The following is a 57,671-nucleotide window of genomic DNA, read 5'->3' as shown; positions in this document are numbered from 1 at the left end:
TCGTCGTCCCATGGCTTCGGCTTCTGCGACGACTTCCTTGGCCGCAGCTTCATCGCGACGGAAGTTGATCGCCACATCGGCTCCGTCTTCTGCCAATCCCAACGAGATCGCGCGGCCGATTCCACGACTGCCGCCGGTTACGAGTGCAACACGTCCTGCGAGCGACATCCATCTACCTCCTTGAGGGTGTGCGCGCGGCACACCGAATTGAACCAGCGAATTCTCTGCCGGGTGAGAGCTCTTTCTAGAACCCGTACTGCTTGCGGTATTCCTCGTCGCGCTCAGAGATCAGCTTCGCCAGATTCACCATGACCTGGCACTGCTTGAACGTCGCGTCGTCCTGCATCTTGCCTTCGAGCATGACGGTGCCGCTGCCGTCGGGCATGGCTTCGATCACCCTCTTGGCCCAATCGACTTCGTCGGCGGGTGGGCTGAACACGCGCTTGGCGATCTCGATCTGGCTCGGGTGGAGCGACCAGGTTCCCACGCAGCCCATCAGGAACGCGTTGCGGAACTGGTCTTCGCAGGCCAGCGGATCGTCGATCGCCCCAAAGGGTCCGTAGAAAGGCAGGGCGCCGGTCGCGGCGCACGCGTCGACCATGCGCCCCATCGTGTAGTGCCAGAGGTCCTGTTGCGCAGTCGTTCGCGGTGCGTCCGGGTTTTTTTCGTCCGGGTCCACTCGCACCAGGTAGCCTGGGTGACCGCCGCCAACTCGTGTCGTCTTCATGCGACGCGATGCGGCCAGGTCGGCCGGCCCCAGGCTCAGGCCCTGCATGCGCGGGCTGGCGGCCAGGATCTCTTCGACATTCGCCACGCCCAGAGCGGTTTCCAGGATCGCGTGGACCAGGAGTGGTTTCTGCAGGCCGGCCTTCGCTTCGAGTTGTGCCAGGAACTGGTCGACGAAATGTATGTCCCAGGCGCCTTCGACCTTGGGAACCATGATCACGTCGAGACGATCGCCGATCTCGCTGACCAGACGCGTGAGATCGTCGAAGAACCAGGGGCTGTCCAGGCTGTTGACGCGCGTCCAGAGCTGGGTCGATCCGAAGTCCGTGTCCTTGGCGATCTTGATCAGGCCTTCGCGCGCATCGACCTTGCGTTCGGTCGGAATCGCGTCCTCGAGGTTGCCCAGGAGGATATCCACCTTCTTGGCGATATCCGGCACCTTGGCGGCCATCCGCGGGTTGCTGGGATCGAAGAAGTGGATCATGCGCGAGGGGCGCAGAGGAACCTCGTGCAGCGGCTGAGGGGCGCCGATTGCCTTGGGCTTGAAGAAATCTCGCGGGCTTTTCATAGGAGCCTCCTTTGGGAACGGCCACGTGAGGGGCCTGACCGGGTGGACCGCCGGGATCGCCGCGAGGCTCTTCCGGAGGACTCGGGCGGCACCATAACACTGTCCCGCGAACGCTTCTAATCCGCCGGTCCCGACCCGCCATCCGCCCGGCAACGCTTTTCTGCCTGACGTATGATCCGGAAAAGAAGAAGAGCATGGGTCCGAACCCGCATGGACTCGAACCTGGCATGGACTCGAACCTGGATTGGAAGGCAGATATGCCACGACTGCGCCGAGCCGCCCATTTCGTCCCCGGGGCAAGCGAGAAGATGCTGCTCAAATCGCTGGCTCTTCCCGCGGATGCGCTGGTGCTCGATCTCGAAGATGCGGTGACTCCCGATCAAAAGGACGATGCTCGCGAAGAGATCGCCGGCTGGTTGCGAGACGTGGACTTCGGCCGCCAGGAGCGCATCGTGCGCTGCAACCCGCTCGACACGCCCTGGGGGGCGCGCGACTACGAAGCGACCATGCGCACACCGCCCGACGCATACCTGGTGCCGAAGACCCGCGGTGCGGCGGACTTGGAGCAGATCGATGCGATGCTCACGAAACTCGAGTGCGAGCACGGTCATCCGCAGGGTGCGGTTCGCGTGCTCGTGATCGCCACTGAGACACCGCAGGGATTGATGAACATCTCGGAACTCGCTTCCGCTCCGCGCGTCGATGGGCTGACCTGGGGCGCCGAGGACCTGTCTGCGGCGCTCGGTGCCACGCGCAATCGCGGCGATGACGGGCAGTACCTGGAGATCTTCCGCTACGCCCGCCACATGGCTCTGCTTGCGGCCTGCGCGGCGGGCGTGCAGCCACTCGACGGTGTATGGGTCGACGTGCACGATCTCGACGGCCTGCGCGCCGAAGCACGGGAAGCGGCGCAAATCGGTTTTACCGGCAAGCTGACGATCCACCCGAACCAGGTCGAGATCGTCAATCAAGTTCTCACACCGTCTGCGGACGACATCCAAGAGAGCCGCGAACTCGTTGCAGAGTTCGAACGGCACGAGAAGGAAGGTCGGATGGCCTTCCAGTTCCGCGGCCAGATGGTCGATGCGCCGCATCTGGCGCGGGCCAGGAACACGCTTGAACGCGCGCGCCTCGCGGGTGTCGACTGAGCCGCGTTCACAGAAGGAGAGTTTCATGTCTCGGCTTCCGTACAAGAACATAAGCGACTTGCATTCGAGCGTGCGCGAGGTCTACGACGCATTGCCGTTAAAACTGGGGATTTTTCGCATGTTCGCGCATGCCGAGCGCAACTTCAGCTCACTGGTGCGTCTGGGAGGAACGATCCTGGGCCGACAGATGCTCGACGACAAGCTGCGTGAGCTGGCAATCCTGCAGGTGGCGCGGGTATCGAAGGCCGAGTACGAGTGGGTCCAGCACGTTCCGATCGCCGAACGGGCCGGTGCCACGAAAGCGCAGATCGCGGCCCTCGAAAAGGGCGAGATCCAGGCGTCCTGTTTCGACGAACTGGAGCGCGATGTCCTGGGCTTCACCAGCGAATTGATCGATCACGCGCGTCCCTCCGACGCCGTACTCGAGCCTCTCAAGCAGAAGCTCTCCGCGCAGGAGATCGTGGAACTGGTGGTGGCGATCGGTTTCTACATGCTGGTTGCACGCATCATGGAGACGACGGGACTCGACTTGGAACCCGCGGGCGGCGTTCAGGTGGTCGAGGCGATCGACGACGTTCTAGACGAGTGAGTCCACCGCCCGATCTTGCGTGGTGTCGGGGGTCACGTCCCGACGCTTGATCATCTCGAGCAAGGTCGTTCGGTTGAGTCCGAGCAGGACGGCCGCACGACTCTTGTTCCAACCGGTCTGGTCGAGCGCTCGCTTCAGCAGGTCGCGCTCATAGCGAGCCACGAGTTCGGAAAACGCCAGGCCCGATCCGGGGAGTTGCGTCCCGTTTTCGCTCTCCTGCGGGCGCGAATCGCCAATGGGCGGCGGCAGGTCTTCGGCTCGAATGCAATCTCCACTGGACAGCAAGACAACGCGTTCGAGCACGTTCTCGAGTTCACGCACATTCCCCGGCCAGTCGTAGCGTTGCAGAAGTTCCAGCGCCGAAGCCGAAACGTGCCGTTGCACGCCACGCCGCTCGAGGATGCGCTTCATGAAGTGCTCCACGAGCGTCGGAACGTCTTCGCGCCGCTCGCGCAGTGGCGGTAGCTCGATTGGAACTACATTGAGTCGATAGAACAGGTCGCGCCTGAATTGACCGACCTGCATGGCGGCTTCGAGCTTCTGATTGGTGGCGGCGATCACGCGCACGTCGACTCGCTGAGTGCGCGACGCGCCGACGGGTTCAAAGCAGCCGTCTTCCAGAACGCGCAGGAGCTTGACCTGCAGAGACGGGCTCATATCACCAATTTCATCCAGGAAAATCGTTCCGCCGTCTGCCAGCGTGAAGCGTCCCTGGCGATCCTCGACGGCGTGCGTGAACGCGCCGCGAACATGTCCGAACAGTTCCGACTCCAGTAAGTCCTCGGGAATCGCACCGCAGTTCACCGGAATGAAGGCACGGTCCGCGCGGCGGCTGTGATCGTGGATCGCCCGCGCAAACAGTTCCTTGCCGGTACCGCTTTCTCCCGTGACGAGCACGGTCGCGGCGCTCGACGCGACCTTGTGCGCGATCGAGAGCACGCTTTGCAGGGCCGCGCTCTCGCCGATGATCGTGCGGGAGCCCGCGCGCTTCACCTGAGCGCTGCCATCGCCCGGTGCACACGATGCGAGAGCCCGCTGGACCACGTCGCGCACGGCCGCAAAACCGTGTTCGAAGGGCCGGGGCAGGACCCAGAAGGCACCCGCTTCCAGGGCGTCGCGAGAGGCCTCGGGCGTATCGAGATCTGCCAGCAGGATGCAGGTGATCTGTGGGTACAACTCCCGTGCTCGGCGAATCAATTCGAGGCCATCGCGGCCTCCGGTCTTCTGCCGGATCAGCAGTCCTTCGAAATCCTCGCGCTCGAGCGCCGCGGAAGCCTCGTCTGCATCGGCCAGAGCGGTGATCTCGATTTTCAACGAGGCCAGGGTGCGGGCGAGGGCGCGTCTCGAGAGCACCTCATCGTCAACCAGCAGCAATCGAACGGTGGTGGGAACGGGCATCGGAAATCGAGTCTAGGTGGCCCGCCGGGCTTCTCAACTCAAACTGCAAACATGTGGCGAGACTGGTATTCTGAGAACCGAAGAGGGTAGATCTGTCGCAAGCGGAGTGCGCTGCATCCGGTGGTCTCCCGCGGGGAGTTGGCGACAGCGCGGATTTTCTCGCGGGTGCTAGACTCGCCGCCGGTAACCCTCCCCAGCTTTCTCCCGCGGCCTAGGTTTCGGCCTATTGGCCCGTTTTCCCAGGAGTTCGGCTAACGGTGTCGTCGCCTGAAAATCGCAGTTTCGTTCACCGGCTGCGGGAACTCCAGAGTCGCTGGATCATCTACGGGATCGCGGTCGGTCTCGCTTCGGGGCTCGCCGCCGTCATTTTCTTCCTGGCGTTGGAAGCGGCCAGCCACCTCAGTTTCAATTTGCTCGCGCACATGCCGCAACCGGCTCCTCCGGGCGATCAGATCTTTCACAGTGAAGTCTCCCCGGGTGAACCTCGGCGCTGGTTGTTCTTCATTCTGCCCGCGATCGGCGGCCTGCTTTCGGGCTTGATCGTCTACCGCTTTGCGCCCGAGGCGGCCGGACCCGGTACCGACGAGATGATCAACTCGTTTCACCGCGGGCGCGGCATGGTCCCCGGACGGGTTCCCTTCATCAAGGGCCTGGCGACCCTACTCACACTGGGAACGGGCGGAAGTGCGGGCAAAGAGGGACCGATCGCTCAGATCGGCGCGGGAATCGGTTCGTTCCTGGCGGTTCGATTCGGCTTGAGCGCGCGCGATCGCCGCATCCTCTTGCTGGCCGGAACCGCAGGCGGTCTGGGTGCCATCTTTCGAGCGCCGCTGGGCAGTGCGATCACCGCGATCGAGGTGCTCTACAAAGAGGATTTTGAATCCGATGCACTGATTCCGAGCGTCATCTCCTCGGTCACGGCGTACATCCTGTTCATGCTTTTGCTCGGAGGCGAGCGCATCTTCGCGATTCCAAGCCTTGCACTGGTCACTCCGATCGAGATTCCCGGTTATCTGGTCCTGGCATTGGTCACCGTACCCGTGGGTCGCGGCTATATCTGGCTGTACTACTGGCTCAGCGACCGGGTCTTTCCGCGGATTCCCGGGCCGCGAGCGATTCGGCCCATGATCGGCGGGTTGTGCGTGGGTTTCATCGGTCTGTGGTACCCGGAAGCCTACGGCGCGGGCTGGGGATACATCCAGAAAGCCCTCGACGGTGAGATGGTGTTGACGGCGATGGCTTGGATCGTCGCGGCCAAGATCCTTTCCACCTGTCTCACGATCGGATCCGGTGGAAGTGGCGGTGTCTTCGGCCCCACGCTCTTCATTGGCGGAATGCTCGGTGCCACGATCGGCTACGGAGGCGAACTCCTGTCGCCGGAGCTGTTTCCGAATCCGGCGGCTTTCGTGCTTGTCGGCATGGCGAGCTTCTTTGCGGGTGTGGCCAGTGCGCCAATCGGTGCCATGCTCATGGTTACCGAGATGACGGGCGGCTACGCGCTGCTCCCGCCGCTGATGCTCGTATCGGTCATCTCGATGATCCTGACTCGGGGAACCTCGATCTACAAGAGCCAGGTCAAGGACCGCTTTCATTCACCGGCGCATGTATCGGATCTGACGATCAACGTGCTTGAGGAGATGCTCGTCGCAGACGTGTTCCGTGCCTCGGAGGACGTGCCGACGGTCTCGCCCGGCGCGCGTTTCGAAGCCCTGCGCGGCATCGTACTGGGCGGACGGGATGCGACGGTGCCCGTCGTCAATCCCACGGGCAAACTCGTGGGACTGCTCACCGCCGAGCAGATCCGGCCGGTCATGGACGATCACCACCTCGATCGCTTCGTCGTCGCCGGAGACATCGCGGCTCCGCCGGTCTCTGTCCTGCCGGACGACGATCTGTACCGCGCTCACGAACTGTTTCGCGTTTCGGGTTGTCCACAGATCCCCGTACTCGAACCCCCGATCGAAGGATCCGAGACGAGCGCAATCATCGGCATGCTCGACTATCGCGACATGATGAACGCCTACGGGCGTGAACTCGCCAAACGACGCGAGACCTGAGGGCGCGAGAACGGGCTACGGTTCCGGCGCGAGAACCAGCCGGATCGAGTCGGGTTCAAGGTCGATGGCCGCGCCCGAGGCCCAGTCGATGAGAACTCCCGGAATGGTGATGAGCAGCAAATTGCCGCACGCCCACGCATTCGGTCTTGCACGGATGTACACGCGCTCCGAGGCGTAGCCTTCGCGATGGATCTCCAGGCTGTAGGGCGCAGCGCGGCGTTTGAGGTCCAGGGTCGCGGGCGTCACGGTTCGGATTTCTCCTGGACGAATCAACACGCTCGCACCTGCAGGCTCCGTCTCTATGTGAATCGACTCGCGGGTGCCGCTGACCAGAGTCGCGCAACCCGTCGATGTGAGCAGCAGAGCGAGGAGGGGAACCGCAAAAGGCGCTCGCCTTGATCGCACTTCAGTCAAAATACGGCAGAGCCTCCGGGTCTCGGTGCACCCGGTAGGCTTCGCGAATGTGCAGGGGCAGCGTGCGTCCCCGCGAAAGTCTGGGAAGGTCGTCGAGTGAGAAGAATCCGACGTCGATCGCTTCACTCCCGGCGCGGGGCTCGGCGTTCGCATCGAGCGCCTCACCGGTGAACAGGTACTTGTGGATGTGGAAGATCTGCGGCGGACAGTCGGGCTGCAGGCGCAGATCGAAGACGCCCGCCAGCCGCCGGGCCCGGGTTTCCAGGCCCGCTTCTTCCGCCGTTTCGCGCACTGCAGCCTCGGAGGGGCTGTCACCCACATCGATGTAGCCTCCGGGAAGTGCCCAGCAGCGGTCGACGCCTTCTTTGATCAGAAGAACCCGGTCGGCGCGGAAGATCGCCATGCGCGCGTCGAGTTTTGGAGTCACGTATCCGTGGTCTGCACTGCGGTACAGGGCTTCAATCGCCTCTGCATCGAGCCGATCGTCGTCGAGCGCGGTGAGTGTGGTGAGTTCGGCGGCCAGTCGGAGCAGTCTTTCGTAACGCTCGCGGTCGTACTCGATATCGTTGAAGTGCAGTCCGGTACTCGCGATGGCTCGAACCTGGTCTGCGATGGCGACGATCTTGCTGCGCATCAGAAATCCAGGATCTCCGTGGCGAGTTCGATCAGGTCGATCACGCCGACCGCGTTACTGCCTTCGATGAGCCCCGCACTCTCGCCGGGGTTGAAGATCAGGCCGTCGCCAGCGCGCTCGATGCGGCGTCGGTGATGATGACCATGGAGGAGTAGCGGGCCCAGTTCGTGATCGCGATGGGCGTAGGGATCGTGGACCACGGTCAGTTCGCGTCCGGCCCATTGCAGGCGAAGCGGCGGTTCGACCAGGCTGAATCCAAGGTTTTCTGCGGTGCTCTCGAGGGCATCGCGGTCGGCATCGTTATTTCCAAAAACCCCGTGAAGTGGCGCTTCGAGTCGCGCGAATACCTCGAGGGTGTTCGGATGCGTGATGTCTCCCGTGTGGATCACACGCTCGACCCTCGCCGCGTTGAAGAGTTCGACGATTCTCGCGACGTTGCGCAGGTTGTCGTGCGTGTCGCTGACCACACCGATCCGCATTGCGTTCCCATCCAGTGTTTCCGTATCGAGCGCGTGTTCTCAGGTGCCCATTCGCTTCGTGACCTGGGATAGCGCGTAGCCCCAGATTCCGCACGCGGCCACCACGACCAGAGGTGCGGCGGCACCGAGGTCGATGGCCAGTATCCCGTAACCCGCATGGGGCAGGAAGTAGAACAGGTTGGTCAGGCAGGGGAGAATCGCCAGGATCACTCCCGAGCGACGCGGACCCAGCCCGCGGCTGCGCAAGAAGGGATATCCCAGCCCGAAGAAGCTTCCGCCTAGCAGGTAGGGTGCGATCCACTCCCATGAAAGCGGGGGTGTGTACATTACCCCTATGGCCTTCATCAGTTCCGCCCGCCCCGAAATCCACAGCACGGCGACTACGATCAGTGCTCCCACCGCACCGCCGAAATAGGCGGCAGCCAATCGCTGCAACATGCCGGACACCTCCCCAAAGATCCGGACCCTGGCCAGGCCTCGCTCAGGCCCGGCCCTGGAGCGGCCTGCGGCCAGCCTGGTCGCCCCCTCACCAGACAGAAGGTAACCTGTGTCTCCGATGAAGCCCGCCCCTGCCAAAGCACTGGTCTATTTTCGCACCTTGGGTTGCCCCAAGAACCAGGTCGATACCGAGGTGATGCTCGGCTCGACGGCCCTGGGGGATTACGCGATTGCCGAGCGCCTCGAAGACGCCGACGTCGCCGTGGTCAATACCTGCTCGTTCATCCAGAGTGCGCGAGAGGAGTCGATCGAAGCGATTCTGGATCTCGCAGACTTGCGAGAAGAGGGTCAGCTTCGCGGCCTGATCGTGACAGGCTGTCTGCCTCAGCGTTACGGACAGGAACTGGCGCGCGAACTTCCCGAGGTCGATTCCTTCGTAGGGACCGGCCAGTTCCAGGGAATCGTGCAGATACTCGACGAAGTGCTCGAAGGCCGCTCGCGCGGAGTCTACGTGGATGCGGGCCAGACATATCTGTATGACGAAGACAGCCCGCGCCTGATCATCGGTGGTCAGCACAGCGCGTATGTGAAGGTCGCAGAAGGATGCGATCGTGCCTGTGCTTTCTGCGCGATTCCGGAAATTCGCGGACCTTTCCAGAGTCGCACGTTGGAGTCCGTGATCGCCGAGGCGCGAACCCTGGGTCGCGAGGGTGCGGGCGAGATCAATGTGATTTCTCAGGACACGTGTTCCTGGGGCAAGGACCTCTACGGCCGACCGCGTCTGCACGAATTGATTCGCGCCCTCGATGCAGTGGAGGAACTCGACTGGGTTCGTCTGCTCTATCTGTATCCGACGGCGGTGAGTGACGAAGTGATCGAAGCGATTGCCGGGGCCAGTCGCGTTCTGCCGTATATCGACATGCCCCTACAGCACGCCAGCGACAATCTGCTCAAGGCGATGAAGCGCGGTGTGACCGCGGATCGCCAACGCGCGCTGATTCACAAGTTGCGCGAGCGTATCCCCAACGCGCTGCTGCGTTCGACCTTCATCGTGGGTTTTCCCGGCGAAACCGATGCGGACTTCGACGCTCTGTGCGATCTCCTGCGCGAAGCGCGTTTTGAACGCGTCGGTGCGTTCCGTTATTCCGATGAAGAAGGCACGCCCGCTGCCGATTTTGCCGAGAAGGTGCCGCGCGAAGTCGCGATCGAGCGGCATCGCCACCTCATGGCCCTGCAACAGGACATCATGCGTGAGAGCCTGAAGAAACAGGTGGGCAGCAACGAGCGAGTGCTGATCGACAGCAGTTCTACGGGTACTTCGATCGGCCGCATCTGGTCGCAAGCACCCGAAGTCGACGGTGTGGTGTTCCTGAAATCCGCCGCCCCGCGCGGCGAGTTCGTGGATGCTCGCATAACGGGTGTGCGCGACCTCGACCTCGAGGCGGAGTTGCTCTAGCCCGAATGCAGGCGGTGTTTTGAGCGGACCGCTAGGCGAGTAGCCTGCGGGTCAGATCGGGTACGTTCAGGACCTTGGGGCAGTCGAGTTCGCCCCAGTCTTCGTAGGGGTCGAGCAGGACGGGGTGCACGCCTGCAGCCCGCGCCCCGACGACGTCTGCAGCGTAGATATCACCGGCGTGCAGCGTCCGGGTCGGGGAGACCTGCACGGCCTCGAGTGCGTGCAAGAAGATGCCCGGATCGGGTTTCTCCGATCCGACCACGTGCGAATCCACCACAGCATCGAAGAACTCCCGGAGTCCACTGTTCTGGATGTTCCGCTCGATGGTGCCGTCCGCGTTGCTCACGACCACGAGCTTCAACCCGGACGCCCGCAACTGCTCCAGGCTCTCTGGTATTCCCGGTAACACGGCCGACCAGAGGCGCTCGCTCGTGCCTTCGGGCTTCAGTCGTGGGGCGAGTACATCGATGACTTCGCGCGCCTGTTCTCCGGTCACCGCGATCAGGGGTTCGAGGATCAGCGTCAGATACTGGTGGAAGAAGTCGCGGCTCTCGGTGGAGGTATCTTCCAGGAGTTGCTTCGAAATACTCGGCCGGATGCGTGCTTCGTTGCGCGCGATGCGCTCGCCGGGTACCGGATGGCCGAGTTTCGCCAGTTCGCCGGAAATCCACGAGAAGTCCATCGACATGAGTGTATTGCCCGCGTCGAGGAAGAGCGCGTCGAGATCTCCACGCCTCGGGAGTTCCGTCGTGATCTTCGACATTCTGGAGGTCGGGCTCATCCCGGTCGACCCGAGGCCGCCGAGCCTCGAACGCCTAGCAGGCTCACCAGGATCAAGCCGAATGCGAAACCTCCCGTGTGTGCCCACCATGCGACGCCGCCGTCGTCGGGTGCGCCCGAGCTGGCCGATCCCTTCAGGATCTGCATGAGGAACCACAGACCCAGGTACACGACGGCGGGAACGGAGATCGTGCGGATGTAGAAGAAGATGATGACCAGCGAAACGATGCGCGCGCGCGGATAGAGCACTACGTAAGCGCCCATGACCGCGGCGATCGCACCGCTGGCGCCGATTGTGGGAACCACGGAAGCCGGGCTCGAGATCACGTGGGCGAGTCCGGCGAAGCCGCCGCCGAGCAGATAAAAGGCCAGATAGCCCAGGTGCCCCATATGGTCCTCGACGTTGTCGCCGAAGATCCAGAGGAAGAGCATGTTTCCCGCAAAGTGCAGGAAGCCCGCGTGTAGAAACATCGAGCTGAAAAACGGAGCGAAAACGCTGAAGTGCCAGTAGCCGATTCGTTCGCCCAGACTCACGAAACGCGCCGGGATCAGCGCGTGCTCGTGCAGAAGTTCGTCGAGACCGGCTCCGGCGGAGAACTCCATGTAGAACGCCAGTGTGCACAGGCCGATCATCGCGTAGTTGACGATCGGAAAGCGCCGCGAGGTGATGCTGTCCTTGAGCGGGATCACCGGACCGTCAATCTGTTTCGGGCTCGTGAAATCTCTTCTACTCCCGATCCCGAGCAACCGGAACGTCGTCTCGGTTTCCCCACTCCGCCCACGAGCCATCGTAGACCGAGACGTCCCGGTGCCCCAGAAGCGTCAGCACGAAGGCGTTGAGAGAGGCCGTCACGCCGGAACCGCAGGTCGTGACAATTGGACGATCGAAGCGAACACCGGCGCGCTCGTAGGTCTGGCGCAGAGATTCCGGGTCTTTGAACCTCGGCGGATCTGCTTGCAGATTGGCGTTGTAGGGCACGTTGAGCGAACCGGGAATATGTCCCCGGTGCCGGGCGGGTTCGGGGCCTTCGCCGCGGAAACGCGCCGCCGAACGCGCATCGACGATCTGCAGGCTGCGATCGGGCAGGGATTCCAACACCTGCGATAGATCGCTCAATAGCTGCGGCTGCGGGTCGACTTCGAATTTTCCGGGCGCGTGCTCCGCTGCGCGATCGCTCAGCGGCTGTTCATCGAGAGTCCACGCCTGCAATCCGCCGTCGAGCAGTGAGGTGCGTCGGTGACCCGCGCAGCGCAGGCTCCACCAGACTCTACCCGCGGAGAATCCGCCCAGTCGGTCGTAGACGACCACATGGTGCTCGGTGCCGATTCCGGCCCGCGCAAAGCGCGCTCCCAGCGCCTCCGGGCTGGCCAGGGTATTGCGGACCGGTGCATCGGGATCGGCCAGGTCGCTCGAGAGGTCCAGATGGACGGCTCCCGGGATATGTCCGGCGGCGAATTCCGCTTGCGGGTCGCGCTCTGCGGCGGGCAGATACCAGCTCGCATCTACGATGCGCAGATCGGGTTCGCCGAGGTGTTGCGCCAGCCACACGGATGAGACGAGGAGCGGGACGGGGATTTCGGGCGGACTGTCGGGCTGCGACATGCTCCGATTGTCGACCAGGAGTCGCTTGACCGAAAGGGGTTTCTGTCTGGCCGGGCGCGCGCCCACGCCGATTTTCCGCTCGCGATTGCCCATCCATCACCTTGGCGCACTCGCACAAGTCCCTGTTCTCGCTAAGATCCACGCCCATGGCGTACGAGCCGCGCAAGATCGAACTCAAATGGCAGAGCTACTGGCTCGAGCACAAGACCTTCAAGACGGAGATCGATCCGTCCAGGCCCAAGTTCTACGTGCTCGACATGTTCCCGTATCCCTCGGGCGATGGATTGCACGTCGGCCATCCGAAGGGGTACGTCGCGACCGACGTATACGCGCGCTACAAGCGCATGCGCGGTTTCAATGTCTTGCATCCAATGGGATGGGACGCGTTTGGTCTGCCGGCCGAGCAGCACGCCGTGCGTACGGGCCAACATCCCCGGATCACCACCGGGCAGAACGTCTCGCGCTTCAAAGAGCAGCTGATGGCGCTCGGGCTGAGCTACGACTGGGATCGCGAGATCGACACGACCGATCCCACCTACGTGCGCTGGACGCAGTGGATCTTCCAGCAGCTCTTCGAGCGCGGTCTGGCGTATGAGGCCGAGATCCCGGTCAACTGGTGTCAGGGACTGGGCACGGTGCTGGCCAACGAAGAGGTGCGTGACGGTCGCAGCGAAATCGGCGGCTATCCGGTCACGCGCGTTCCGCTCAAGCAGTGGATGCTCAAGATCACCGCCTATGCGCAACGTCTGATCGACGATCTGGAAGAAGTCGATTGGCCCGATCACATCAAGAAGATGCAGCGCGATTGGATCGGTCGTTCCGAAGGCGCGCGGGTCTTCTTCCCGCTGCCAGATCACCCGGATGAGTCGATCGAAGTGTTCACGACCCGACCCGATACGCTGTTCGGCGCCACGTATATGGTCCTGGCTCCCGAGCATCCATTGGTCGGTCGCGTAACGACGGACGAACAACGCGCGGCAGTCGAAGCGTACGTGGAGTCGACGGCGCGCAAGAGCGAGCGGTCGCGCATCGCCGATCTCAAGCAGAAGACGGGCGTGTTCACCGGCGCCTATGCGACCAATCCCGTCAACGACGAAAAGATTCCCGTCTGGATCGCGGATTACGTGCTGATCTCCTACGGAACGGGCGCCATCATGGCCGTACCCGGACAGGACGGGCGCGACTGGGATTTCGCCGAAGCCTTCGATCTTCCGATCATTCGCACCGTCGAGCCGAGCGAGGGTTTTGACGGCAAGGCTTTCCTGGGCGATGGACCGGCGATCAACTCGGGCTTCCTCAACGGGCTGAAGGTCGTCGAGGCCAAGAAGAAGACGATCGAGTGGCTCGAAGAGCGAGGTTGCGGCGAGGGGACGGTCACCTACAAGCTGCGCGATTGGCTCTTCAGTCGGCAGCGCTACTGGGGCGAACCATTCCCCGTCCTCCACCTGGAAGACGGCAGCCTGAAGCTGGTTCCCGACGATCAATTGCCGGTGCAGCTTCCCGAGCTCGACGACTTCAAGCCCAGTGGCGATTTTCAGCCGCCGCTGGCGCGAGTGAGCGACTGGGTCAACACGACCGACCCCGACACCGGCCAGCCCGCCCGACGCGATGCCAACACCATGCCGCAATGGGCGGGAAGCTGTTGGTACTTCCTGCGCTTCTGCGATCCCGACAATGTGGGATCGGCGATTTCCAAAGAAGCCGAGAAGTACTGGATGCCCGTCGATCTGTACGTGGGCGGTGCCGAGCACGCGGTATTGCATCTTCTGTATTCGCGCTTCTGGCACAAGGTGCTCTACGACCTGGGTGTGGTCTCCACGAAAGAACCGTTCCAGAAGCTTCTGAACCCCGGGATGATTCAGGGCAAGAGCTACCGCTACTACAGCGATCCCGAAAGCGACACACCGAAGTACTACACGGCGGCGGACGTGCGCTTCGAAGGCGAAACACCCCTGCACATCGGCTCGGGACAGCAGTTGCAGGAAGAGTGGGTCGAGCCGGATTCCGTGCGTTGGGTGGCGGGCCGGCCGGTGGCTCCGACGATCGACATCGATCTCGAAGAGGTCGTGGAGAAGATGTCCAAGAGTCGTGGCAACGTCGTCAATCCCGATGACGTGATCGCCGAGTACGGCACCGACGCCATGCGCCTGTACGAAATGTTCATCGGCCCGCTGGCGAAAGCCGCACCCTGGTCGACCGAGGGCATGCCCGGCGTGTTTCGTTTCCTGCAGCGGGTGCACCGCCTGATCTGTGACGAGCGCAACGAAGACGTCGTGCGCGAACTGCCGGACGGTGAAGGCACCGAGGCCCAGCGACGCCTGCTGGCGGAGACGATCGAGCGCGTGACGAAAGACTGCGAAGAACTGAGTTTCAACACGGCGCTCTCCGCCTTGATGGTATTTGTGCGCGACATCGAGAAGGAGGCTGTGATCCCCCGCTCGACAGCCGAGGCCCTGTTGCTCCTTCTGGCGCCACTGGCACCGCATCTGAGCGAAGAACTCTGGAGTCGCCTCGGTCACTCGGAGACTCTCACCTACGAAGCCTGGCCTCAGGCCGATGCCGACGCATTGGCCCGGGATGAAGTCGAGATCAGCGTGCAGGTCAAGGGGAAGATGCGGGGGCGCATCGTGGTACCGGCAGACGCGGACGAAGACACCGTTCGCGAGATCGCGCTGGCCGTCGAGAACGTGTCCAAATTCGTGGGCGACGGACCGCTGCGACGCGTGATCTATGTTCCCGGACGCCTGATCAATCTCGTACCTTGATACCGTCGTGACTCTGGCCGTCGCGTGAAGTCCAAACTCCTCTTCGTAATTCCGACGCTCGAACTCGGCGGCGCCGAGCGCGTCATTGCGCTTTTGCTCAAACACCTGCCGCGAGAGCGCTTCGACTTGCACCTGGCTCTGGTCGAACGCAAGGGCGCGTTCCTGGCCGATCTGCCCGATCACATCGAACTACACGACCTACAGGCCCGGCGCGTGCGTTACGCGCTTATTCCGTTGCTCAGGCTGGTTCGCAGTCTGAAGCCCGACGTCGTGTTGCCCAACCTCGGCTATCTGAACCTGGCTCTGCTCATTCTCAAACCCCTGCTTCCGCGCGACACGCGCGTCGTGCTTCAGGAGCACACCACTGTTTCAGCCGAGGTCGCAGAGCGCTCCAACAAGCCGATCTGGCGCACGGCTTATCGTTTGCTCTACCCCCGCGCCGACGAGATCATCAGCTGTTCGAATGCGATCAGCGACGATCTGGTGTCCCACTTCGGTGTCCGGCGTGAGAAGCTGCGCTTGATCCGCAACCCGATCGATACAGATCGAATCGAAGCTGCGCTGTCCAATGAAACCTCGCCCTACACGGGTCCGGGGCCGCATATCCTGGGGGCGGGGCGGCTCGGATACGAGAAGGGCTACGACCGCCTCGTCGATGCGTTCGCGATCGTGGCGCGCAATCTGCCGACTGCGCAGTTGTGGATCGTCGGTGAGGGTGCGGAACGAGCGGCGCTCGAGGTGCAGATCGAAGGTCTCGGACTGAGCGAGCGGGTTCACCTGCCCGGTTACACCGCTGATCCTTTCGCCTGGATGCGGCACGCCGATGTTTTTGCCCAGAGTTCGCGGCGCGAAGGCCTGCCGGTGGCGGTGCTCGAAGCCGTGGCCTGCGGGGCCCGGGTGGTGGCTTTCGATTCGGCCGGCGGTACCGGCGAGATCGTCGGCCCGCTGGAGGGTTGCATCCTCGTACCCGATGGTGACCTGCAGGGCTTCGCAAACGCCATCGAAAGCCTCGCAGTTCCCGAAAAGAGCACCCGACCGGAACTGCCCGAGGAGTTCCGACTGGAAACCGTCGTGCGCGATTTCACCCGTGTTCTGGAGTGACCCGCCCGTTTTGGCGCAGGGCGCTGCAGTGAGCCGCCCGCTCGGGTAGATTCCAGGTCAAGGAGGTCTGCGTGGAACCAGGCTGGGAAGCAGTGATCGGTCTCGAGGTGCACGCGCAGCTCAAGACGAGCGCCAAGTTGTTCAGTTCAGCGCCGCACGCGTTTGGCGCCGAGCCCAATACCCAGACGACCGAGGTCGACCTGGGCATGCCGGGCGTCCTGCCCGTGCTCAACGAGAAGGCGGTCGAACTCGCGGTGCGCGCCGCGCTCGGCCTGGGCTGTGAGATTCAGCCGTTCTCGGTATTCGCTCGCAAACACTACTTCTATCCCGATCTCCCGAAGGGCTACCAGATTTCGCAGTACGAACAGCCGTACTCTCTGGGTGGCGCGGTGCCCATAGAACTCGACGGGGAAGCGGGCAGTATCGCGCTCACGCGTATTCACATGGAGGAAGATGCGGCCAAGAGCATCCACGACGACGCGATCACCGGCGGCGGGGTGACCCACGTCAATCTCAATCGCGCCGGTACGCCTCTGATCGAGATCGTGTCGGAGCCGGATATTCGCACTTCGAAGGAAGCCGGGGCGTATCTGCGCAGTTTGCGCTCGATTCTCCGCTATCTGGATGTGAGTTTCGCTGACATGGAGAAGGGGCAGTTTCGCTGCGACGCCAATGTCTCGGTGCGACGCAAGGGCGAAACGAGGCTCGGTACCAAGGTCGAGTTGAAGAACATCAACTCGTTCAAGTTCGTCGAGAAGGCCATCGACTACGAGATCGAACGGCAGATCGAAGTGATCGAAGACGGCGGAGAGATCGTTCAGGAGACGCGCAACTGGGACGATCGTGCGGGCGAGAGTCGGCCGCAACGCAGCAAGGAGAACGCCGACGACTATCGCTATTTCCCGGATCCCGACCTGCCACCGCTAAAGATCGATCCGGAATTCCTCGCCGAGCAGAAGCTCCTCTTGCCCGAACTGCCGCACGTGAAGCGCGCGCGATACGCTTCGGAGTTCGGACTCTCGGCGCAAGACGCCGCACTGCTCACCGAGGATCGCGAGGTGGCCGAGTTCTTCGAGCAGACGGCCGCGCTGCACAGTGATGCGAAGTCGCTCGCGAACTGGCTCATCCGCAGTCTTCTGAGCCTGCTCTCCGAAAAGGGCGGGGAACTCAACGAGCTCGCGCTCACGCCGAGGCATATGGCCGATCTCTTGAAATTGATCGACGAGGGCAAACTCACCGCTGCGAGCGCGCGCGAAGTATTCGCGGAAACTGCACAGACCGGCGCTGCGCCGGAGGCGGTCATGGAGGCGCGCGGCCTTGAAGCCGTCTCGGACTCCGGAGAACTCGAGGCGCTCGCGCGCGGCGTGATCGAGGCGAATCCGAAGCAGGCAGAGCAGTTCCGCGCCGGTGAAGCCAAGCTGCTGAACTTCTTCCTGGGCAAGATCATGAAGGAGTCGCAGGGCAAGGCCGATCCCGCTGCGGTGCGCGAGATTCTCTCGCGCCTGCTCGCTGATTGAGGCGCCGGATTATTGCCGCCAGGGGAGGGACGAGATGTTCGAAGGCTGCGGGACTGGAGTTCGAGGGCGGCGAATCGCGAGCCTGTTCGTCGTTCTGGCAATCGCTTGTGGAGGAGACGAAGAGCTCCAGGCGCCAGAGCCACCCTCTTCAGCGAGCGCAGAGCAGCAGCAACAGGAGGTCGTGCTCGGCGGCCCGGAGAGCGTCAATGACGCGCGCCTGCGTGCCGCCGACGCAGAACCTGGCAACTGGCTGACGCACGGGCGCACCTATTCCGAACAGCGCTTCAGTCCGCTCGACGAGGTCGACGCCGACAACGTTCATCAGCTTCAGGCCACCTGGAAGTTCGAGACTGGCTTGAAGCGTGGGCACGAAGCGACGCCGATCGTGCTCGATGGGATCATGTATTTCACCGGTTCCTGGAGCGTCGTCTTTGCACTCGACGCGCGCACGGGCGAGCAGGTCTGGAAGTGGGACCCCTTTGTTCCCCGTGACTACGCGCAAAAAGCCTGTTGCGATGTCGTGAACCGCGGGGTCGCGCTCTACCGGGGGCGCGTCTACGCAGGTGTGCTCGACGGGCGACTGGCTGCGCTCGACGCGAGAACTGGCGAACTCGTCTGGGAGAAACTGACGGTCGATCGCTCGCGCCCCTACACGATCACCGGTGCGCCTCGCATTGTCGACGGCAAGGTGATCATCGGCAACGGTGGTGCAGAACTGGGAGTGCGCGGTTATGTGTCGGCCTACGACACTCAGAACGGTGATTTGATCTGGCGCACCTATACGGTGCCCGGCGACCCGGCGAAGCCGTTTGAGTCCCCGGCTCTCGAAGCTGCGGCCGAAACCTGGAAGGGCGGTGAGTGGTGGAAGATCGGCGGCGGCGGAACCGTCTGGGATTCGATGGCTTTCGATCCGGAGTTGAAGCTGCTCTACATCGGTACCGGTAATGGCTCACCCTGGACGCGTCACATCCGAAGCCCAGGGGGTGGGGACAATCTCTTCCTGAGTTCGATCCTCGCGCTCAATCCCGATAACGGGGAACTGATCTGGCACTACCAGACCACGCCGGGCGACAACTGGGACTACACTGCGACGCAGCACATGATCCTGGCCGACCTCGAGATCGACGGGGATACGCGCAAGGTGTTGATGCAGGCCCCCAAGAACGGCTTCTTCTACGTGCTGGATCGAAAAACCGGTGAACTGATCTCCGCCGAGAAATACGTCGAAGTCACCTGGGCGTCGAACATCGATCCGAAGACTGGGCGCCCGGTCGAGGTTCCGGGCCAGGACTACAAGGACGCACTCGCGTTGGTCAAGCCCACCCCGTTCGGCGGACACAACTGGCACCCGATGTCATACAGCCCGAAGACCGGACTCGTGTACATACCGGCCCAGGACATGCTCGGGGCCTATCGAGTCGATCCGCACTTCACGTACAAGCCCGGTCTGTTCAACACGGGCACCGACTTCAATACTTTCGCCTTGGCCAAACGCGACGGTTTTTACGGGCACCTACTGGCCTGGGATCCGGTCGCGCAAAAGGAAGTCTGGCGGCATCCACACGCGTTGCCGTGGAACGGCGGGACGCTCGCGACGGCGGGCGACCTGGTGTTCCAGGGCACGGCCGACGGACGCTTCGTGGCGTACCGGGCTTCCGACGGTAAAAAGCTCTGGGAGGAACCCGCGGGCACCGGTGTGATTGCCGCACCCATTACCTATCAAGTCGACGGACGCCAATACGTGACGATCGTCGCCGGGTGGGGTGGAGCGTTTGCGCTCGCCGGCGGCGAGGGTGCGAGTGCGGCCGGTGTCGAGTCACGCGGCCGGGTTCTGACATTCGCGCTCGCCGGACCTCCTCCCACCGCAGCACAAGCGCTGGAGCGAATCACCATGGAGGATTCCGTCCACCGTGGCGAGCGGATCTATCACGTCTACTGCGCCGGTTGCCACGGCGCTCAAGCGTTCGGTGGCGGTGTGCTACCGGATCTGCGCAAGTCGAAGCCGGAGATCCGTAGCGCGTTCAACGAGATCGTCTTGCGCGGAATCTTTTCCGGAAAGGGCATGCCCTCGTTCGCGCCCTGGCTCACCGAGAAGGACACCGCGCTCCTGATCGAGTACATCGATCAGCGCATCGCCGACACGGCGAACTGAAGCGAGACTTCAGGCCGGGTCCTTGAACGAAGGTGCGCGTTTTTCCATGTTCGCGCGAACGGCTTCGACCTGGTTCGGGGATCCGATCAGCTTGCTCTGCAGGTCCCACTCCAGTGCGAGCCCTTCCTGTTCGCTGCCGATACCCGACGCATTCATCAGCTGCTTCATCGAGCGAATCGCGTGCGGATTCTTACCGGCGATCTCACGGGCCAGCGCGGACGCGTCTTCGAGTGGATTGTTGCTGAGGTGTGTGGCGAGCCCCAACTCGACGGCCTGTTCGCCGCTGATCTGGCGTCCAGTGAAGGCGAGTTCCTTGATCACGTCGAGCCGTGCCAATCGGCGCAACGTCTGCGTCCCTGCCATGTCGGGGACCAGCCCCCACTTGATTTCCATGATCGACATCCTGGCATCCGGTGCGATGAAGCGGATGTCGGCACCGAGCGCGATCTGACAGCCGCCGCCGAATGCGACCCCGTGAACCGCGGCGATCACCGGTACAGGGCACTGCTGCCACACCCAGGCTGCTTCCTGACCCCGGGTCGGAATTCGCGAAGCGCCCGCTTCATCTCTGGATCCGGGCTTCGACTCTCCGGAGTCGGCTCCCTTGTCCATGGCGCTGAAGCTACTGAAGTCCAGACCGGCGCAGAACGCGCGGCCCTCTCCGGAGAGCACGATCGCACGCAGGGAGCTGTCTTCCGCCAGCGAGCGTCCGGCCGCGATCAACTCCGAAAACATGGCGGCATCGATGGCGTTCATCTTCTCGGGTCGGTTGAGACGGACGTCGGCAACGCCATCGCTGATCTGGATGCTCACTCGGTCTGACACGATCGTTTCCTTTTTCAAAGAGGACTCCGGAGCATCCTATCCGGTTTCCAAATCGGGCGCTGAAAGAGCAATGGGCCGAAAACCCGGATTCACAGCGATAATATGCGAATCTCCATGCTTCCGAGTCGTCGTTCCTCCTGAAGACGGGGCCTTTCCTGGATGCCTGTTTCCGGCCAACCAATTGCTTGGTAGGCTCATCCCGGAGTCGGCCAACGGCCCGATCGGGTCCGGGGGCCTGAGCGGCCATCGGTCTTTGGTACTTTCGCTACGTTTCGCGCCGAGAGATTCTTAGAGGTCTGAGTGACGGGAAGGTCTGTGAAGCTAGGGCGTGTGCTGATCGCCTGGATGTTGGTGCTCGGGTTTTTCTCGGGCGCAACGCCACAAGTACGCGCGGCCTCCGAACCGGTTGAGCCCACTTCGGATCTCTCGCCCACGCCCCCGGAGCAGGAAAAGGCGGCGGAGGCTCCCGACGCTGAAGGTGAGTCCTCAGGCCGCCGCGAGCCGACTGAAAAGGAAGCTGAACTCATCAATATGGTTCGGCTCGGAGAGATTCACGAGGTCGAACGCCTGCTCGGGGAGGGCATCTCGCCCGATGCTGCGAATCTCGATGGCTGGACGAGCCTGATGTTCGCTTCGCAGAACGAGAACTTCGAAGCGGTCGAGATACTAATCGCCGCCGGTGCCAACCCGAATCTCACCACCGTGCTGGGTACGGCCGCATTGCGGTTGGCCGCCAACCAGTCAGATGCGCGGATCCTCGAAGCGTTGCTGGCGGCAGGAGCCGATCCGAATGCGCGCAACCGCTCTCAGCAGACACCGCTCATGGCGGCGGCGGCGCGCGGGAGACTGCGCATGATCTCCAAATTGATCGCCGCGGGTGCCGAGCTTTCGGCCAGGGATCGCAGCGGACAGACTGCGCTCTTGTACGCGGCAAATGAACAGAAGACCGCTGCAGTCATACGTCTGCTCGAAGCCGGAGCCGAGCCCGACACGCGGCGACGAGATGGCGCGACTCCCTTGATCGCTGCCGTCAAAAAGGGGCACGAGGGTGTTGTCGACGCGATGATCGACGCAGGCGCGGATATCAACGCAACGATGGGGGACGGCGCCACGGCCTTGATTCATGCAGCCCGTCGCGGGAATGACAAGATCCTGGGGCGCCTGATCGACGCTGGTGCGGATCTGAACAGACAGACGACAACCGGTGAGACGGCCGCGCATTTCGCCGCGACGCGGGGTTTCGAGAGCATTATCCGACAACTCATGGATGCGAGGGCCGATCTCGAACTGTACAACTCGCGCGAGATGACTCCACTCATCCTCGCGTTGGAGGAACGACAGTTCAGTGTTGTTCGAGAGATCCATGGTGGTGTCGAGGGGGCGGTCTTCGATTCCGACTACGTCGCGCGTCGCAATTCCGATGGGCAGACGCCTCTGATTCGCGCGGCAATTCTCGGCTATGAGCGCTACGCCGCCAGCCTTGTCTATGGCGGTGCCGACGTCAACGCCAAAGACAAGTTGGGCATGACACCGTTGGCCTACTCTGCTGCTTACGCTCGGGCCGACCTGGCGAATGAGCTGCTCGACAAGAACGCACACGTAGATTTCCCGGACGGCAATGGCGCAACGCCGCTTCTGCACGCCGCCTACTCGGGTCAGTTGACGATCGCCCAGAAGCTGATTGCAAAGGGGGCGAATGTCGACGCGGTCAACAAGAACGGTGTTTCTGCGATGATCGTGGCGGCTCGCCGCGGCCACTTCGAGATGTGCCGCGAGCTTCTGTTGGCCGGTGCAGACGTGGAGCACAAGACGCGGGAGGGCGAGACCGCTGCAGATGCTGCTCGAGAGGCCGGTTTCAGACAGCTCGCCGCAGCCCTGACAAAGGCCGTCGAAGATCCCGAGATCTTTGGTGCGCGCGCCACACGTCTCGGGAAATCACCCCTGCTTACGGCCGCAAAGGGCGGGCACAAAGATACGGCGCAGAACCTTTTGAAGGCGGGAACGGATCCCGACCAGATCGACACGGACGGCCGCAGCCCGCTGCTGCTCGCCTCTAGTGGGGGCCATATCGAGATCGTCAGGGCGCTGATCGATGTGGGTGCGAATCTGGAACTGCGCGACGATGGGGGTGCGACCGCTCTTCGTGCAGCGGTCGCGAAGAATCACAGGGAGATCGTGGAACTCCTCGCCGAGTCTGGCGCCAATGTGAACGCCGCGACGAGGAACGGTCAGACGCCTCTCATGTTCGCTGCTTCCAATGATGACGCAGAACTCGTTGAGATCCTCCTGCGATACGAACCGGATCTGGATCTGGCTGACCCACTCGGGCGTACCGCGCTCATCCACGCCGCGACCCTCGATCGACCGGATATGGTTGCGCGCCTGCTCGAAGCTGGCGCTGATATCGCGTTGAAAACCAGCGCAGGTGACTTCGCGATCCACATGGCTGCACGTCGTGGCAGTGAACGGATCGTGGGTCTCCTGCTCGAAGCCGGAGAGGATCACAACCGTCGTGGGCGCGGCGGCTGGACACCTCTGATGCATGCCTGTTCCGGTGGTCACACCGATGCTGCCCGCCGCCTCCTGCGCGGTTGGGACAAGCCTTCCGACGAAGTGAACGACGCAGGCCAGACGGCCATGTATCTCGCCGGTCGCCGGGGACATACTGATTGTATTCGCCTTCTCCTGAGTCGTCAGGCAGACCCGATGATTCGCGATGCGGAAGGGCGAAATGCTTTTCTCATCGCGCACCAGCGGCGCCAGCGCCACGCTGCGGCCCTGCTCGAGAAAGCGTCTTCGATCCGCTACAAGGCGGTTGCCAGCGGCCGAATTCCCAAGGACGACGCGCCGGAAGACGTGAAAAAGGCAGCGGCCAAGATGCGCAAGGAGGCAGAGTTGACCCATGCCGCGCGGGAGGGTGAAGTCGCAACTGTCCGCAAGTTCATTCGCGAAGGGGTCGACATCAACGCTCGAGACTTCAAGGGATGGACGCCCTTGCTCTGGGCGTCCATGCGCGATCAGCTCGACGTCGTGACGTTTCTGCTCGACAACGGAGCCGATCCGGAAACGCGCAACGACCTGGGTGCAACCCCGTTGATGGCGGCGAGTTCAGCGGGCAACCACGAGATCGTGCTCAAACTGCTCCCGTTGATCGAAGACGTGAACCAGCAGGACCACGAGGGATTTTCAGCGTTGATCTTTGCCGCGCCTGCAGGTCACAAGGACGTGCTCACGCTGCTCCTGCGCCGCAAGGCCAATCCGAACATTCGCAGTGCCGAGGGATGGACTGCGCTGATGCAGGCCGCTCAGACAGGAAAGGCCGAAGCCGTCCTCTTGCTCCTGAATTTCGGCGCCGATCCAAAGGTCCGCGGACGTCGCGGAGTGACTGCAATGAGTCTGGCCGAGGACAGGGATCACATCGACGTCACGCGCCTGCTACGAGTTGCGCTGGACGAAATCGAACAGAAGGAAGCGGAAGAGGAGGCCGGAACGAAAAATGAGAAACCCGCGTCGCCGTCGAGCGAACGCAGGGAGTCGCGCAGTCCGCGCTGACCCGTTTCAGTCCAGGCCTATGGCCTTTGCGTCGCGGTCGCTCAGCAGACCGCCATCGCTGCGTTCGCGCACGCTCGCGTCGCGCTTCCATGAACGATCGCAGCGCAGTTCCTCACCCAGGTGCACGACCTCGATGCCTTCCGAGGTGTCACTTTCGAAAGCGAACCTGCTCACACCGCAAAGGTCGGCGAATTCCGGCTCAAAAGGCTCGAGCACTGCACGCTGGTCTTCGGGCAGTCGCAGCACTACGCCGGCGTCGAGTGGATTGTCGAGCGATCCCGCCGCTCGTTCTTCTTCGAGCGCCTTGAGTACCTGATCGCGTCGCGTCATGACTTCGTCCCATTCCGGTGCGACGGGATGCGAGTGCAGTTGTGCGAAATGCTGGTCGTGGATGCAGAGTTCGTCAGCCATGGTCGCGCCGTGCAGCGCCAGCCAGGCTTCGTCTGCCGTGTGAACCAGGATTGGACCCAGAAGCCGGGTCAAACCGTCTGCCAGGTCGAAGAGCACGGTCTGGCTGCGGCGTCGGCGATCCGCATTGGTTGCGTCGCAGTACAGGCGATCCTTGACGGCAACCAGATACACGGCACTCAGCGTGTCGTTGCAGAAGTTGAACAGTGCCTGGTGTGCGGTGCGGTATTGATAGGCTTCGTAGGCCTTGTGCACGGTATCACTCAGTTCGTCCAGCTTCGACATGGCCCATGCGTCGACGCTGTAGGCGTCATCGGGGCCGAGTTCGCGGCGATTGCTCACAGGGTCGAAGTCGTTCAGGTTGCTCAACAGGAAGCGGATCGTGTTGCGCACCTTGCGGTATTCCTCGCCCGCCAGGCGGAAGAACTCGGTATCGGCCTTGATGTCGTTCCCGAAGTTCAACGAGCTGACCCACCAACGACACACGTCTGCGCCGTGGCCTCGCAAGAGTTCCTCGACCGAGAGCGCATTTCCACCCGACTTGCTCATCTTCATGCCCTGCGCGTCCACGATGAAGCCGTGGGTGACCAGGCCGCGGTAGGGTGCCTCTCCGCTTGCTCCCAGGGCGACGAGCAATGAACTCTGGAACCAGCCGCGATGCTGGTCCGAACCTTCCAGGTAGAGATCAGTAGGGTAGGGCAGACCGCGACGACGCATGACCGCGTTCCAGGACGCACCGCTTTCGAACCACACGTCAAAGATATCACTGCTCGGGCGCAGCCCTTCCAGCGAGCCGCGTTTCACGAGCCACTCGGGGGCTTCCGCGTCCAGTGATAGATCGTATTCGGAAAGGAGTTCTGCGGCGCTCGCCTTGAACCAGGAGTCTGAGCCTTCCTGTCGCACCCGCTCGGCGACCGCGCTCACCGAAGCGGCCGTGAGCAATACCTCTCCCTGTGTTTCGCCGAAGAACGCCGGGATCGGCAATCCCCAGGAGCGCTGACGGCTCAGGCACCAGTCCGGTCGTGTCTCGAGCATGCCCCTGAGGCGATTGCGACCCCACTCGGGCGTGAAGCTGATGTCCGCCTCCGTCACTTCGAGGGCGAGTTCGCGCAGCGAGGGTCCATCGGGGTTTTGCAGCGGCTTGTCGACCGCAGCGAACCACTGCTCGGTGGCCCGGAAGATCGTGGGCGTCTTTCCGCGCCAGTCGTGCGGATAAGAGTGCGTGAAAACCTGAGAGTGCAATAGCGAACCATCTTCGCGCAGGCGCTCGCCGATCTTCGCATTGCCGTCCCAGACGCTTACGCCGCGCAGCCACTCGGGTGCGCTGGCATCGAAGCAGCCGTCGGCCTGCACCGGGCACAGAATCTCCAGCCCGTGTTTGAGTCCCGTAAGATAGTCATCCACGCCGTGACCCGGGGCCGTGTGGACCAGACCCGTGCCGTCTTCGAGCGTCACGTAGTCGGCGAGGACGACGGGACGAACATGGCCGTCGTCCTGGAACGGGTGTTCATAGGTCAGTCCGGCCTCGGCGAGTTCGCGACCGCTGCAGTGACCGAGTTGAGTGACGGCGGTCGCGTTGGCGAGAGCCAGAACCTTTTCGGCCAGGGACTCCGCCAGGATTGCGTGCAGCGTTTGTCCGTTGTGCGCGAAACGGTACAAGCCGTACTCGATCGCGGGACCGACGGAAACGGCCAGGTTCGCGGGCAGAGTCCAGGGAGTCGTCGTCCAGATCACCAGCGATACGCTTTCTTTCTCCGGAGCGCCTAGCGATGCGGGTAGCGAAGTCGCCGGGTCCAACGCGAAGAGAACGAAGACGCTGGTGTCTTCGCGGTCGTAGTATTCCAGTTCGGCTTCGGCGAGCGCGGTCTGGTTTTCGATCGACCAGTGCACGGGCTTGAGCGCGCGGAAGATCAGACCGCGCTTTACCATGCTCGCGAACGCTTCCAGGACCTCGGCCTCGTAGCGTGGTTTCAGCGTGAGATACGGATCCTGATAGTTGCCGATCGTGCCGAGTCGCTGCATCTGTTTCGACTGACGCTTGACGAACTTCTCCGCGTAGGACTTGCAGCGGCCGCGAATCTGCAGCGGCACCATGTCCTTGGCTTTGTCGCCGAGTTCCTGCATGACCATGTGCTCGATCGGCAGGCCGTGGCAGTCCCAGCCCGGAACGAACTCCACGTCGTAGCCCATCATCGAATGCGTGCGCACGACGAGGTCCTTCAGGATTTTGTTGAGAAGGTGGCCCAGGTGGATATCGCCGTTCGCGTAGGGCGGGCCATCGTGGAAGGAGAAGACGCCCCTGGGATGGTCGGCGCCGTGCATGCGCGCGCACACGTCGAGCTTGTTCCAGCGCTTCTGGAACTCGGGCTCCCGCTGCACCAGATTGGCCTTCATGGCGAACCCGGTCCGGGGCAGGTTCAGGGTCGATTTATAGGAGCGCTTGGCTGGATCGCTCCCGCTGTCCTTGGGCTTGCTCATCGGCCGCAGAAACTATCGACCCGGGCCGTGCCAGACAAACACAAACGTCCCATCTTGCCGTGAGCTCGTCGATTTCGTACCATACCGACTGGTCAGTCAGTAATTCCAATCCTTCGAATGAGCGATCTTCATGCTCCGCCGCAACACCCGTAGAAGCCCAGAAGCCAGCAGGGACGAGATTCTCGCCGCCGCGCGGGAGTGCTTCATCGCGGCCGGTTACCACAAGACCAAGGTCGACGATATCGCCGAGCGTGCGGGTCTGTCCAAGGGAGCCATCTACTGGCATTTCGACGGCAAGCACGAACTCTTCATGGCTTTGCTCGACTGGGAGATCGATCGGATGATGCCGGCTCTGGGATTCGGGGAAGAGGCGCCCGATGCACAGGCCGCCATCCACGAGGTGTCCGAGGCGTTTCTGCGCGAGATGCCCACCACGATGCCGGTCATCGAGTTGACCCTGGAATACCTGGCGCAGGCGAGCCGCGACGAGAAACTGCGCGAGCGCCTCGCGAATATGTATCAAAAATTCTGCGACGGGATGTCCGAATACCTCACGCGGGGTGTGACCGAGGGGATCTTCCGTCCCGTCGACCCCGAAGACGTCGCTTGTGTGGTCGTGGCGGCGCTCGATGGACTGCTCTTGCAGAAGCTCGTACGACCCCAACTCGATCTGCCCGCCACCTGGCGGGCGACCGAAGATCTCTTCATGAAAGGGCTCCTGGCGAAATGAAGAACCTCGCGATCGCATTCCTGTTTGTGCTCGGGCTGAGCCTGGTTCTCGTGGCGAGTATTGCTCGCGCGGAATCCGATTCCTCTTCTGAGCCGGTTTCGAAACCTGTCTCGGAATCCGTCGCATCTCTGGTCAAATCGCTTGCAGGGCTCAGCGCAAACGAGATCGTAGAGCGTGCCGAGGATGCGCTGCGCGGCGAGAGCGCCGACATCACGGCGTCCATGACCATCACGACGCCCCGTTGGACGCGCGTCGTGCGTTTCCACTCCTGGGACGATCGCCGCGGCGATCGCAGTTTCATCCGCATCCTGTCTCCCAAGAAGGACAGTGGCACAGGCTTCCTGCGCCTGCAGACGACGTTCTGGACCTATCTACCGCGCGTCGAACGCACCATGCGAATTCCGCCGTCGATGATGTTGCAGTCCTGGATGGGCAGTGACTTCACCAATGACGATCTCGCACGCGAGTCGTCGATGATCGACGATTACAAGCCCGAGCTGATCGGCGAGAAGTCGATCGACGGTGTACCCGCAATCGGCGTCCGACTGATCCCGCGCGAAGACGCGCCCGTGGTGTGGGCGCGAATCGATCTCTGGCTCCAGGTAGACCCCCTCGCGCCAATCGTCTACGACTACTACGACGAACCCGATGAGGGGACCTTCGAGGTCGTGCGCCGGATGCGTTTCTCGGACATCCGCAAGGTTCAGGGCCGCCAGATGCCGCACGAGTGGGTGATCGAACCGCTGGACAAGAAGGGGCACTCCACTCGAATGAGCGTCGAGTCGGTCACGCTCGACGAGTTCTTCGACGACTCGATGTTCACGCAGAGGAATCTACGTCGAGCGGAGGCCACCCGTTGATCCTTCTGCGTCTCGCGTGGCGCAATCTGTTTCGAAATCCGCGTCGCACGGCCCTGACCGCGGCGGCCGGGGCATTTGCTGCAGTACTCACGATCCTTTCGCTTGCCATGGCCTACGGAAGCCACGAGCGTTGGATCGAAGAAGTCGTGCGCTTGTACCCTGGGCATTTCGAAGTCAGTCTGGATGGCTACCGCGAGAACCGCACGCTCGACTATGGGATGGAACTCTCAAGGGCCGCCATGGATGGCCTGAATGCCTTGCCCGAAAGCGATGGCTGGGCGCCGCGCCTGGAGTCCTGGGGACTGGTGGTCGGTGATGAGGATGGTGCGACCGGGCGTGCGGCGTGGGTGGTGGGAGTCGACGCGGAACGCGAGCAGCATCTGACCTCACTGGTCAGTTCCGTCGAGCGCGGTCGCTTCGTCTCGCCCGGCAGCGGACGCGAGGTCGTGCTCGGCGAGACGCTGGCCAAGAACCTGGGCGTCGTGGAAGGCGACAACGTCATTCTGCTGTCCGCCGACTACTACGGGTCGCAATCGGCCGATCGCTTTCGCGTGATCGGTACCATCGAGGTCGGCAATCCGGAATTTGATTCCTACGCCGCGTTCGTCGACCTGCACCAGTTGCAGGACTTCCTGGAGATGGGCGAGGGCGTGTCGCACGTCGCCGTCTTCGCGACCGACCCCGGCCGCGCCGAGCCCATTGCCGTGCAACTCGCCGAGATCTTTCCCGACGAGAGCTTCGAACTGCTTTCGTGGGAGGAACTGATCCCCGACGTCATCCAGTTCATGGTCCTGGACGATCTCGGTGCCTATCTGACCACCGGCGTACTGATCATCGTCGTCGGTTTCGGGCTGCTCAATACGATTCTCATGTCGGTGTTCGAGCGCGTACGCGAGTTTGGTGTCCTGCGCGCGCTGGGTCTGCGGCCTTCTGCTGTTTTCAAGCTCGTCATGATCGAATCGCTCCTGCTTTCCCTGCTCGGGATTGCCATCGGTCTCGCACTGGTGATCCCGCTCGTGCTCTACCTGGAGCAGGCGCCGATTCCCGGCGAAGCCATGGGTATGTCGCAGGACACCATCGATGCCATGGAGTTGTTCAACATCGATGCGGTGATCGTTTTCAAGTTGACGATGCGCCAGGTCATCGTCGTACCGTTGATCCTGGTTTTCGTCGCGATCCTGGCCGCCTTGCCACCGGCGATCAAGGCGAGTCGCGGTCGACCCGTCGATGCGCTGCGGGAGGCATGATATGGGTGCTCTGCTTCGCATCGCCTGGCGAAACCTCCTACGCGGCTGGCGGCGCAGCGCGATCGTCGTCGTCGCGATCTCGGTCGGCCTGTCGGGGTGCATGATCGTACTGGGCTGGACGACGGGCATGATCGATCAGATGATCGAGAACGCTGTGGGCAGCCATCTGGCCCACGTGGCCGTGCAGGCGCGCGGCTACCAGCAGAACCCCGATTTGAAGCGCAGTCTGGCCGGGAGCGGAAGTGGGTTGATTGAAGTGCTCCCCGAAGGACCCGGACGTCCGAACGTGAGTCCGCGCCTGATCGGCGACGGTCTGATTCAGAGCGCGCGCAAGAGCCTGCGCGCGGCGCTCGTCGGCGTGGTTCCCGATACCGAACCGGGTGTGTCGGTCGTGCCGGGCGCGGTGGTCGTCGGCCGTTACCTGGACAACCGTCGCCGGCGTGTGCCTGAAATCGTGATCGGTGTGGAAATGGCTGAGCGTCTCAAGGTCGAACCGGGCGACAAGATCGTGATGCATGTGCCCGGTGAGACCGGGTCCGGCGCCTTCCGCATAGCGGGCCTGTATCGCACTTCGTCCACCGCATTTGATCGCTCGTTCGCATACGTCACACTCGCTTCCGCGCAGCAGCTATTCGCCCAGGAAGACCGCGTCAGTCAGATCGCCGTTCGCCTGGCGGAGCGGAACCAGAGTTCGGAGTTTCGCGATTGGGCGAAGGCTCGCCTGGCTCAGATCGATCCCGAAGCGCAGATCGAGGTGATGACCTGGCGTGAGCGCGAGCCGCGCCTGGCAGCCATGCTAGACATGATGGACCAGATGTCCTGGGTGATGTACGCCGTGGTGTTCGTCGGTATGGCGTTTGGAATCGCCAATGCCCTGCTCATGGCAGTGTACGAACGCATCCGAGAGTTTGGTGTGCTGCGTTCGATCGGGCTAAAGGGCGGACGTCTGGTCTGGATGATCCTGCTCGAAGCACTGATTCTGACTCTCGCCGGAACCGTGCTGGGATTGCTAGGCGGTCTGGGACTCGTGGGCTGGCTCGGAGAAGTCGGTCTCGACCTCAGCATGTTCTCGGAAGCCCTTGGGGAACTCGGCGTGGGGAACATCATGTATCCGACCGTTCGTCCCCGGGATCTCGTGGCCCCCGTCTGCCTGGCCATCCTGACGGCATTGGTGGCGGCGCTCTGGCCTGCGATCAAGGCCTACCGTCTGCGACCTGCCGAAGCCCTGCGACACGTTTAGGAGTTCATCATGTCCGATACCGTTCTGGAAGCGATTGGGGTCACCAAGATCTATGTGGCCGGCGAGGTCGAAACGACCGCGTTGAACAAAGTCTCACTGGCAGTAGAAACCGGTGAGTTCTCCACACTATCGGGCCCTTCGGGTTCGGGTAAGACCACTTTGCTCAATCTGCTGGGCACCCTGGATTGCCCGACCGACGGCCGCGTGCTCGTGTGTGGGGCCGACACCACCGAAATGTCGGAAGCCGAAAAGTCGGAACTCCGGCTCGAGAAGATCGGATTCATCTTCCAGGCGTACAACCTGGTGCCGGTCCTGTCGTCGCTCGAGAACGTCGAGTTCGTATTGCTGCTGCAGGGGATGTCACGCACGGAGCGACGAGAACGGGCGAGCGAGTCTCTCGATCAACTGGGCCTGGGTGATCTTCTGCACAAGCGACCGAACGAGATGAGCGGAGGTCAGCAACAACGCGTGGCCGTCGCGCGCGCGATCGTATCGCAACCCGAAATCGTACTGGCCGATGAACCCACCGCGAATCTGGACTCTCGGACGGCCGAGTCTTTGCTCGATCTGATGCTGCGCATGAACCAGGAGCGCAGTGTGACTTTTCTCTTCAGTACTCACGATCCCCGCGTCATGACTCGTGCACGTCGCAACGTGCATCTGGTCGATGGCCAGATCGATCGCGAGGAGCGGCGCGAGTCGTGAGCCTGCGCGGGCTCGCCGGGTGGCTACTGGTCAGTGCCCTGACCGGCCCCGTCGCCGCAGCAGAGTTCGATCGCGGGGATCTCCGCGTGGAACTCGATGGGCATCTGCGCGCTCTGTACACGTTCACACGCGATCTGCACACCGATGCCGTGTTTCCCGGTGTGATTCAGGGTGTGGCTCAGCACAGTTCGACACATGGCCGAGATACCGCCAGGCTGCTCACGCGTGGCCGCGTGAACCTGGAAGCTGCGTACGGTGACTGGCTGGCCGGGCAGATCGTGTACGACAACGAGATCCGTACCGGCAGCGGACTGGATACACTCGGTTTCGCGCTGGGCAGGCGCCTGGGTGACGGCACGTGGAATGACGCCGACCAGACGATCTCGGATCACGATCGCTTCTTCTGGCGGCATCGGCTCTATCGGGGTTGGTTGCGCTATGAGAGCAAGAACTTCGATCTGAAGATCGGACGCCAACGCATCGCCCTGGGGCGTGGCCGGCTCTGGAATCCCACCGATCTGTTCAATCCGATTCCAGCCCTGGCGATCGAAGGCGATCAGCGCCTCGGCCAGGACGCGGCCGTCGCGCGCGTACGCCTGAGTTCGAACCTCTGGTCCGAGTTGATCTGGTCGCCCCAGGATGATCCCGACGAGCACCGGATCGCGGCGCGCCTGGAAATCAGTCGCACGGAAGTCGACGGCGCACTCATGGTGGCCCGCATCCAGCGGGACTACACCTTCGGTGCAGACTTTGCCGCCACGGTGAGGGATGCGGCCGTTCGCGGTGAGGCCACCTACACCGATCTATTCGCCGGTGGGCGGGTCTGGCAGGTGGTGGCGTCGCTCGACTACACCTTCGGCCTGGGTACAGGCCTGTACTTTCTGGTCGAACACTTTTTCAACGAGAACCTCGTGACAGGGGTCACATTCGGCGGGGTTCCGCCCGGCACCTCGCCGGAGGCCGGACTCTCGCTTCTCCTGGCAACCCCCGGATTCAGCGAAGCCATCAACACGACGCGCCTGACCTCGCGTGTTCGCAATCGTACAGGTGTCGCTGTGGGATACGACCTGACCCCACTGTTGCGCGCCGACCTGTTGTGGCTCCACGACTGGCATGGACCCAGTGAGGCCTTCGTGCCGACGCTCAGCTACCAGCTGCGGTCCGATCTGGACCTGACTGTGGGTGGACAGTTCTTTCTCGGAAGCGGAAGCAATAGCGAGTACGGCGATCAGCCAAATCTGCTGATCATCCAGTTGGACGCGTACTTCTAGCGAGAGTTTCCGACTGCTGAAGCCATTTCGTTTCTCGAATGTCGTGTGCAACACGTATTCGACCCCGGTGTCGTACAAAGCCCGGATTCCAATACCGCTCTAGTGCTCCGACTGCTCAAGTCCCGCCAAAACCCGGCCGATCCTGCTTTCTGGAGGCGGCTGTAAGCGAGACGTGAGGAGTATTGAATTGCGTACACTGGGATACGCGACTGCACTAGTCGCGTTGTGCTTCCTCTCCTGCGCTACGAACCCGGGTTCGTTGCCGCCTGTTTCGCTGAACTTCTTCACGCCAGCTCCGCCGGACAATCCCTGGAAGCAGAAGATCGAGAACTGGCAAGCCCGCCACCATCTCGATCCGGTCAACCGGGGCGAGGATCCGCGCGCCAGTTCAAAGCTGTCGCGCGAGTACGATCAGTTCGCCGCCAATATCCGCCGCAAGGTGGCGAACGAGACCGTGAGCTGGGTTCAGGAGCACAGCCGTCGTTACTATCGGCCAGATGGTGATCAGGATCACTGGGCGACACTCGGAGAAGTCGTCGAGGCTGGGGGCGATGACTGTGACGGCCTGGATCTGCTGACCTTCGTTCTCCTGCGCCGCCTGGGTTTCCAGGAAAGCGAGATCTACCGCGCCATCGTCGTCGAGCAGAACTCCGGCCAGCACCACATGGTCACGCTCTGGTTCGAAGAGGGAGCGGAGAGCGACCCCTGGGTGCTCGATCCGACCGGAGTGGTCACCTCGAAGATGGTCCGTCTGGCCGAGGTTCCGGGCTGGGAGCCGATCGAACTCTTCGACGAGGCGGCGCATTTCAACGTCGAGGAAAGCCGCCTCGCAGTCGCGGACGCCGTCTCGGACCGCTGACCGACGGAGATCTTCTCGCTTCTGCACGAAATGCTGTAGACGCGCGCCCAGCGTCGTCTACAATCCGGGCATGGCGCTGGCTCCGAATCCTCTGGAAGCCGAGTCCCCTCCGGACCCGGCCTATCCAACAACCACTCCTCCGGATGCTGTCTATCCCGGGCAAACCCGGGTACCGCTGACCTATCCGCTCGACGAGATCGCGACGCCTTCCATGTGGTCTCGGCTGCAGAGGCCGATTGAACGCAGCCTCGTCGAGATCTGGACACGGGTCGGCCTGCTGGATCGCGCGCGGCCGCAGCGCTGGGTCACGATCCACTACGGTCGCATCTCCCTCAACGCCCACGCCTGGGAACGTATGCGGGCGCGCATCAACCGCGAGCCGCCCGATACCACACTGGTGGAGCCGCCCGATAGCTGGCTGGCCCATTTGCCCGAGTACTGGGAAGAACTGCGCGCTCGCTTGAATATCGGGCGCCTGGAGCGTCGGCTGGAAGAGGCCGAGCGCAAACGAGAGGCTTGTCTGCGCCGCGCGGCCGCGATGGAGTTCTCCGATCTCGACAACGGCGAACTCGCGCGCGGGCCGCTCGACGAGCCTTCCTGGTGTGAAATCCTGCTGCCCTGGTTTGGTCAACGACTCCTGGGCGAGCCCGAAGACGATCCCCCGCCGGCGTTGCGCGCCGCCGTCGCGTTGGAGCAGCGTTGCGGTGTGGAACTCGGCCGCAGGCTCACGGCGCGCAAGGTGCTCGAGAGTCCGGCCCAGGTGGCATTCCTGACGGTGGAAGAACGCATTCGCGCGGTTCACGAGAGCTCGAGCGACTGGGCTGCGCTGGCGCTGACGCGTGAGAATCGGATCGAGAACTTCCTGAAGTTCGATCTGCCCGTTTCTTTCTGGGGCCGACCGCGAATCGACGGGGAAAAAGCCTGATTCCTGGGCTATACAGTCGCCGGTCTAGGAGTTCCAGGGGGGAAGATGTCGAAGAACGAAAAGAAGCTCCAGAACGGTAGCGCGCGAGTCAGTGGCGTGAGTGAAGACGTCGAGTCGCTCGAACTGCCTCTCATCAACTTGCCGGGAGCCCATCCGTGTCGCGATTGCGGAGATTGTTGCAGTTACATCGCGACCGAGATCGACGACCCCTCCACGTTTGCGGATTACGAGAACATCCACTGGTACCTCACGCACAAGAACATCTCCGTCTACATCGACGACGAGAACGACTGGTTCATCGAGTTCCGCTCCGAGTGTGAGCACATCACGGAGAGCAAGACCTGCGGAATCTACGAGGAACGTCCAAAGATCTGCGAAGAGTTCTCCTGGCATGAGTGCGAGAAGAGTTCGGAAGAACGCGCCTGGAAGTACTACTTCAACACCTACGCCGACCTGATCGATTGGATGCAGAAGAAGCGCCCGAAGGCCCTGGATACCTACAACAAGCGGCGCAAGAAGATGCTGGTGAAACGGGCCGAGGCCTCGAAGGAAGAATCGACCCAGAAGCTCGCTTCCGAGCTTTCGCGGCCCCAGCAGCAGGCCTGACTCCGGACCGGAGTCCCGGCTACTTCTACTTGGTCTTTTCTTCGACCTGAATCTGCAGCTGTTTGCGCAGCGCCTCTGAGCGCTTGCGCGCCTTTTCCCGTTCGGCCTCGATCTCGGCCTTCAGATCCTTGCGCATCTGCTCGTCGCGATCAGTTTCGATCTCGAGTCGACGTTGCTGGAGATCGAGCAGTCGATTTTCCATGAGCCGGTTGCGCATCGTTCGATCGCGCGGACCCAGTTCCTGTGGCGTAGCGTCGCTCATGAAGTTGACTGTCACCGATCGCCTCGATTCCGTTCCGTCGGTGGCGCGGACGTAGACTTCCAGGGTGTTGCGACCCGGTTGAACCGGAACCAGTCCCGAGAAGGTTCCGTCGGCGTTCTGAAGCTGGTAGGCCGCCATCTTTTTCGTGGTGCGGTTGCGGATCTCGAGCGCCTCGACTTCGGCGAAGTTCACTTCCTCGAACACGGTCTGCAGGTTCTGAGGGTGGAGCACCGGAGTGAACACTCCGTCGCTCACGCGCGCCATCTCGACGACGACTACGGGTTCCGACAACGCGTCCTCGCCGATCGCGAAGGTGTCGATGCGGATGTTCAGCTTGGACGCCTGCACCGCGTGCCTGATTGCCATCTTCGCGTTTCGGAGCCTTTGACCCTCTATTGGCAGCGTGGGAAAGCCGTCGGTCAGGAACATCATGATGCGCTTGGCATGCTCACGCTTTTCACTGAAGGCGCTCTGCATGCCCATCAGTTCGCTAGTTGCCAGGTTGACGGCAGTCACCATATTGGTCAGCCCGCCCGGACCCCGGTCCAAAATGTTTTCCAGGCCATCTGCGACCTTGCGGAAGTCAGTGGTCAGCGGGACTTCCGTGTAGCCATCGGGCGTGAGCGGGTCGTGGTCGCCGGAAAAGGCCACGATGCCCACGCGCGTCGTGCGCGGGTCGAGTTGATCGAGCATGGTGTGCACGGCTTCGATCTCTGCGGCCAGGATGCTGTCGCCGCGATCGCTATTGGGCAGCGGTAGTAGTTTGCCGAAAATCGACAGGAATTTTGCACCGCGTCGCTCACCCACTGCACCGTCGCCGTCCACGTCGGCACCGGAGGGCGCCGCCGTGCTCTCGGACGTATCGATCACGAACATGATGTCGAACGCCTGGTAGGCGCCGAACAACGCCAGCGCCTTGCCCGAAACGAAGGCCATGCCTCCGGGATCGCCGATCACCGCACCCGAAGCCGGAGAGAAGATTTCTAGTTGAAGATCGGGTTCGTCCGCCCGCGTGACAACGGGGAGCGCGCTGAGCACGAGCGCCAGTGCGAGGCAGAGCGCGCGAGTCACGAAGTTCCCCACTCTTCTGGATCGACGGCCACCGCCCCGCCGCGCACAGCGTTTTCGACGGCTTCGGCCACGGCCAGGTGGACGTCGGGGTTGAGCAGGGCCGGGACCAGTTCGCCCGGTTCCGCAAAGTCGGCGATCGTGGCGGCCGCTGCGAGCTTCATCGAATCGTCGATCGTCTTGGCCCGCGCCTGAAGCGCACCGCGGAAGATGCCGGGGAAGCCGAGCGCGTTATTGACGCTGCGGCCGTCGGCTGCGAATGCCGCCCCTGCATTGCGCGCCACCTCGGGGCGGATCTCCGGATTCGGGTTCGATAGCGCCAGGATGATCTGGCCCTCGCGCACTTGTTCGGGCGCAATCAAGCCAGGTCGACCCGTGGTGGCGACCACGACGTCGGCCTCGGCCATCATCCAGTCGAGCGAACCCGATTCGCCACCGAGTTCATTGAGTCGCCCCATCGCGTCGCGTCTCAGGTCGCTGCCGATCACGCGACGGATACCGTAGGAACGCAGGAGTCTCGAGATCCCGATGCCTGCCGCGCCCAGTCCGACGACCCCGACGGTGAGTCTCTCGAGTTCCTGGCCGGTCATGCGTGTGGCATTTAACAACGCGGCCAGCACCACCACGGCCGTGCCGTGCTGGTCGTCGTGCATGACCGGGATCGGAAGTTGAGAGATCAGGCGGCGCTCGATCTCGAAGCATTCCGGCGCGGCGATGTCTTCGAGTTGGATCGCGCCAAACGAGGGCGAGATCTGGATGACGGTCTCGACGAATGTGTTCACGTCGCGCGTCGGAATCAAGATGGGAATTCCGCTGAGTCCGGTCAGGCGATCGAAGAGCACCGCCTTGCCTTCCATCACGGGCAATCCGGCATGCACGCCGATGTTCCCCAGTCCGAGGATCGCCGTGCCGTTGGTGACGATCGCAACCGTATTTCCCAGCGCCGTGTAGTCATAGACCGACTCCGGGTTGCTGTGAATCTCCAGGCAGGTCGTCGCGACGCCCGGTGTGTAGATCATGCGCACGTCGCCGGGTCGCTCCACGGCTACGGTGCTGCGCATGCGGATCTTTCCGCCGCGGTGGATTTCGAGCACCGGGTCGAAGATCTCCTCGATCCGCACACCCTCCAGGCGTTCCACGGCCCTGTACATGGCATCGATCTGCTGATCGTCGCTCGCGTACAGCTCGATGTCGCGCACGTTGTACTCACCGGCGAGGCGTACGCGCACGATGTCGCCGATGTTCACGCCCGTGTCGCCGATGGTCTTGGTCAGACGACCCAGGGTCCCCGGCTGATCGCGGATCATGACCCGCAGAATCCGCACCTTTTTCTCGTTCGTTATCACGTGCTTACGTCTCCAGATCGGAAAGTAGAGGATCGTCGGGTCGCTTGCTACGGTCGAGAGGAGAGGGGGGGGATTGGGGCGAGTCGAACGATCAGTCGCGCCTGCGGGCGCCAGTGCCGACGCCGAAGCGGCCTCGGAGCGAGAACTGCCATTGACGGCCGTGCGCGACTGGCTACGCGTGCCTTCCCATTTGGGCCTGCCCGCCTGGGCCCGGCCCCGGCTGTCTCAGACGCTGCGGGACGAGCGCGACGCGCGCGTGGGCAGGGCGCTGGAAGAGACCGTCTTCGGGGTGGTCGATCTCGAGACGACCGGCACCTCGACGGACGCGCGTATTCTCGAGGTGGGATTGGTCGTGCTCCGGGGCGCTCTCGTGCTGGAGAAATTCGAAACCCTGGTCGACGTGGGTGCCGAGGTGCCTTCCGGCATCACCTCGCTCACCGGCATCTCGACTGATCTCCTGGTCGGAGCTCCCGAAGAAGCGAGCGTACTGGCCCGTTTCGCGCAGATTCTCGAGCGCAATCGGGTCGAAGTCCTGGTGGCGCACAACGCTTCGTTCGATCGGGCCTTTTTGGAACGCGCCTGGCGCGACCACCGCCGCGAACCGGCCCTGCCGGATTTCGTCTGCTCGGTCCGCCTGGCCCGGCGCTGTGTGCGGGCGCCGAGTTTCGGACTCGACTCGCTGATCCAGCACCTGTCGATTCCGTTGCGAGCGCGGCATCGCGCCCTGGGTGACGCGGAAATGACCGCCGACCTCTGGCTCGAACTGCTCGGCCGCTGCAAACTGCAAGGTATCCACACTCTTGAGGCGCTCCGCGAGGTGGCCGAGGTCGGCCGGCACAAGAAAAAGGCGGGCAAACGCGTTCGCGTCGTTCACGTCCGAGATGGCGTCGATTGAGCGGGCCGAATTTCGTTCTTTGCTGGGCCCGGCCGAGAAGAAGCGCATGAAAGCATCCCTCATCATCCCGATCGTGACACTGGCTCTGTCGATCCTCCCTCAGGGTGCCTATGGCCAGCAGGGAGATCACGAGCAGGCTCCGATCGTGGTGATCGACGCCGGTCACGGCGGCGACGACCTGGGTGCGCGCGGTCGCGCCGGGCTCGTTGAAAAGGAACTGGTGCTCTCGGTCGCGAATCTTCTGGGTTCGGCTCTGCAAAAGAGGGGCGTGGTCGTGTTCTACACGCGCGAGCGCGACGAATTCGTGCCGCTGGCCGCGCGCGTGCAACTCGCCAATCGCGCGAAGGCCGATCTCTTCCTTTCGATCCACGCCAACGCCGCGCCCGACACCCGCGTGAGCGGCTCCGAGTCCTACTTTCTGTCCCTGGACGCCAGCGACGCCGAGGCGATGCGAGTGGCCATGACCGAAAACGCCGTGTACAAACAGGAAGGCACGAATCCGGAAGGAGCCGACATCGTCGGATCGATTCTCGGAGACCTGATTCGCACCGACCATCTGCGCGGTTCGAGTCGGGTCGCATCCGCGATCCAGCGCAAGCTGGCGCCGCTTTCCGGAGACAGTCGAGGCGTCAAGCAGGCGCCCTTTGTCGTGCTGATGGGAGTCAATATGCCGGCAGCCCTGATCGAGATCGGGTTCCTGACCCATCCGGCAGAAGAAAGGCGCCTGAAGCAGGGCAAACACCAGCGCGCGATCGCAACGGCTATCGCCGACGCAGTCGAACACACGCTGACCACGCCCCCCGCGGATGCGGCGCCCATGGAGATGATGGAGTGAGTCGAGGTGACGGACGCGCAGCCGATGAGCTGCGACCTGTTCAGATCGAACTGGACTTTGTAGAGAATCCGGCCGGTTCCGCACTGATCCGCATGGGCCGCACCCTGGTGCTGTGCACTGCGAGCCTGGGCGAATCGGTGCCCGGCTGGTTGCGAGGCGGCGGGCGCGGTTGGGTGACGGCCGAGTATTCGATGCTTCCGGGTTCGACCGACACGCGCAACGACCGGGAATCCGCAAAGGGCAAGATCTCCGGGCGCACCATGGAGATTCAGCGTCTGATCGGCCGCTCACTGCGCGCGGTGATCGATCTGGATGCCCTCGGCGAGCGAAGCATTACGGTGGACTGCGACGTGCTACAGGCCGATGGCGGCACGCGCACGGCCGCGATCACGGGCGGCTACGTCGCGCTCGCACAGGCCTGCCAGCGCATCGTCGCTGCCGGACAGCTCAAACAGAGTCCGATGATCGACTCGGTTGCCGCGATCTCCGTTGGAATCGTGGGCGGAGACATCCTGCTCGACCTGCCGTATCCCGAAGACGCGCGCGCCGATGTCGACATGAACGTGGTGCGCACGGGCAAGGGGCGACTGGTCGAAGTCCAGGGAACCGGTGAAGGCGGCACCTTCGACCGCAAGCTGCTCGACCGTATGCTCGACCTCGCCGAAAAGGGCATCGACGAGCTCACGCAACTGCAGCGGGAGGCTCTGGCACGTTGAGCCCGGGCCCCGCGAGTCCGAAAAAGCGGGTCCTGCTGGCCACGCGCAACGCGGGCAAGGTGCGCGAGATGCGCGAACGCCTGGCCCGTGTAGGAGTCGAGGTCGAAACCCTCGACGCCTACCCGGACGCACCCGAAGTCGAAGAGACGGGAACCACCTTCGAGGAAAACGCTCGCCTGAAAGCCTTGCAAACGGCGGGCGCGACCGGTCGCTGGGTGATTGCCGAGGACTCCGGTCTGTGTGTCGATGCTCTCGGCGGCGCCCCCGGCATCCACTCTGCGCGTTTCTCCGGCGTTCACGGCGACGACGCCGCGAACAACGAAAAACTGCTGCGCGAGCTCGCGGGCGCCAGCCGCCGCACCGCCCACTACGCTTGCGTGATCGCATTGGCCCGGCCCGACGGCGAGGTCCTGCTGACCAGTCATGGCCGCTGCGATGGCCAGATCGCGGATGAGCCGCGCGGCAAGGGCGGTTTCGGCTACGATCCGCTCTTCATCGCCGATCGCCTGGCGCCCGACACCATGGCCGAAGTCAAACCCGAGCAGAAGCAGCGCGTTTCGCATCGCGCCGCCGCACTGCGCAGCTTCCTGTCTCCGTTCGAAGCCCTGATCGATCAGATCGACGTCTGATCGGGCAGAGTGTACCGTCTGCGCTCTCGCTCGAGAACGGGGCGTAGCGCAGCTTGGTAGCGCGCGTGCTTTGGGAGCATGAGGTCGCCGGTTCGAATCCGGCCGCCCCGACCAGCGAGGACCCGCAACGCGAGCGCGAGGCCGATCAGGCGGCTGGCCGGCTGAGCAAGAGCCTTGACATGCGCTTTCGCGATCGCTCACATCAGAGCATGACTCCAATCGATCGTCGCGAGTTTTTGCGTCAGGGGATCGCCGTAGGTGCTGCGACGAGCTTCTTGCCTGTTGTCGCGCGGGCTGAGCCCGAGGCGCCGCGCGTGCGTCGCTATGCGAGCCTGGGCAAGACGGGTATGGAGATTTCCGATATCTCGTTTGGCGGGAGTCGGCGCGGCTTCGATGAGCGACTGGTACGCGAGGCCTTCGACCTGGGCATCCACTACTTCGATACAGCGGAAGGCTGTCGCGGTGGTGATTCAGAGAAGATCATCGGCGTGGTGGCCATGAAGACCCTGATGGGCGGCAAACTCAACGACTTGAAGCCCTACGAGACGAGCGCGGGGAGCTTTCCCCAGGCCGCGTTTCGCTGGGTGCTTTCGAATCCCCGCGTCGACGCGCTGATCGTCTCGATGACCCGTCGCCCGCAGGCCGACGAGTACCTGGGCGCTTCGGGTTGGCAGCGCAGTGCCTGGAACGATCCGCGCCTGCTTTTTCGCTACGCGCAGCATCGTACGAGCCGTTACCGCCGCCACGGTTGCGCTGGCTGCTCCGGGGTCTGTCCCCGGGGAGTGGAGATTCCAGAAGTCCTGCGCACGCGCATGTACGCGGAAGACTACGGCGATCTGGAACTCGCGCAAGCTTGCTCGGATGCGTGTCCGTACGGCATTCCGATCGCCTCGAACGCGAGGGCGACTCACCGGCGGCTCGTGCGCTCGTGAAGCCCGAGGCAATCCTCTTCGACCTGGACGACACGTTGACCGACCGGCGCGTTTCGCTGGCCGGTTACGCGCGCATCTTCGCTTCCGAGTTTGGGGAACGACTCGAGGAGCTTTCCGGCGCCGATCTCTACGACCGGATCGTGAGCATCGACCAGAACGGATACAATCCGCGTCGTGCCGAAGACCTGCACGAGCAATTGCCGTGGATCTCCTCGCCCGGCCACGAGCAGCTTTTCGATCACTGGACCGGGACCTACCCGGAGTGCTGCATCGCGCGGCTCGGGATGCGCGACACGTTGATCGCTTTGCGCGAAAGGGGCATCGAACTGGCTGTCGTGACCAACGGTCCGGCGCTCGGGCAGCGTTCCAAGCTCCTGCACCTGGAAGTGGTGGATTACTTCTCCAGCGTCGCGGTCTCGGGGGATGATGATATATCCAAGCCCGACGCGCGTATCTTCGAGCGCGCGCTCAAGCCGATCCAGGTCGCTCCCGAACACGCCTGGTTCGTCGGCGACCATCCGCAAAATGACGTCGTGGGTGCACGGGACGCGGGGCTGACCGGAATCTGGCTGCAGGCCAACCACGACTGGCCGCAGGATCAGCCCGGGCCGCAGCATCGAATCACGGCGCTGCCCGAACTACTCGATCTGCTCTAGACGCGGATACCATCCAAGGGGGACCCAGGTTTGTTGCGAAGTATTCTTCCGGCCCTGGCTGCGGGCCTTCTCGGCGGGCTGATCGGAGCCTGGTTTCTCGCGACCGACGAAAAGAGCGCCGATCCCGACGCCCTTGCCGCACCCGGCGAGATGGCCGAGATCGGCGACGGTGCGCACTCGCGTTTCGCCGTGCTCGCGTTGAAAGCGGCGTCTGGCGTGGTGAAGGTGCACACCTCTCGCACGGTTGCGCAGCCTTCGCTGGACGCCGGCCGAGCGCCGTTTCCCGGGCTCTTCGAGCGCTTCCAGAGTCGTCGAGGTCAGCGTCCGCGGCGCGAGCGTGCGGAGCGCAAGCTACCCAGTCTGGGAACCGGTTTCATCATCTCGCCCGACGGGCTCATCGTCACCAACAATCACGTGGTCGAGGGTGTGGACGAAATCGAGGTCGTACTGCGCGACGGACGCAAACTACAGGCGAGCGTCGTCGGACTCGATCCCATGACCGATCTGGCCTTGCTTCGCGCCGCAGGAGCGAGTGATCTCGATGCGCTTCCCCTGGGCGATTCCGACGTGGTATTGCCTGGCGACTGGGTCGTCGCCATCGGCAATCCCTTCGGACTGGGGCACACGGTGACCGCCGGAATCGTCAGTGCGAAAGGCCGCGACATCGGCCAGGGGCCGTACGACGATTTCATCCAGACCGATGCAGCCATCAATCCGGGCAACTCTGGCGGCCCACTGATCGATCTGCAGGGCCGCGTGATCGGCATCAATACCGCGATCAATCCGCGCGCCAATACGATCGGCTTCGCCGTTCCGATCAACATGGCCAAGAGGATTCTCCCGCAACTCGAAGCCAGTGGCCGGGTGCAACGCGGTTTCCTGGGCGTGATGGTGCAGCCGGTCACCAAGGGGCTGGCCAAAGCATTGGGCTTGGCGAACCTGCAGGGTGCGCTGGTCTCCAACGTGGAAACCGGCGGTCCCGCAGATCTGGGCGGCATCTTTCCCGGAGACGTGATTGTTCGGATTGCCGGGCTGCCCATCGAGAACCTGCGAGATCTCACCCACGTGGTTGCAGACGCGAAGGTCGGAGAACCGGCCGAGATCGAAGTGCTGCGCATGGGCAAAAGGCGAACCTTCTCCGTGCGGGTCGCAGAGCTCGAAGAACTGCAGGAGACGGCCCAGGCTGGCGAAGCTCTGGGCGGCGCATCACTCGGAATCGAGATCGAGCCGAACTCTCCCGATTTGAAGGAGCGCTACGGACTGGATGTGGACGACGGTCTGGTCATCACTCGGGTCCAGCCCGGGGGTTCGTCGGATGCGGTGGGCCTCGAAGAGGGCGATGTCCTGCTCGAGATGGACCGCAAACGGCTCGCCACGCCCGATGACCTGCGCGGCGGTCTCGCCGTTGCCGGTGAACAGCCCCTATTCAGGGTTCGACGCGGGAACACGACGCTCTTCATCGTGGTCGATCGGGGTCGTTAGGTTTCCGCTGCGATCTGGGTGCCGAAAATTCTTCGATCGGCTCAGGCGTCGAGGATCGAACTCAAGTACGCGCCCGCCATGTGCGAGTACTCGCGAACCAGTTCAGCCCCTTCCTCGTTCGGCAGTCCGAGTGCGGTTCGGCTGGCCGCACCCGCGAGATCGCAGACCAGGAAACACGCTCTCCACAGGCGCTTGTCCGGGATCTCTGGATCGAGCAGACGGCGAACGGTATCGAACATGAACTGGGCGGTGTCGCGCGAGTCATTCAGATCCAGGTGTCGAATGGCCTTGCTCGCCTGTATTCCCGTCCAGATGTCGACCAGGGCGGGATCCTCCTGGAGAAGACGGTAGATGGACTCGACGAGTTCTTCCGCAGCCGCTTGGAGTTGTTCCGCATTCGCTACGGCTTCGAACTTCTCGCGCAGCATCCGGTTGACGACGCCCAGGTGCTTGGAGAAAAGGCACGCGAGCAACGCGGTTCGGTCGGGAAAGAACTGGTAGAGCGATCCGATCGGGACGCCCGCGCGCTCCGCGGTCTCACGCATCTTCAGGTGTTCTGAGCCCTTCTCACCGATCAGTTGCCGGGCGGCGGCCAGGATTCCCTCTACCCGCAGACGACTCCTCTCCTGGGAGGGTTCCCTCCAGAGGGGGCTATCGGCCGGCTCGATCTCACGCATGGAGGGTCTGGTTTTCATCTTCGTCCTTGATCTTAACGTGAGCGTTGTTCATAATCAATAACACGAACATTGCTCATGTACGGGCCAAATACCCGGTCCTCAACAGAATTTCAAGGAGTCGATCATGCCGAAAACGCAAGAACTGCCGACTTTCCTTCCCGAGAAAGGCCGATCCTGGCAGGAGGTCGAGGCGGATCTCCTGGGTTTCCAGGCCATGGATCTGGACGAGGACGTCCATCTGCGGCTCCTCACCGGGATCCACAAGGGCGATGAGCGCGTCCACGAAGTCTGTCGCAAGGCGTACTTCATGTACTTCCACACCAACGCCGTGTTGGCCGAGTACCACCCGGGTCAGGGACGCATCCAGAGGGAGGTTCTCGAGATGGCCGTGCGCTTGCTAGGCGGAGGGGCGGAAGGGCGCGCGAATATCACCAGCGGTGGGACCGAAAGCATCATGTGCGCCATGCACACCGCACGGGAATGGGCGCGGGCGACCCGGCCCGATATTTCCGAGCCCTACCAGATCGTCATGCCGCGGACGGCGCACGCGACGTTCGACAAGGCCGCACACTACCTGGGTATGGAACTCGTTCGAGTTCCCGTCGGTGCGGATCTGCGCGCGGATGTCGATGCGCTCGAAGCCGCGATCACACCAAGGACACTGGTCCTGGTTGGATCGGCTCCTTGTTGGGGCTTCGGCCTGCTCGATCCGATCCACGAGATCGCCGCACTGGCAGAGCGGCACGATCTCTGGATGCACACGGATTGCTGCGTGGGCGGCTTCCTGTTGCCCTTCATGGAACGTCTTGGGATCGAACTGACTCCGTATGATTTCCGTGTACCCGGGGTCAAGTCGATCTCGGCCGATCTTCATAAACACGGTTATGCGGCAAAGCCGTGTTCGACCGTGCTCTACCGCAATGAAGAGCTTCAGCAACACCACTGGACGGGTGTCGCAATCAGCGACTGGCAATCCGGCATGTACCGCACTCAAGGAGTCATTGGCAGCCGTCCCATGGCCGCAGTGGCGGCGGCGTGGGCGGTCATGAACTTCCTGGGCGAGGACGGCTACGTCGACCTTGCGCGGCGTTCACTCGAGGTCAAAGATCGGCTCGTCGCCGGGATCGAAGCCGTAGAGGACTTCCGCTGCCTTCCGAACGAGTCCCTCCTCTTGCCCTTTCGCTCCGAAACTCTCGACATGCTGAAGGTCTTCGGTGGACTCGTCGAGAAGGGCTACTTCCCCTGGGGAACGTTCGACCCGATTTACGTGCATCCCTCGGCCGAACCCGTCGACGATGTCGTGGTGGAAACATTCCTCGCAGATCTGGGCGACATCGGGAAGGGAGTGAAAGACGGAACGCTGACCGCCGAGGCCCTGGGAACGTATATCTGAACAAGAGAAGCGGCTCGGAAGGATTCCGATCCGCGCGTGCGAACGGAATTGCGGCACTGGCGCCCGTCGCGTACCCGGAAGGTCGGTCCACGGCGGTCCTGGGGTGGGATGTTGGCTCTGGAATACCTCTTCGGTCGGCCCGCGGGTGTGGCCAGCCTGGTCCTGGCGAGTTCTCTGTGCAGTACTTCCTTCTGGGCCGAAGAGACCCATCGGCTTCGCCAAGGGCTACCGGATTCCGTCCAGGCCACCATGCAGCGTTTCGAAAAGTCCTTTCACCAGGCCGAGCCGCGACGTGGATCGGATCGTCCGGGCCTCTCGGCCGAAACCATGAAGCGCCGAGGGCGCCTCATCGCGATCACTGCCGGGTTGATGTCCGGCGCGGTCGGGCAGCGCATCGCCGGGTTGGCCTCGCGGCTTCCCTTCCTGCGCGCGGCCGCCTACCAGATCGCCGGGCTCGCGTTCCTGCGACAACACGTCTACCGACTGGATCCGGCGCCAGATGTCTTGTTCGACGGTATCGCCGGCTTCAATACGGAACTCTACGAAGCCATGTGGGGGCCGAGTGATTTCTTTGCCACGGGCAGTCTGGCGAACTGGGACGTCGAAGAGAGACTGGCTGAGATCGATGTCCCCACACTCATCACTTCCGGTCGTTTCGACGAGGCGACCCCAACGCATATGGAACGGATCCGCAATGGGATTCCCGACTCGCGCTGGGTCTGTTTCGAACAGAGTTCGCACAGCGCGTTCCTCGAAGAACCCGAGCGCTACCGCACCGTACTGGAGGACTTCCTCGTCGAAGTGGAGGATCGCAAGAGCGGCCCCTCACTCTCGGTGCGAGGCCGCTCTTCCTGAAGATCAGACTGCGGAGTCAGAGCGCCTCGTCGCCGGATTCCCCGGTGCGGATGCGGATCGCATCGCTCACCGGAATCACGAAGATCTTGCCGTCGCCGATCCGGCCGGTCGCGGCCTTTTCCGTGATCACTTCCACGAGGCGCTCGACTCGGTCGTCGGAGACTACGATCTCGAGTTCTACCTTTGGCAGCAAGTCGACTACGTATTCTGCGCCGCGATAGAGTTCCGTGTGCCCCTTCTGGCGGCCGAAGCCTTTGACCTCGCTCACGGTCATGCCATCGATGCCGAGTTCGCTGAGTGCATCGCGGATGTCATCGAGTTTGAACGGCTTGATGATTGCTTTGATCATTTTCATGAGAATTCCCCTGGCGAGCGGCCGCCTCGTGAACTGGAGTTTCCGTCGACCCGAGAGGGTCGTACGGTCGAATTCGATCCCGGTCCGTCTGTTCTGTTAGGTGTTGGATGCACGCTTGTGACCTAGGAGTGTTCCGCGACGTGAGATCCGCTGGTTCCGGCGTATGCGGTTTCGGAGTGAAGCGCCAGATCCAGGCCTTCGGCTTCGTCTTCCTCGTGGACCCGCAGATCACCCATGACGAGCCGCAAGCCGACCAGGATCGCGATCGTGGTGACTCCGGCGAAAACCGCGGTGAAGCCGATGCTGATCACCTGCTTGCCGAGTTGCTCGCCCCAGGTCACGCCTTCGGGCAGGGCCGAAGCGGAGATGAAGAGTCCGGTAGCCAGAGCTCCCCAGGTTCCACCGACGCCGTGCACGCCGAAAACGTCGAGCGAATCGTCATAGCCGAGGGCCGGTTTCAGGAGGCCGACCGCTGCAAAACAGATCACCGACGAACCGATGCCGATCGCGATCGAGGCCAGTGGCGACACGAATGCGCAACCGGGCGTGATCGCCACCAGTCCCGCAACCGCGCCCGTGGCCGCGCCCAGAACCGTGGGTTTACCGAAGCGAAGCCATTCGATCGCGACCCAGGTCAGCAATGCCGCGCAGGTGGCTGTATTCGTGGTCAGGAAGGCCAGCGCTGCAGTGCCGTCGGCGGCCAGCGCGCTACCCGCGTTGAAGCCGAACCAACCCACCCAGAGCATGGCTGCGCCAATCACGGTGAGCGGAAGACTGTGCGGTGCCATGGCCACGCGCCCATAGCCCTTTCGCTGCCCCAGGTAGAGCGCGGCGACCAGCGCGGAGAAGCCACTGGACATATGCACCACGAGTCCGCCCGCGAAATCCAACGCGCCCAATTGTCCGCCCAGGTATCCACCGCCCCAGACCATGTGCGCCAGCGGGATGTAGACCGCGAACAACCAGATCACGATGAAGGCCAGATAGGGACCGAAGCGCATGCGTTCGGCGAATGCGCCGATCATCAGTGCGGGCGTGATGATCGCAAACATCGCCTGGAAGATGACAAAGACGTACTCGGGAATCGTTCCAGATACTGAGTCCGTGGTGATTCCATTGAGTCCGGCCTTGGCGAAGTCGCCAATGAATGCTCCGTCGCCGCTGAACGCCAGGCTGTAGCCGCATAACACCCACACCACGCCTACGATGCCGGCCGACATCAGACATTGCATGAGGATTGAAAGGATGTTCTTCGCCCGTACGAGGCCGCCGTAGAACAGCGCCAGGCCGGGCAGGGTCATCATCAAGACGATTGCAGAAGAAACCATGACCCAGGCTGTATCGCCGGAGTTGATCGTGCTCTCCAAGGCATATCCCTTCCGCGGACCGGGTCCGCACCAGAAACGTCGAAATCCAGAGTTGGAAGGACACGAGAGCAAGGCCTGTGCCATGCGAGGACGCGGGCCGACGGGGCCGGTGAGCGCCTGAGGCGGAGGTTTCGCGGATTTCTAGCCCAGAACGCCAGCAGGCACTGCCTGAGAACTAGGCAGTGCCTGCGTCTAGCGTCCGGTCATAGAGGGGCCGAAGAATGGCTTGGGCCGGTTGGCCGGCCCGGACCTCAGGCCTGGTTTTCTTCCTCGATCAGCGCTTTGAATGAAGGCCGGGCGTGCAATCGCTGCACGTAGGCAGCCAGTTTCGGCCAGCGGGCGGCGTCGATCGTCTCGCCGCCGTGCGCGTAGCTGACGAACATCGAGCCGATCGAAGCGTCGGCGGCCGTGAAGCGGTTGGCCACGATTCCGTCACCATCGCCCACCACACTCTCCAGGTGATCGAAGACCCGCGGTACGGCCTCTTCGGTCAAGGTTTTCAGACGCGCCTCATCCGCTTCTTTGCCCATCATCTTTACGTTGACGTAGCGCTCGCGGAAAAACGGCAGGACCGCGCTGGCCACTTCCGTGTCTCCGTACTCTTCGTAGAAAAGGGTCTGGCCGTAGAGCTTGGCATCTTCGGGGAAGAGCGGTGCCGCAGGGCGCGTCTTTTCCAGGTAACCGATGATCGCGGAGGAATCCGGCAAGGTGTAGCCGTCATCCTCCTCGAAGACGGGGATCTTGGCCGCGGGACTGATGGCCAGAAACTCGGGCGGAAGCCCGAATGGAACCACCGGTAGTAGTTCGTAGGAGATGTTCTTTTCGGCGAGTGCGACGCGCAGCTTGCGAACGAAAGGCGAGAGATTGACGCCGTGGACTTTGGGCATGAGGGGCTCCTTCGAGTGAGTTGTCGGGGTGGGATGGACGAGTAAAGGGAATCAATCGCTCTGCGGACGGACCAGGTCGGCGAGCGGGCTGGACGCGAGATCGAAAAGATCGGGTAGCAGGCAGAGGGCCGAGTCATCTCCTCGTACACGCAGAGCACCGTCGGCCTGAGCTCGCGCAGCGTCGACCAGTCCGGCGAGCACCGAGAGCATGACCAACGGCTCAGCCCAGACCGTGGCGTCGACTGGCTGGGCGTCGTCGATCAGGTGCGTTCCCGATGCGCCTCCGGCCACGCGCATGACCAACTCGGAGTCACCGTCGGGCAAGTGGAGTTCGAAGCGCTTGGCGGGTGTGGGGGTTTGAAGTGCGAAGGCCTCGACGGCCGCGAGCATCCAGCTCGGTTCGAACTGATCGCTCGAAACCGGAGGCAAAAGGAAACGCGTTCCCCAACGCATGAGCTCGTGTAGAAGGGGCCGCGCCGCTTCTCCCGCGGCCGCCAGTTCGTACACCGTGGAGGCCGCGGGTGGGGCCAGCGCGCGTTGCTGCACCAGGCCGCGCGCTTCGAGGCGAGCAAGTCGTTCGGTCAGCACACTGGAACTCACTGAACCTAGACGACGCCGGATATCGCTGAAGCGCTGGGGCCCCAGGTTGAGTTCTCTCAGGATCAAAAGCGTCCAGCGCTCGCCGAGCACTTCGGCCGCCCGAGCCAGCGGGCAGAACTGTGGATAGCGAAACTCGGCCATTGGCTCAGCGTACGGGAGGGTAGTTCGAAAATCAAACAACCCCCTTCGTCTTCCGAACAGTTGGTTGTGGAGCGAAGAATGTTCCTGGCTCGTAGACGGGGTCGAAAGTGGATGAAAGGCTCGATCTGCGCTCCTGGGAGTTGCCAGAGATCCTCAACCACTCGATTTCGGCTCCACGCCCAATTTCCGCACCACAACCGCTAGATTGCCCGGATGGCGAATCCTTCTCTTTGGCCCGAGGTCGAATCCGAATTTCTTCAGGACTGCCGGGTATTTCGCGTGCACCGCAGTCGCGCTCGCTCGCCCAGGACGGGCGCCGAACACGATTTCTACCGGATCGATGCGGCCGATTGGGTGAACATCGTTCCGGTGACGGAGCAGGGCGAGATCGTGATGGTGCGTCAGTACCGACACGGCTCGCGCGAGGTGACGCTGGAGATCCCGGGGGGCATCGTCGATCCCGGTGAGTCTCCGGCCGAGGCCGCGGCCCGCGAGTTGCTCGAAGAGACCGGCTATCGCGCGGCCGAGGTCCAGCCGATCGGCCTGGTCAATCCGAACCCCGCTCTCTTTGGAAATACCACGCATAGTTTTGTGGCGCATGGCGTGCGTCTGACGGACGAGATCCGCAACGACGGAACCGAAGAAACCGTGGTCGAGAAGGTCGCGCGCGAGGCGCTTCCAGAGTATCTGCGCGCGGGGCGCATCAGTCACGCGCTGGTCGTGGCGGCGCTCTTCTGGTTCGATCTGGATGAACGCACCGGAGGTGCGCGGTGACGCACGCGCCGAACTCGCAGATGTCGGCCGAGATGCGGCTCGGGGATTTTCTGGCCGCCTATCTGCAACGCATCGGTGTGACGCGCATCTTCGGCATTCCGGGCGATCTGGTGCTGGGGTTGTTCGAACGATTCGCGCAGGGTCGTGAACTCGATGTGGTCACGCTCTCGCACGAGCCGTCGGTGGGTTTTGCGGCCGACGGCTACGCGCGCACGACCCGACGTCTGGGCGTGGTCTGCGTCACTTATGGGGCGGGTGGACACAATACGGTGAACCCGGTGGCGGGCGCCTACGCCGAACGCGTGCCGCTTCTGCTGATTTCGGGTGGGCCGGGCGAGGCCGAGACGCGTATTGCGGGAGTTCATCACCAGGCCAAGCACATCGAGGGCCAGCTACACATCTTCGAACAGATCACCTGCGCGGCGCATCTCGTGCGTCATCCCGAACGGGCTGCTGAGGAGATTCACGAAGTCGTGCGCACCATCATCGACGAATCGCGTCCGGGCTATCTGGAGATTCACCGCGATCTGGTCGATATGCGCATTCCGGTTCCCGAGCACATTCGCGAGTGGGACGGGGTCTGGCCGCGCCCCGCATCGGATTCCCGTCGCCTGAGCGAAGCAGTGGCCGAGGCCGTAGAACGTCTGCGCGCGGCGAAAAATCCGGTGCTGTTCGCCGGTGTCGACCTGTTTCGGGAACACAGCGAGGCGACTTTTCTGGAACTGGCCGAGAAGTTGGGGGTGCCGGTCGTGACCACCATGCTGGCCAAGGGCGTATTCCCGATGAGCCACCCATTACATATGGGTGTACACATCGGACCGTTCAGTCCCGAGCGGATCGACCGGCGCGTGCGCGAAGCCGACCTGGTCCTGGCTCTGGGTACGCAACTCACCGATATCAATCTGGGAGCGGCCCGACCACAAGTGCCGCGCGAACGTTCGATCTGGGCGACGCCGGATTACGTCAACATCTCGTTCCACTCCTATGCCGAGGTGCGACTGGCCGATTTCGTCGAGGCGCTTTCGCGCCAATCGCTGCCCCGTTTCGACGAGAAGGTGATGTACTGCGACAACCTGGATCGGCGGGCCGCCGCCGGAGCCTCCGCAGACAGCCCGCTGACGATCAACGAAATGCTGATCGAATTGAACGAGTTTCTGGCCGCGCACGACACCTACAACGTGCTGGCCGAATCCGGCGATATGGTCTTTGGCGGGTTGGAGTTGCGCCTGCACGGCGGTCTCTACCTGGCGCAGGGGTACTACGCGTCGATGGGTTTCGGTGTACCCGCAGCACTGGGTGCGGAGATCGGCAGCGGGCGTCGCACGCTCGCATTGAGCGGCGACGGTGCCTTCCAGATGACTGGCTCCGAGATCTCGCACGCGCCTCGCCTGGGATTGAAACCGATCGTGGTGCTGGTGAACAACGCGGGTTGGGGCATCTTCCGACCGGTGGCGCAGCGCCAGGATCTACTGGAACTGCCGGTCTGGCCGTACGCCGAACTCGCGGAAGCCTGGGGAGGGCAGGGCCATCGCGCGCACAACCGGCTCGAACTCCGCGAGGCGCTACTGGCCGCGGATGCTTCGGATCGCTTCGCGATCGTGGAGTGCGTGACCCAACGCGACGATCTATCTCCGCTTTCGCGTCGCTACATCGAGGCGAGCGTCGCGCGCGCGGACGAGAAACTCGACTAGCCTTCGTTCAACGGACTCCGTTCAACGTGTCTCGCACTCGATCGACGACGGAGGCGTCTGCCCGCATAGGAATCCATTGGTCACGCCGCTGGTCAGGTTCGCGCAAGCGGACGCATGAGCGCCTTCGATCGCGGACTGACGCGCGTCTCCATAAGATTCACTGCAGTCGCTCTTGTCCGAGAACTCTACGCACACCCGGCAGCGAACCCTGCTCTCGCCCGCTGCTCCGTAAAACAGAACGGCGAAGAAGATGCCGATGGCGGTCAGCGTCAGAGTGATGCGCAACGCTTTGGGCATGCTCAGGCCGACTCCAGCTTCAGGTCAGCGATGATTGTCTTCAGTTCTCTGGCCGTGCGCCGGAATACGGGAAGATCCGTCCTGCAGTAGCGCACGATTCCGGAGCGATCGATCAGGAAGATCGAGCGCCGCGTCATGCCGAAAAGGCCAGCCGCATCGTAGGCCCGGCACGTGTTGCGCTGTGGATCGGCCACCAGCGGAAAGTCCAGGTCGTACTTCTTGGCGAACGTGCGATGAGACTCGAGGGACTGGGAATTGATGCCGATGACCTGGACGCCCAGCTCGCCGAACTCTCCCAGGTGGTCCCGGTAGTCGCAGAGCTGGTTCGTGCACACGGGCGAGTCGTCACCCGGGTAGAAGACCAGCAGCACGGCGCCGTGTTGCAGCCAATCGGTCAGATGAATCCTTCCTTCGCTGGACTCGAGTTCGAAATCAGGGGCCGGGTCTCCGATCTGTGGTCCTCGGGCCATGTTTCCTCCTCGCGCACGCGGCGCGTCCTTGTTATCTACGAAATCATGCAGTTCTGGCAAACCGCGTCCATCGGCCTGTGCTCACTGGCGATTCTTGGAGCTTCCGCTTGCGCGACGCTTCCGACTCCTCCGGACTGGGATCTGTTTGGGGAGATGCCCCGCGACGATGCCTTTGCGCCGGGCGTTCTGGTCTGGCAGGGCATTCGTATGCTCGACGCCGATCGCCAGCGCAAGGCTTCGCCGGATGCGAGTCCACTCGCCCAGGAGTTCGCCAGCTTCTCGCGAGACCTGCGTCGCGAGATCGTAGAACGTACGGTGAGGTGGGTGCAATTGAACAGCGGGTTGTATTTCGAAGCCGACGGAGAGATCGACACCTGGCCCACGCTGGCCGATGTGCTGGAAAGCGGTGGCGACGATTGCGACGGCATGGACGTCCTGACGTTCGAAATCCTGCGCGACGCTGGCTTTGAGCGCGGAGAGATCTACCGCGCGGTGCTGGTGCGCGAGGAGGATCAGCTGCACCATATGGTCACGTTGTGGTTTCCCGTGGATCGGCCGCAGGATCCCTTCGTGCTCGACCCGACCGGTGATGTGACTCCGATCGTGCGCAGGCTTTCGCAGGTCCAGAACAAATGGACGCCGCTGGTCTTGTTCGACGAGACCGATCGCTTCCGCGTGCAGATGCCGCAGTCCTGATGAGTCTGTTGCGAACCCCGAGCGTCCTCTGGCTCGTCCTGCTGGCGCTGGTCTGGCCTCCGATCTCCTCTGCCGACCCCCGTCCGCCGCCGGATTCCGCGGTGCTGCGGGTCGGAACCAGCGGGGACTACGCGCCGTTTTCTCGGGCCGGTCGGGGCTTCGACGTCGACGTGGCGAAGCTTCTGGCCGCCGAGTTCGGTGCACGTATCGAGTGGGTTCGCTTTCGCTGGCCGGAACTGAGCGAGGCGATCGCGCAGGACCGCTTCGACGTAGCGATGAGCGGTGTGACCTGGCGCGCGGCGCGCGCACTCGATGGCTATATGACCCGCGCGGTTGCCAGCGGCGGACCCTGTGTGATCGGCGACAGCGAGGCGACGCGTATCGCGGTCAACCGCGGCGGAATCCTGGAGCGCTGGACTCGGGGACGCTACCCGGGAGCGCAGATCCAGGCTCTCGACGACAACACGGCCCTGCCCGAGAAACTCGTCAGTGGCGCCGTCGACGCGATCGTCAGCGATAGTTTCGAAGTGCACCACTTCCGTCGCCCCGGTCAAGCCTACGCCTGCGAGCCCGCGATCGATCGCAAGGTCTACTGGGTGGCGCCAGCGCGCGCTCGAGAACTGGGTCCGCGCATCGACTCATTCCTGCGCGAGCACGAGGCGCAGATCGATGACTTGCGAGTTCAACACTTTGGCGTGTCGACGCCGCGCGACGATCTCGATCATCTGATCGATCTGCTCGCGCGGCGCCTGGCGTTCATGCCGTCTGTCGCGGCCTGGAAACGGGCCAACGGCAAACCGATCGAAGACCTGGAGCGGGAGCGTCAGGTACTGGAGCGCGCGGTGGCCCAGGCCAAGGCCCGCGGCATTTCGGCCGAGAGTGCTCGCGGCTTGTTTCGCGTGCAGATCGAGTTGGCCAAGGCGATTCAGTCGCGAACACCCCAGGGAGTGCAGGGACTCGACCTCACTCGGGTGCGAAACGTGCTTTCAGCGCTGGGGGATCGCATTCTCGAATCCCTGGCCGGCCAGATCCCGCTTCCGGCCGATGGCCTGACCGCGGGCACACAGCGGCTGATTCCGTTGCACGTGCAGCTCGAGCCGCAAGAGTTCGAAATGCTTCGCAGCCAGCTGCTCGCGCTGCGCGCCGACTAGCGGGAATCTGCGAATTCCATTGCGATTTCGGGTTCTTCGGCGGACAATATGGATCGGACAGAAAGGGAGGAGACCCTATGGGACTCATAACCTCAATCCTCCAGAAACGGTCCCCGGTCGTGCATACCATGACCGAGGACCAGACCGTCGTAGAAGCGTGCACGCTGATGGCTCAGAAGCAAGTCGGCGCCGTCACCGTGATGGGGGATGGCCGGATCGTCGGCATCTTCAGTGAGCGCGACATCCTGCGGCGAGTCATCGGTGCGGCGAGGTCGCCGGAGAAGACGTTATTGCGCGAAGTGATGACGCCGGATCCGGTCACGGCCGCGGTCGACGAGGAGCGCCTGATTGCCATATCGAAGATGCAGGCAGTGGGTTGCCGGCATCTTCCGGTGGTCGTGGGCGAAACCGTGATCGACATGCTGTCGATGCGGGACCTGCTCTTCGTCGAGCTGGAGGAAAAGGAAGAAGAGGTCGAGTCGCTGCGGCGCTATATCGGCGGTAGTTACTGATCCAGACGACAGGTCAAGCTGGCGGCGAGTCGCTATGGTGGTGCCATGCGGGTCGCAATCGCGCAGCTGAACCTCACCATCGGAGATTTCGCCGGGAACCTGGCCGGGATCCGAGAAGCCCTGGAACGCACTCGCGCCGAGGGTGCCGAGGTCCTGGTTCTGCCCGAACTGGGCATTTCCGGCTATCCACCGATGGATCTTCTGGAGCGCCCGAGTTTTCTGCGCGACCACGAGCGCGCGCTCCGGCAGCTCGCAGATGAGGCTGGCGATCTCAAGCTACTGACCGGCGCGATCCTGCCGGCACCCCCGGGCCGCGCGCGCAAGATCTGCAATGCGGCGGTCGTGCTATCGGGTGGGCAGGTCGAGTTCCAGCAAGCCAAGACCCTTCTGCCGACCTACGACGTGTTCGACGAACAGCGCTACTTCGATCCCGCCAGTACGCGCGTGCCCTGGGAGTTCGGCGGTCGCCGCATCGGCGTGACCATCTGCGAAGACATCTGGAGCGGTGCATTCTGGGGCGATCGCCGCCCGTATCCGATCGATCCGGTCGAGCAACTCGTGGCGCAGGGCGCCGAGGCTATCTTTACGGTATCGGCTTCGCCCTGGGAGCAGCACAAGACCGAGTTGCGCGAGGCCATGGTGCGGGAAGCTGCGACCCGCTTCGGCGTGCCGTTCGTGTTCGTGAATCTGGTCGGTGGCAATGACGAACTGGTGTTCGATGGAACCAGTTTCGTGGTCGACGCAGAAGGCCGTGTCACCCAGCGCCTGAAGCGTTTCGACTCGGATTTCGCGATCGTCGAGCCCTTCGCGGAGGGACGCACTCCAGCCGCGCCGGTCGAAGAAGACATCGAACTGCTCGAACGCTCGCTCGTGCTGGGCATTCGCGACTACCTGCACAAGCTGGGCATGCGCTCGGCGGTGATCGGACTTTCGGGTGGTATCGACTCGGCGGTCACCGCGCATCTGGCGGCCAGGGCCCTCGGTCCAGAGAACGTGTTCGGCGTTCTCATGCCCGGTCCGTTCTCGTCGGAGCACAGCGTGAGCGACGCCGAAGCTCTGGCCGAGAACCTGGGTATCCAGCAGCGCATCGTGCGCATCGACTCCATCTACAAGGACTACCTGGAGCAGTTCGCGCATCTCTTCGGTCCCGAGGAAAGCTACGGGCTGACCCAGGAGAACATCCAGGCGCGCATCCGTGGCTCCCTGCTCATGGCGGTGAGCAATCACGAAGGTTGCATCGTGCTGGCCACGGGAAACAAGAGCGAGCTATCGGTGGGCTACACGACACTGTACGGTGATCTGGTCGGTGGGCTGGCCGTGATCGGCGATGTACTCAAGCGCGACGTGTATCGACTGGCTCGTCACGCCAATCGCGACGGCGAACGCATTCCCGTCAATACGATCGAAAAGCCGCCCTCGGCCGAACTCGCACCCGATCAGCAGGACACCGATT

At 62.9% G+C, this 57,671-nt stretch carries 54 protein-coding genes and 1 tRNA gene (1 of these 55 running past the window's edge); 34 read left to right on the top strand and 21 right to left on the bottom strand.

The window, feature by feature from the left end; translation table 11 throughout:
• Together GY725_16285 and GY725_16280 are read right to left on the bottom strand one after the other, a co-directional pair.
• A protein-coding gene (locus GY725_16285) for an SDR family oxidoreductase (GenBank protein ID MCP4005749.1) crosses the window boundary here: on the bottom strand, positions 1-168 show its 5' portion. The gene continues 594 nt to the left of window position 1, outside the view; 168 of the gene's 762 nt are visible here — the first part of the coding sequence; the start codon lies at positions 166-168; its stop codon lies beyond the left edge, outside the window.
• Positions 169-244: 76 nt separating this feature from the next.
• Positions 245-1,294 (bottom strand): CoA ester lyase, encoded by a 1,050-nt coding sequence (locus GY725_16280; protein MCP4005748.1) that lies wholly within the window; start codon positions 1,292-1,294, stop codon positions 245-247.
• Positions 1,295-1,488: 194 nt separating this feature from the next.
• On the opposite strand from GY725_16280, the gene GY725_16275 reads away from it, so the two are divergent.
• Both GY725_16275 and GY725_16270 read left to right on the top strand, forming a co-directional pair.
• A complete protein-coding gene (locus GY725_16275) occupies positions 1,489-2,442 on the top strand; it encodes a CoA ester lyase (GenBank protein ID MCP4005747.1) in 954 nt (317 codons plus the stop codon).
• Positions 2,443-2,467: 25 nt separating this feature from the next.
• Positions 2,468-3,031 (top strand): carboxymuconolactone decarboxylase family protein, encoded by a 564-nt coding sequence (locus tag GY725_16270; protein MCP4005746.1) that lies wholly within the window; start codon positions 2,468-2,470, stop codon positions 3,029-3,031.
• Here GY725_16270 and GY725_16265 read toward each other — a convergent pair.
• Complete coding sequence (locus tag GY725_16265) at positions 3,020-4,429, bottom strand: sigma-54-dependent Fis family transcriptional regulator (protein MCP4005745.1); 1,410 nt, start codon at positions 4,427-4,429, stop codon at positions 3,020-3,022. The two genes, GY725_16270 and GY725_16265, sit on opposite strands and share 12 nt — an antisense overlap.
• 257 nt (positions 4,430-4,686) lie before the next feature.
• Here GY725_16265 and GY725_16260 point away from each other — a divergent pair, with 257 nt between their 5' ends.
• A complete protein-coding gene (locus GY725_16260) occupies positions 4,687-6,486 on the top strand; it encodes a chloride channel protein (protein MCP4005744.1) in 1,800 nt (599 codons plus the stop codon).
• 15 nt (positions 6,487-6,501) lie between these two features.
• Here the strand turns inward: GY725_16260 and GY725_16255 are convergent, their stop codons facing one another.
• From GY725_16255 to GY725_16240, 4 genes are all read right to left on the bottom strand, one after another.
• Positions 6,502-6,732, bottom strand: coding sequence for a hypothetical protein (locus tag GY725_16255; protein MCP4005743.1), 231 nt, complete (start codon positions 6,730-6,732; stop codon positions 6,502-6,504).
• 160 nt (positions 6,733-6,892) lie between these two features.
• Entirely contained in the window at positions 6,893-7,534 is a 642-nt protein-coding gene (locus tag GY725_16250; GenBank protein ID MCP4005742.1) for an NUDIX domain-containing protein, read from the bottom strand.
• Positions 7,534-8,013 carry a YfcE family phosphodiesterase gene (locus GY725_16245; GenBank protein ID MCP4005741.1) on the bottom strand — a complete coding sequence of 160 codons (480 nt, stop codon included), beginning with the start codon at positions 8,011-8,013 and terminating at the stop codon, positions 7,534-7,536. Before GY725_16245 ends, GY725_16250 begins: the two co-directional genes overlap by 1 nt.
• A 39-nt stretch (positions 8,014-8,052) precedes the next feature.
• Positions 8,053-8,451, bottom strand: a complete 399-nt coding sequence (locus GY725_16240) for a hypothetical protein (protein ID MCP4005740.1) — start codon at positions 8,449-8,451, stop codon at positions 8,053-8,055.
• Positions 8,452-8,560: 109 nt separating this feature from the next.
• On the opposite strand from GY725_16240, the gene rimO reads away from it, so the two are divergent.
• Positions 8,561-9,907, top strand: coding sequence for a 30S ribosomal protein S12 methylthiotransferase RimO (rimO, locus tag GY725_16235; GenBank protein MCP4005739.1), 1,347 nt, complete (start codon positions 8,561-8,563; stop codon positions 9,905-9,907).
• 31 nt (positions 9,908-9,938) lie between these two features.
• Here the strand turns inward: rimO and GY725_16230 are convergent, their stop codons facing one another.
• From GY725_16230 to GY725_16220, 3 genes are read right to left on the bottom strand one after another with little or no spacing between them, the layout of a single operon-like run.
• Entirely contained in the window at positions 9,939-10,670 is a 732-nt protein-coding gene (locus GY725_16230) for an HAD family hydrolase (GenBank protein ID MCP4005738.1), read from the bottom strand.
• 14 nt (positions 10,671-10,684) lie between these two features.
• Entirely contained in the window at positions 10,685-11,377 is a 693-nt protein-coding gene (locus tag GY725_16225; GenBank protein MCP4005737.1) for a rhomboid family intramembrane serine protease, read from the bottom strand.
• A 37-nt stretch (positions 11,378-11,414) separates the two neighbouring features.
• Positions 11,415-12,383, bottom strand: a complete 969-nt coding sequence (locus tag GY725_16220; GenBank protein ID MCP4005736.1) for a sulfurtransferase — start codon at positions 12,381-12,383, stop codon at positions 11,415-11,417.
• 53 nt (positions 12,384-12,436) lie between these two features.
• Between GY725_16220 and GY725_16215 the strand changes: the two genes are divergently transcribed.
• The 4 genes from GY725_16215 (at position 12,437) to GY725_16200 (ending at position 19,825) form a co-directional block, all read left to right on the top strand.
• Positions 12,437-15,055, top strand: coding sequence for a leucine--tRNA ligase (locus tag GY725_16215; GenBank protein ID MCP4005735.1), 2,619 nt, complete (start codon positions 12,437-12,439; stop codon positions 15,053-15,055).
• A 24-nt stretch (positions 15,056-15,079) separates the two neighbouring features.
• Entirely contained in the window at positions 15,080-16,156 is a 1,077-nt protein-coding gene (locus GY725_16210; protein ID MCP4005734.1) for a glycosyltransferase, read from the top strand.
• Positions 16,157-16,227: 71 nt separating this feature from the next.
• Complete coding sequence (gene gatB / locus GY725_16205) at positions 16,228-17,673, top strand: Asp-tRNA(Asn)/Glu-tRNA(Gln) amidotransferase subunit GatB (protein MCP4005733.1); 1,446 nt, start codon at positions 16,228-16,230, stop codon at positions 17,671-17,673.
• A gap of 34 nt (positions 17,674-17,707) precedes the next feature.
• The gene (locus GY725_16200; GenBank protein MCP4005732.1) at positions 17,708-19,825 is read left to right on the top strand and encodes a PQQ-dependent dehydrogenase, methanol/ethanol family; all 2,118 of its coding nucleotides are present in this window, start codon (positions 17,708-17,710) and stop codon (positions 19,823-19,825) included.
• A gap of 9 nt (positions 19,826-19,834) precedes the next feature.
• Here GY725_16200 and GY725_16195 read toward each other — a convergent pair whose 3' ends face one another.
• The gene (locus tag GY725_16195) at positions 19,835-20,650 is read right to left on the bottom strand and encodes a crotonase/enoyl-CoA hydratase family protein (protein MCP4005731.1); all 816 of its coding nucleotides are present in this window, start codon (positions 20,648-20,650) and stop codon (positions 19,835-19,837) included.
• A gap of 315 nt (positions 20,651-20,965) precedes the next feature.
• Between GY725_16195 and GY725_16190 the strand changes: the two genes are divergently transcribed.
• Positions 20,966-24,202 carry a hypothetical protein gene (locus tag GY725_16190; protein ID MCP4005730.1) on the top strand — a complete coding sequence of 1,079 codons (3,237 nt, stop codon included), beginning with the start codon at positions 20,966-20,968 and terminating at the stop codon, positions 24,200-24,202.
• 6 nt (positions 24,203-24,208) lie between these two features.
• On the opposite strand, the gene ileS is transcribed toward GY725_16190, so the two are convergent.
• Positions 24,209-27,088, bottom strand: a complete 2,880-nt coding sequence (gene ileS / locus GY725_16185) for an isoleucine--tRNA ligase (protein MCP4005729.1) — start codon at positions 27,086-27,088, stop codon at positions 24,209-24,211.
• A gap of 130 nt (positions 27,089-27,218) precedes the next feature.
• On the opposite strand from ileS, the gene GY725_16180 reads away from it, so the two are divergent.
• The 9 genes from GY725_16180 to GY725_16140 all read left to right on the top strand — a co-directional run bounded on the left by GY725_16180 (position 27,219) and on the right by GY725_16140 (position 35,531).
• On the top strand, positions 27,219-27,818 hold the full coding sequence (locus GY725_16180) for a TetR/AcrR family transcriptional regulator (GenBank protein ID MCP4005728.1): 600 nt from the start codon (positions 27,219-27,221) through the stop codon (positions 27,816-27,818).
• Positions 27,815-28,678, top strand: coding sequence for an outer membrane lipoprotein-sorting protein (locus GY725_16175; protein ID MCP4005727.1), 864 nt, complete (start codon positions 27,815-27,817; stop codon positions 28,676-28,678). The genes GY725_16180 and GY725_16175 overlap by 4 nt, the downstream gene beginning before the upstream one ends.
• On the top strand, positions 28,675-29,925 hold the full coding sequence (locus GY725_16170; GenBank protein ID MCP4005726.1) for an ABC transporter permease: 1,251 nt from the start codon (positions 28,675-28,677) through the stop codon (positions 29,923-29,925). The genes GY725_16175 and GY725_16170 overlap by 4 nt, the downstream gene beginning before the upstream one ends.
• Position 29,926: 1 nt before the next feature.
• On the top strand, positions 29,927-31,165 hold the full coding sequence (locus GY725_16165; protein MCP4005725.1) for an ABC transporter permease: 1,239 nt from the start codon (positions 29,927-29,929) through the stop codon (positions 31,163-31,165).
• Between the two features lie 9 nt (positions 31,166-31,174).
• Complete coding sequence (locus tag GY725_16160) at positions 31,175-31,870, top strand: ABC transporter ATP-binding protein (GenBank protein MCP4005724.1); 696 nt, start codon at positions 31,175-31,177, stop codon at positions 31,868-31,870.
• Positions 31,867-33,141, top strand: coding sequence for a hypothetical protein (locus tag GY725_16155; GenBank protein ID MCP4005723.1), 1,275 nt, complete (start codon positions 31,867-31,869; stop codon positions 33,139-33,141). Before GY725_16160 ends, GY725_16155 begins: the two co-directional genes overlap by 4 nt.
• Positions 33,142-33,328: 187 nt before the next feature.
• Positions 33,329-34,000, top strand: coding sequence for a hypothetical protein (locus GY725_16150; GenBank protein ID MCP4005722.1), 672 nt, complete (start codon positions 33,329-33,331; stop codon positions 33,998-34,000).
• Between the two features lie 70 nt (positions 34,001-34,070).
• Positions 34,071-34,925, top strand: a complete 855-nt coding sequence (locus GY725_16145; protein ID MCP4005721.1) for a hypothetical protein — start codon at positions 34,071-34,073, stop codon at positions 34,923-34,925.
• A gap of 45 nt (positions 34,926-34,970) precedes the next feature.
• Entirely contained in the window at positions 34,971-35,531 is a 561-nt protein-coding gene (locus tag GY725_16140) for a YkgJ family cysteine cluster protein (GenBank protein ID MCP4005720.1), read from the top strand.
• Positions 35,532-35,556: 25 nt separating this feature from the next.
• Here the strand turns inward: GY725_16140 and GY725_16135 are convergent, their stop codons facing one another.
• Positions 35,557-36,864, bottom strand: a complete 1,308-nt coding sequence (locus GY725_16135) for a VWA domain-containing protein (protein ID MCP4005719.1) — start codon at positions 36,862-36,864, stop codon at positions 35,557-35,559.
• A complete protein-coding gene (locus GY725_16130) occupies positions 36,861-38,168 on the bottom strand; it encodes an NAD-dependent malic enzyme (protein MCP4005718.1) in 1,308 nt (435 codons plus the stop codon). The genes GY725_16135 and GY725_16130 overlap by 4 nt, the downstream gene beginning before the upstream one ends.
• 112 nt (positions 38,169-38,280) lie before the next feature.
• On the opposite strand from GY725_16130, the gene GY725_16125 reads away from it, so the two are divergent.
• The 8 genes from GY725_16125 to GY725_16090 all read left to right on the top strand — a co-directional run bounded on the left by GY725_16125 (position 38,281) and on the right by GY725_16090 (position 44,352).
• Positions 38,281-39,102: a hypothetical protein gene (locus GY725_16125; protein MCP4005717.1), complete on the top strand. Its 822-nt coding sequence runs from the start codon at positions 38,281-38,283 to the stop codon at positions 39,100-39,102.
• A gap of 46 nt (positions 39,103-39,148) precedes the next feature.
• Positions 39,149-39,937: an N-acetylmuramoyl-L-alanine amidase gene (locus GY725_16120; GenBank protein ID MCP4005716.1), complete on the top strand. Its 789-nt coding sequence runs from the start codon at positions 39,149-39,151 to the stop codon at positions 39,935-39,937.
• A complete protein-coding gene (rph, locus tag GY725_16115) occupies positions 39,934-40,653 on the top strand; it encodes a ribonuclease PH (GenBank protein ID MCP4005715.1) in 720 nt (239 codons plus the stop codon). Before GY725_16120 ends, rph begins: the two co-directional genes overlap by 4 nt.
• Before the next feature lie 68 nt (positions 40,654-40,721).
• Complete coding sequence (rdgB, locus tag GY725_16110; GenBank protein ID MCP4005714.1) at positions 40,722-41,282, top strand: RdgB/HAM1 family non-canonical purine NTP pyrophosphatase; 561 nt, start codon at positions 40,722-40,724, stop codon at positions 41,280-41,282.
• 37 nt (positions 41,283-41,319) lie between these two features.
• A tRNA-Pro gene (locus GY725_16105) sits at positions 41,320-41,396 on the top strand.
• A 65-nt stretch (positions 41,397-41,461) separates the two neighbouring features.
• Positions 41,462-42,214: a hypothetical protein gene (locus tag GY725_16100; protein ID MCP4005713.1), complete on the top strand. Its 753-nt coding sequence runs from the start codon at positions 41,462-41,464 to the stop codon at positions 42,212-42,214.
• A complete protein-coding gene (locus GY725_16095; protein MCP4005712.1) occupies positions 42,211-42,870 on the top strand; it encodes an HAD family hydrolase in 660 nt (219 codons plus the stop codon). Before GY725_16100 ends, GY725_16095 begins: the two co-directional genes overlap by 4 nt.
• A 30-nt stretch (positions 42,871-42,900) precedes the next feature.
• The gene (locus GY725_16090; GenBank protein MCP4005711.1) at positions 42,901-44,352 is read left to right on the top strand and encodes a Do family serine endopeptidase; all 1,452 of its coding nucleotides are present in this window, start codon (positions 42,901-42,903) and stop codon (positions 44,350-44,352) included.
• A 41-nt stretch (positions 44,353-44,393) separates the two neighbouring features.
• Here GY725_16090 and GY725_16085 read toward each other — a convergent pair whose 3' ends face one another.
• Positions 44,394-45,047: a TetR/AcrR family transcriptional regulator gene (locus GY725_16085; protein MCP4005710.1), complete on the bottom strand. Its 654-nt coding sequence runs from the start codon at positions 45,045-45,047 to the stop codon at positions 44,394-44,396.
• Positions 45,048-45,153: 106 nt separating this feature from the next.
• Between GY725_16085 and GY725_16080 the strand changes: the two genes are divergently transcribed.
• A complete protein-coding gene (locus GY725_16080) occupies positions 45,154-46,422 on the top strand; it encodes an aspartate aminotransferase family protein (protein MCP4005709.1) in 1,269 nt (422 codons plus the stop codon).
• A 108-nt stretch (positions 46,423-46,530) separates the two neighbouring features.
• Positions 46,531-47,277 (top strand): hypothetical protein, encoded by a 747-nt coding sequence (locus tag GY725_16075; GenBank protein ID MCP4005708.1) that lies wholly within the window; start codon positions 46,531-46,533, stop codon positions 47,275-47,277.
• A gap of 16 nt (positions 47,278-47,293) precedes the next feature.
• Here the strand turns inward: GY725_16075 and GY725_16070 are convergent, their stop codons facing one another.
• The 4 genes from GY725_16070 to GY725_16055 form a co-directional block, all read right to left on the bottom strand.
• Positions 47,294-47,632, bottom strand: a complete 339-nt coding sequence (locus GY725_16070) for a P-II family nitrogen regulator (GenBank protein MCP4005707.1) — start codon at positions 47,630-47,632, stop codon at positions 47,294-47,296.
• A gap of 122 nt (positions 47,633-47,754) precedes the next feature.
• Positions 47,755-48,999, bottom strand: coding sequence for an ammonium transporter (locus GY725_16065; GenBank protein MCP4005706.1), 1,245 nt, complete (start codon positions 48,997-48,999; stop codon positions 47,755-47,757).
• A 251-nt stretch (positions 49,000-49,250) separates the two neighbouring features.
• On the bottom strand, positions 49,251-49,886 hold the full coding sequence (locus GY725_16060) for a glutathione S-transferase family protein (GenBank protein ID MCP4005705.1): 636 nt from the start codon (positions 49,884-49,886) through the stop codon (positions 49,251-49,253).
• A gap of 51 nt (positions 49,887-49,937) precedes the next feature.
• A complete protein-coding gene (locus GY725_16055; protein MCP4005704.1) occupies positions 49,938-50,627 on the bottom strand; it encodes a helix-turn-helix transcriptional regulator in 690 nt (229 codons plus the stop codon).
• 213 nt (positions 50,628-50,840) lie between these two features.
• On the opposite strand from GY725_16055, the gene GY725_16050 reads away from it, so the two are divergent.
• The gene (locus GY725_16050; protein MCP4005703.1) at positions 50,841-51,401 is read left to right on the top strand and encodes an NUDIX hydrolase; all 561 of its coding nucleotides are present in this window, start codon (positions 50,841-50,843) and stop codon (positions 51,399-51,401) included.
• Positions 51,398-53,092 (top strand): hypothetical protein, encoded by a 1,695-nt coding sequence (locus tag GY725_16045; GenBank protein ID MCP4005702.1) that lies wholly within the window; start codon positions 51,398-51,400, stop codon positions 53,090-53,092. The genes GY725_16050 and GY725_16045 overlap by 4 nt, the downstream gene beginning before the upstream one ends.
• A 21-nt stretch (positions 53,093-53,113) precedes the next feature.
• Here the strand turns inward: GY725_16045 and GY725_16040 are convergent, their stop codons facing one another.
• Together GY725_16040 and GY725_16035 are read right to left on the bottom strand one after the other, a co-directional pair.
• Complete coding sequence (locus GY725_16040; protein ID MCP4005701.1) at positions 53,114-53,389, bottom strand: hypothetical protein; 276 nt, start codon at positions 53,387-53,389, stop codon at positions 53,114-53,116.
• Positions 53,390-53,391: 2 nt separating this feature from the next.
• Complete coding sequence (locus tag GY725_16035; protein ID MCP4005700.1) at positions 53,392-53,859, bottom strand: peroxiredoxin; 468 nt, start codon at positions 53,857-53,859, stop codon at positions 53,392-53,394.
• 45 nt (positions 53,860-53,904) lie between these two features.
• Here GY725_16035 and GY725_16030 point away from each other — a divergent pair, with 45 nt between their 5' ends.
• The 4 genes from GY725_16030 to GY725_16015 form a co-directional block, all read left to right on the top strand.
• Positions 53,905-54,555, top strand: coding sequence for a hypothetical protein (locus GY725_16030; protein MCP4005699.1), 651 nt, complete (start codon positions 53,905-53,907; stop codon positions 54,553-54,555).
• On the top strand, positions 54,555-55,706 hold the full coding sequence (locus tag GY725_16025; GenBank protein ID MCP4005698.1) for a transporter substrate-binding domain-containing protein: 1,152 nt from the start codon (positions 54,555-54,557) through the stop codon (positions 55,704-55,706). Before GY725_16030 ends, GY725_16025 begins: the two co-directional genes overlap by 1 nt.
• A 128-nt stretch (positions 55,707-55,834) precedes the next feature.
• The gene (locus GY725_16020; GenBank protein MCP4005697.1) at positions 55,835-56,218 is read left to right on the top strand and encodes a CBS domain-containing protein; all 384 of its coding nucleotides are present in this window, start codon (positions 55,835-55,837) and stop codon (positions 56,216-56,218) included.
• 45 nt (positions 56,219-56,263) lie between these two features.
• Positions 56,264-57,671 (top strand): NAD+ synthase (locus GY725_16015; GenBank protein ID MCP4005696.1); only part of this gene is annotated, 1,408 nt, incomplete at its 3' end.

The organism is bacterium, from assembly GCA_024226335.1.
Classification (GTDB): Bacteria; Myxococcota_A; UBA9160; order SZUA-336; family SZUA-336; genus JAAELY01.
Note: the sequence above shows the minus strand (reverse complement) of the source record. Positions and strands in the feature narration are given on the sequence as shown.

Coding starts and splice junctions, on each gene's coding strand:
- GY725_16035 (MCP4005700.1), bottom strand. CDS start 53,859: ATGGCCCGAGGACCACAGATCGGAGACCCGGCCCCTGATTTCGAACTC.
- rdgB (MCP4005714.1), top strand. CDS start 40,722: ATGCGCGAACGCCTGGCCCGTGTAGGAGTCGAGGTCGAAACCCTCGAC.
- GY725_16220 (MCP4005736.1), bottom strand. CDS start 12,383: ATGGGCAATCGCGAGCGGAAAATCGGCGTGGGCGCGCGCCCGGCCAGA.
- GY725_16145 (MCP4005721.1), top strand. CDS start 34,071: ATGGCGCTGGCTCCGAATCCTCTGGAAGCCGAGTCCCCTCCGGACCCG.
- GY725_16215 (MCP4005735.1), top strand. CDS start 12,437: ATGGCGTACGAGCCGCGCAAGATCGAACTCAAATGGCAGAGCTACTGG.
- GY725_16130 (MCP4005718.1), bottom strand. CDS start 38,168: ATGATCCGCGATCAGCCGGGGACCCTGGGTCGTCTGACCAAGACCATC.
- GY725_16245 (MCP4005741.1), bottom strand. CDS start 8,013: ATGCGGATCGGTGTGGTCAGCGACACGCACGACAACCTGCGCAACGTC.
- GY725_16230 (MCP4005738.1), bottom strand. CDS start 10,670: ATGTCGAAGATCACGACGGAACTCCCGAGGCGTGGAGATCTCGACGCG.
- GY725_16280 (MCP4005748.1), bottom strand. CDS start 1,294: ATGAAAAGCCCGCGAGATTTCTTCAAGCCCAAGGCAATCGGCGCCCCT.
- GY725_16160 (MCP4005724.1), top strand. CDS start 31,175: ATGTCCGATACCGTTCTGGAAGCGATTGGGGTCACCAAGATCTATGTG.
- GY725_16265 (MCP4005745.1), bottom strand. CDS start 4,429: ATGCCCGTTCCCACCACCGTTCGATTGCTGCTGGTTGACGATGAGGTG.
- GY725_16200 (MCP4005732.1), top strand. CDS start 17,708: ATGTTCGAAGGCTGCGGGACTGGAGTTCGAGGGCGGCGAATCGCGAGC.
- GY725_16020 (MCP4005697.1), top strand. CDS start 55,835: ATGACCGAGGACCAGACCGTCGTAGAAGCGTGCACGCTGATGGCTCAG.
- GY725_16075 (MCP4005708.1), top strand. CDS start 46,531: ATGTTGGCTCTGGAATACCTCTTCGGTCGGCCCGCGGGTGTGGCCAGC.
- GY725_16085 (MCP4005710.1), bottom strand. CDS start 45,047: ATGAAAACCAGACCCTCCATGCGTGAGATCGAGCCGGCCGATAGCCCC.
- GY725_16240 (MCP4005740.1), bottom strand. CDS start 8,451: ATGTTGCAGCGATTGGCTGCCGCCTATTTCGGCGGTGCGGTGGGAGCA.
- GY725_16030 (MCP4005699.1), top strand. CDS start 53,905: ATGCAGTTCTGGCAAACCGCGTCCATCGGCCTGTGCTCACTGGCGATT.
- GY725_16275 (MCP4005747.1), top strand. CDS start 1,489: ATGGGTCCGAACCCGCATGGACTCGAACCTGGCATGGACTCGAACCTG.
- GY725_16180 (MCP4005728.1), top strand. CDS start 27,219: ATGCTCCGCCGCAACACCCGTAGAAGCCCAGAAGCCAGCAGGGACGAG.
- GY725_16070 (MCP4005707.1), bottom strand. CDS start 47,632: ATGAAAATGATCAAAGCAATCATCAAGCCGTTCAAACTCGATGACATC.
- ileS (MCP4005729.1), bottom strand. CDS start 27,088: ATGAGCAAGCCCAAGGACAGCGGGAGCGATCCAGCCAAGCGCTCCTAT.
- GY725_16165 (MCP4005725.1), top strand. CDS start 29,927: ATGGGTGCTCTGCTTCGCATCGCCTGGCGAAACCTCCTACGCGGCTGG.
- GY725_16025 (MCP4005698.1), top strand. CDS start 54,555: ATGAGTCTGTTGCGAACCCCGAGCGTCCTCTGGCTCGTCCTGCTGGCG.
- GY725_16120 (MCP4005716.1), top strand. CDS start 39,149: ATGAAAGCATCCCTCATCATCCCGATCGTGACACTGGCTCTGTCGATC.
- GY725_16060 (MCP4005705.1), bottom strand. CDS start 49,886: ATGCCCAAAGTCCACGGCGTCAATCTCTCGCCTTTCGTTCGCAAGCTG.
- GY725_16250 (MCP4005742.1), bottom strand. CDS start 7,534: ATGCGCAGCAAGATCGTCGCCATCGCAGACCAGGTTCGAGCCATCGCG.
- GY725_16050 (MCP4005703.1), top strand. CDS start 50,841: ATGGCGAATCCTTCTCTTTGGCCCGAGGTCGAATCCGAATTTCTTCAG.
- GY725_16040 (MCP4005701.1), bottom strand. CDS start 53,389: ATGCCCAAAGCGTTGCGCATCACTCTGACGCTGACCGCCATCGGCATC.
- GY725_16270 (MCP4005746.1), top strand. CDS start 2,468: ATGTCTCGGCTTCCGTACAAGAACATAAGCGACTTGCATTCGAGCGTG.
- GY725_16175 (MCP4005727.1), top strand. CDS start 27,815: ATGAAGAACCTCGCGATCGCATTCCTGTTTGTGCTCGGGCTGAGCCTG.
- GY725_16080 (MCP4005709.1), top strand. CDS start 45,154: ATGCCGAAAACGCAAGAACTGCCGACTTTCCTTCCCGAGAAAGGCCGA.
- GY725_16100 (MCP4005713.1), top strand. CDS start 41,462: ATGCGCTTTCGCGATCGCTCACATCAGAGCATGACTCCAATCGATCGT.
- GY725_16055 (MCP4005704.1), bottom strand. CDS start 50,627: ATGGCCGAGTTTCGCTATCCACAGTTCTGCCCGCTGGCTCGGGCGGCC.
- GY725_16140 (MCP4005720.1), top strand. CDS start 34,971: ATGTCGAAGAACGAAAAGAAGCTCCAGAACGGTAGCGCGCGAGTCAGT.